The 48844-nt window shown below is 68.3% G+C and carries 52 protein-coding genes; 25 read left to right on the top strand and 27 right to left on the bottom strand.

The window, feature by feature from the left end:
• Positions 1 to 167: 167 nt before the first annotated feature.
• Positions 168 to 1046: a VOC family protein gene (locus WD271_12750; protein ID MEX1008697.1), complete on the bottom strand. Its 879-nt coding sequence runs from the start codon at positions 1044 to 1046 to the stop codon at positions 168 to 170.
• A 10-nt stretch (positions 1047 to 1056) separates the two neighbouring features.
• Positions 1057 to 2070, bottom strand: coding sequence for an LLM class flavin-dependent oxidoreductase (locus WD271_12745; GenBank protein MEX1008696.1), 1014 nt, complete (start codon positions 2068 to 2070; stop codon positions 1057 to 1059).
• A 59-nt stretch (positions 2071 to 2129) separates the two neighbouring features.
• Here WD271_12745 and WD271_12740 point away from each other — a divergent pair, with 59 nt between their 5' ends.
• Positions 2130 to 3098 (top strand): hypothetical protein, encoded by a 969-nt coding sequence (locus WD271_12740; protein ID MEX1008695.1) that lies wholly within the window; start codon positions 2130 to 2132, stop codon positions 3096 to 3098.
• 6 nt (positions 3099 to 3104) lie between these two features.
• Here the strand turns inward: WD271_12740 and WD271_12735 are convergent, their stop codons facing one another.
• On the bottom strand, positions 3105 to 4421 hold the full coding sequence (locus tag WD271_12735; GenBank protein ID MEX1008694.1) for an aromatic ring-hydroxylating dioxygenase subunit alpha: 1317 nt from the start codon (positions 4419 to 4421) through the stop codon (positions 3105 to 3107).
• Positions 4422 to 4550: 129 nt separating this feature from the next.
• Here WD271_12735 and WD271_12730 point away from each other — a divergent pair, with 129 nt between their 5' ends.
• Together WD271_12730 and WD271_12725 are read left to right on the top strand one after the other, a co-directional pair.
• The gene (locus tag WD271_12730) at positions 4551 to 5705 is read left to right on the top strand and encodes a DUF222 domain-containing protein (protein MEX1008693.1); all 1155 of its coding nucleotides are present in this window, start codon (positions 4551 to 4553) and stop codon (positions 5703 to 5705) included.
• 142 nt (positions 5706 to 5847) lie between these two features.
• Positions 5848 to 5979, top strand: coding sequence for a hypothetical protein (locus WD271_12725; GenBank protein ID MEX1008692.1), 132 nt, complete (start codon positions 5848 to 5850; stop codon positions 5977 to 5979).
• Positions 5980 to 6136: 157 nt separating this feature from the next.
• Here the strand turns inward: WD271_12725 and WD271_12720 are convergent, their stop codons facing one another.
• From WD271_12720 to WD271_12710, 3 genes are read right to left on the bottom strand one after another with little or no spacing between them, the layout of a single operon-like run.
• On the bottom strand, positions 6137 to 7144 hold the full coding sequence (locus WD271_12720; protein MEX1008691.1) for a hypothetical protein: 1008 nt from the start codon (positions 7142 to 7144) through the stop codon (positions 6137 to 6139).
• A gap of 57 nt (positions 7145 to 7201) precedes the next feature.
• Positions 7202 to 7975, bottom strand: a complete 774-nt coding sequence (locus tag WD271_12715) for a 3-oxoacyl-ACP reductase (protein ID MEX1008690.1) — start codon at positions 7973 to 7975, stop codon at positions 7202 to 7204.
• 11 nt (positions 7976 to 7986) lie between these two features.
• The gene (locus WD271_12710; protein ID MEX1008689.1) at positions 7987 to 9366 is read right to left on the bottom strand and encodes a glutamine synthetase family protein; all 1380 of its coding nucleotides are present in this window, start codon (positions 9364 to 9366) and stop codon (positions 7987 to 7989) included.
• Positions 9367 to 9493: 127 nt separating this feature from the next.
• Here WD271_12710 and WD271_12705 point away from each other — a divergent pair, with 127 nt between their 5' ends.
• On the top strand, positions 9494 to 10816 hold the full coding sequence (locus tag WD271_12705) for an amidohydrolase family protein (protein ID MEX1008688.1): 1323 nt from the start codon (positions 9494 to 9496) through the stop codon (positions 10814 to 10816).
• A gap of 70 nt (positions 10817 to 10886) precedes the next feature.
• On the opposite strand, the gene WD271_12700 is transcribed toward WD271_12705, so the two are convergent.
• The 3 genes from WD271_12700 to WD271_12690 are packed head-to-tail and all read right to left on the bottom strand — an operon-like array spanning position 10887 to position 13871.
• Positions 10887 to 11939 (bottom strand): acyl-CoA dehydrogenase family protein, encoded by a 1053-nt coding sequence (locus WD271_12700; protein MEX1008687.1) that lies wholly within the window; start codon positions 11937 to 11939, stop codon positions 10887 to 10889.
• A complete protein-coding gene (locus WD271_12695) occupies positions 11936 to 13066 on the bottom strand; it encodes an acyl-CoA dehydrogenase family protein (GenBank protein MEX1008686.1) in 1131 nt (376 codons plus the stop codon). Before WD271_12695 ends, WD271_12700 begins: the two co-directional genes overlap by 4 nt.
• A 16-nt stretch (positions 13067 to 13082) precedes the next feature.
• Positions 13083 to 13871, bottom strand: coding sequence for an enoyl-CoA hydratase/isomerase family protein (locus WD271_12690; protein MEX1008685.1), 789 nt, complete (start codon positions 13869 to 13871; stop codon positions 13083 to 13085).
• A gap of 18 nt (positions 13872 to 13889) precedes the next feature.
• Here WD271_12690 and WD271_12685 point away from each other — a divergent pair, with 18 nt between their 5' ends.
• Entirely contained in the window at positions 13890 to 14750 is an 861-nt protein-coding gene (locus WD271_12685) for an amidohydrolase family protein (protein MEX1008684.1), read from the top strand.
• On the opposite strand, the gene WD271_12680 is transcribed toward WD271_12685, so the two are convergent.
• From WD271_12680 to WD271_12670, 3 genes are all read right to left on the bottom strand, one after another.
• Positions 14747 to 15610, bottom strand: a complete 864-nt coding sequence (locus WD271_12680; GenBank protein ID MEX1008683.1) for an LLM class F420-dependent oxidoreductase — start codon at positions 15608 to 15610, stop codon at positions 14747 to 14749. The genes WD271_12685 and WD271_12680 overlap by 4 nt on opposite strands.
• Positions 15607 to 16212: an HAD family phosphatase gene (locus WD271_12675; GenBank protein MEX1008682.1), complete on the bottom strand. Its 606-nt coding sequence runs from the start codon at positions 16210 to 16212 to the stop codon at positions 15607 to 15609. Before WD271_12675 ends, WD271_12680 begins: the two co-directional genes overlap by 4 nt.
• Positions 16213 to 16372: 160 nt before the next feature.
• The gene (locus WD271_12670; GenBank protein ID MEX1008681.1) at positions 16373 to 17764 is read right to left on the bottom strand and encodes a hypothetical protein; all 1392 of its coding nucleotides are present in this window, start codon (positions 17762 to 17764) and stop codon (positions 16373 to 16375) included.
• 379 nt (positions 17765 to 18143) lie between these two features.
• Here WD271_12670 and WD271_12665 point away from each other — a divergent pair, with 379 nt between their 5' ends.
• Positions 18144 to 19319 carry an acyl-CoA dehydrogenase family protein gene (locus tag WD271_12665; protein ID MEX1008680.1) on the top strand — a complete coding sequence of 392 codons (1176 nt, stop codon included), beginning with the start codon at positions 18144 to 18146 and terminating at the stop codon, positions 19317 to 19319.
• 23 nt (positions 19320 to 19342) lie between these two features.
• Here the strand turns inward: WD271_12665 and WD271_12660 are convergent, their stop codons facing one another.
• From WD271_12660 to WD271_12650, 3 genes are all read right to left on the bottom strand, one after another.
• Positions 19343 to 19738, bottom strand: a complete 396-nt coding sequence (locus WD271_12660) for a twitching motility protein PilT (protein MEX1008679.1) — start codon at positions 19736 to 19738, stop codon at positions 19343 to 19345.
• On the bottom strand, positions 19726 to 19950 hold the full coding sequence (locus tag WD271_12655; GenBank protein MEX1008678.1) for a ribbon-helix-helix protein, CopG family: 225 nt from the start codon (positions 19948 to 19950) through the stop codon (positions 19726 to 19728). The genes WD271_12660 and WD271_12655 overlap by 13 nt, the downstream gene beginning before the upstream one ends.
• Positions 19951 to 20016: 66 nt before the next feature.
• Positions 20017 to 20832: an SDR family oxidoreductase gene (locus WD271_12650; GenBank protein MEX1008677.1), complete on the bottom strand. Its 816-nt coding sequence runs from the start codon at positions 20830 to 20832 to the stop codon at positions 20017 to 20019.
• A 53-nt stretch (positions 20833 to 20885) separates the two neighbouring features.
• On the opposite strand from WD271_12650, the gene WD271_12645 reads away from it, so the two are divergent.
• On the top strand, positions 20886 to 22013 hold the full coding sequence (locus WD271_12645) for an amidohydrolase family protein (protein MEX1008676.1): 1128 nt from the start codon (positions 20886 to 20888) through the stop codon (positions 22011 to 22013).
• 9 nt (positions 22014 to 22022) lie between these two features.
• On the opposite strand, the gene WD271_12640 is transcribed toward WD271_12645, so the two are convergent.
• Genes WD271_12640 through WD271_12630 form a run of 3 tightly spaced genes read right to left on the bottom strand, consistent with a single transcriptional unit; the run spans position 22023 to position 24364 of the window.
• On the bottom strand, positions 22023 to 22475 hold the full coding sequence (locus WD271_12640; GenBank protein ID MEX1008675.1) for a VOC family protein: 453 nt from the start codon (positions 22473 to 22475) through the stop codon (positions 22023 to 22025).
• A gap of 6 nt (positions 22476 to 22481) precedes the next feature.
• On the bottom strand, positions 22482 to 23534 hold the full coding sequence (locus WD271_12635) for an amidohydrolase family protein (GenBank protein ID MEX1008674.1): 1053 nt from the start codon (positions 23532 to 23534) through the stop codon (positions 22482 to 22484).
• A gap of 11 nt (positions 23535 to 23545) precedes the next feature.
• Positions 23546 to 24364 carry an SDR family oxidoreductase gene (locus WD271_12630; protein ID MEX1008673.1) on the bottom strand — a complete coding sequence of 273 codons (819 nt, stop codon included), beginning with the start codon at positions 24362 to 24364 and terminating at the stop codon, positions 23546 to 23548.
• Between the two features lie 72 nt (positions 24365 to 24436).
• On the opposite strand from WD271_12630, the gene WD271_12625 reads away from it, so the two are divergent.
• Positions 24437 to 24592, top strand: a complete 156-nt coding sequence (locus WD271_12625) for a hypothetical protein (GenBank protein ID MEX1008672.1) — start codon at positions 24437 to 24439, stop codon at positions 24590 to 24592.
• Between the two features lie 105 nt (positions 24593 to 24697).
• Here WD271_12625 and WD271_12620 read toward each other — a convergent pair whose 3' ends face one another.
• Entirely contained in the window at positions 24698 to 25459 is a 762-nt protein-coding gene (locus tag WD271_12620) for an SDR family NAD(P)-dependent oxidoreductase (protein MEX1008671.1), read from the bottom strand.
• A 184-nt stretch (positions 25460 to 25643) separates the two neighbouring features.
• On the opposite strand from WD271_12620, the gene WD271_12615 reads away from it, so the two are divergent.
• The 10 genes from WD271_12615 (at position 25644) to WD271_12570 (ending at position 34926) form a co-directional block, all read left to right on the top strand.
• The gene (locus WD271_12615; protein MEX1008670.1) at positions 25644 to 26057 is read left to right on the top strand and encodes an HAD family hydrolase; all 414 of its coding nucleotides are present in this window, start codon (positions 25644 to 25646) and stop codon (positions 26055 to 26057) included.
• A 12-nt stretch (positions 26058 to 26069) separates the two neighbouring features.
• The gene (locus WD271_12610) at positions 26070 to 27083 is read left to right on the top strand and encodes a phosphotransferase (protein ID MEX1008669.1); all 1014 of its coding nucleotides are present in this window, start codon (positions 26070 to 26072) and stop codon (positions 27081 to 27083) included.
• Between the two features lie 43 nt (positions 27084 to 27126).
• The gene (locus tag WD271_12605; GenBank protein ID MEX1008668.1) at positions 27127 to 28149 is read left to right on the top strand and encodes a glutathione S-transferase C-terminal domain-containing protein; all 1023 of its coding nucleotides are present in this window, start codon (positions 27127 to 27129) and stop codon (positions 28147 to 28149) included.
• A complete protein-coding gene (locus tag WD271_12600; GenBank protein ID MEX1008667.1) occupies positions 28149 to 29033 on the top strand; it encodes an alpha/beta hydrolase in 885 nt (294 codons plus the stop codon). Before WD271_12605 ends, WD271_12600 begins: the two co-directional genes overlap by 1 nt.
• Before the next feature lie 191 nt (positions 29034 to 29224).
• On the top strand, positions 29225 to 30631 hold the full coding sequence (locus WD271_12595) for a DEAD/DEAH box helicase (GenBank protein ID MEX1008666.1): 1407 nt from the start codon (positions 29225 to 29227) through the stop codon (positions 30629 to 30631).
• A 484-nt stretch (positions 30632 to 31115) separates the two neighbouring features.
• Positions 31116 to 31481 carry a nuclear transport factor 2 family protein gene (locus WD271_12590; GenBank protein ID MEX1008665.1) on the top strand — a complete coding sequence of 122 codons (366 nt, stop codon included), beginning with the start codon at positions 31116 to 31118 and terminating at the stop codon, positions 31479 to 31481.
• 221 nt (positions 31482 to 31702) lie between these two features.
• Complete coding sequence (locus WD271_12585) at positions 31703 to 32839, top strand: hypothetical protein (GenBank protein ID MEX1008664.1); 1137 nt, start codon at positions 31703 to 31705, stop codon at positions 32837 to 32839.
• Positions 32840 to 33034: 195 nt separating this feature from the next.
• The gene (locus tag WD271_12580; GenBank protein ID MEX1008663.1) at positions 33035 to 34225 is read left to right on the top strand and encodes an amidohydrolase family protein; all 1191 of its coding nucleotides are present in this window, start codon (positions 33035 to 33037) and stop codon (positions 34223 to 34225) included.
• Between the two features lie 67 nt (positions 34226 to 34292).
• Positions 34293 to 34538 carry a hypothetical protein gene (locus tag WD271_12575; protein ID MEX1008662.1) on the top strand — a complete coding sequence of 82 codons (246 nt, stop codon included), beginning with the start codon at positions 34293 to 34295 and terminating at the stop codon, positions 34536 to 34538.
• Positions 34525 to 34926: a type II toxin-antitoxin system VapC family toxin gene (locus WD271_12570; protein MEX1008661.1), complete on the top strand. Its 402-nt coding sequence runs from the start codon at positions 34525 to 34527 to the stop codon at positions 34924 to 34926. Before WD271_12575 ends, WD271_12570 begins: the two co-directional genes overlap by 14 nt.
• Positions 34927 to 34929: 3 nt before the next feature.
• On the opposite strand, the gene WD271_12565 is transcribed toward WD271_12570, so the two are convergent.
• From WD271_12565 to WD271_12555, 3 genes are all read right to left on the bottom strand, one after another.
• Positions 34930 to 36120 (bottom strand): amidohydrolase family protein, encoded by a 1191-nt coding sequence (locus WD271_12565; protein ID MEX1008660.1) that lies wholly within the window; start codon positions 36118 to 36120, stop codon positions 34930 to 34932.
• 117 nt (positions 36121 to 36237) lie between these two features.
• Complete coding sequence (locus WD271_12560; GenBank protein ID MEX1008659.1) at positions 36238 to 37053, bottom strand: universal stress protein; 816 nt, start codon at positions 37051 to 37053, stop codon at positions 36238 to 36240.
• 26 nt (positions 37054 to 37079) lie between these two features.
• On the bottom strand, positions 37080 to 37517 hold the full coding sequence (locus WD271_12555) for a universal stress protein (GenBank protein MEX1008658.1): 438 nt from the start codon (positions 37515 to 37517) through the stop codon (positions 37080 to 37082).
• A gap of 143 nt (positions 37518 to 37660) precedes the next feature.
• On the opposite strand from WD271_12555, the gene WD271_12550 reads away from it, so the two are divergent.
• Positions 37661 to 38512 (top strand): DUF2267 domain-containing protein, encoded by an 852-nt coding sequence (locus tag WD271_12550; GenBank protein MEX1008657.1) that lies wholly within the window; start codon positions 37661 to 37663, stop codon positions 38510 to 38512.
• A 40-nt stretch (positions 38513 to 38552) separates the two neighbouring features.
• Here WD271_12550 and WD271_12545 read toward each other — a convergent pair whose 3' ends face one another.
• Genes WD271_12545 through WD271_12530 form a run of 4 tightly spaced genes read right to left on the bottom strand, consistent with a single transcriptional unit; the run spans position 38553 to position 41743 of the window.
• Positions 38553 to 39005 carry a CBS domain-containing protein gene (locus tag WD271_12545; GenBank protein ID MEX1008656.1) on the bottom strand — a complete coding sequence of 151 codons (453 nt, stop codon included), beginning with the start codon at positions 39003 to 39005 and terminating at the stop codon, positions 38553 to 38555.
• Between the two features lie 28 nt (positions 39006 to 39033).
• The gene (locus tag WD271_12540; GenBank protein ID MEX1008655.1) at positions 39034 to 39807 is read right to left on the bottom strand and encodes a universal stress protein; all 774 of its coding nucleotides are present in this window, start codon (positions 39805 to 39807) and stop codon (positions 39034 to 39036) included.
• Positions 39808 to 39842: 35 nt separating this feature from the next.
• Positions 39843 to 40934 (bottom strand): hypothetical protein, encoded by a 1092-nt coding sequence (locus tag WD271_12535; protein MEX1008654.1) that lies wholly within the window; start codon positions 40932 to 40934, stop codon positions 39843 to 39845.
• Complete coding sequence (locus WD271_12530) at positions 40934 to 41743, bottom strand: HPF/RaiA family ribosome-associated protein (GenBank protein MEX1008653.1); 810 nt, start codon at positions 41741 to 41743, stop codon at positions 40934 to 40936. The genes WD271_12535 and WD271_12530 overlap by 1 nt, the downstream gene beginning before the upstream one ends.
• Positions 41744 to 41843: 100 nt before the next feature.
• Between WD271_12530 and acsA the strand changes: the two genes are divergently transcribed.
• From acsA to WD271_12500, 6 genes are all read left to right on the top strand, one after another.
• Positions 41844 to 43724: an acetate--CoA ligase gene (gene acsA / locus WD271_12525; protein ID MEX1008652.1), complete on the top strand. Its 1881-nt coding sequence runs from the start codon at positions 41844 to 41846 to the stop codon at positions 43722 to 43724.
• The gene (gene pdhA, locus WD271_12520; GenBank protein MEX1008651.1) at positions 43721 to 44698 is read left to right on the top strand and encodes a pyruvate dehydrogenase (acetyl-transferring) E1 component subunit alpha; all 978 of its coding nucleotides are present in this window, start codon (positions 43721 to 43723) and stop codon (positions 44696 to 44698) included. The genes acsA and pdhA overlap by 4 nt, the downstream gene beginning before the upstream one ends.
• The gene (locus tag WD271_12515) at positions 44695 to 45696 is read left to right on the top strand and encodes an alpha-ketoacid dehydrogenase subunit beta (GenBank protein MEX1008650.1); all 1002 of its coding nucleotides are present in this window, start codon (positions 44695 to 44697) and stop codon (positions 45694 to 45696) included. Before pdhA ends, WD271_12515 begins: the two co-directional genes overlap by 4 nt.
• Positions 45689 to 46882, top strand: a complete 1194-nt coding sequence (locus WD271_12510; protein ID MEX1008649.1) for a dihydrolipoamide acetyltransferase family protein — start codon at positions 45689 to 45691, stop codon at positions 46880 to 46882. The genes WD271_12515 and WD271_12510 overlap by 8 nt, the downstream gene beginning before the upstream one ends.
• A complete protein-coding gene (locus WD271_12505) occupies positions 46879 to 47130 on the top strand; it encodes an acyl carrier protein (protein ID MEX1008648.1) in 252 nt (83 codons plus the stop codon). Before WD271_12510 ends, WD271_12505 begins: the two co-directional genes overlap by 4 nt.
• A 363-nt stretch (positions 47131 to 47493) precedes the next feature.
• Positions 47494 to 47700, top strand: a complete 207-nt coding sequence (locus WD271_12500; protein MEX1008647.1) for a DUF1918 domain-containing protein — start codon at positions 47494 to 47496, stop codon at positions 47698 to 47700.
• 24 nt (positions 47701 to 47724) lie between these two features.
• Here the strand turns inward: WD271_12500 and WD271_12495 are convergent.
• On the bottom strand, positions 47725 to 48844 hold a 1120-nt coding region (locus tag WD271_12495; protein ID MEX1008646.1), incomplete at its 5' end, for an HAD-IC family P-type ATPase.

Genomic DNA, 48844 nt, shown 5'->3' with positions numbered 1-48844 from the left:
GCGCCGGCACGATTGCGGACGAACGCGTGCTGCGCTACCTGCTCCGGCATGCGCAGCGCGAGCGCTTGCTCTGGGCGTCAGTGCTCGACCGCCCCCGTCGCTAGCTTCGACCGCCCCAACTTGCGTCAGCAGAGGTCGTATAGCGACAGTTGCTGACGCAGGTTCGATCAGGGGAGGCGCGGGTCGCCGGGGAGCAAGCGGTTGGTCAGCACCACGGGGAACGGGAGCGCGCCGGGGTCGATCACGACGGAACCGTCGCTCGTGCGGTAGTGGACGGCGACGCCGGCGTCGCGCAGCGCGCGCTCCGCCACGCCGAGGTCGTCCACCGCGAGCCCGAGTGCGAGACACCGCGCGCGGTCGTATACGCCGCCCCAGATGCGTTCGCTCTCCTGCGCGGTCGACGGGATGGGGTACAGCGCGAGCACGCAGTCGCCGAGCGCAACCACCGCGTGCGGGCTATCGGCCGATCGTTCAGCGGGTCCATCGGCGGCAACGACGGAGACCGAGGTGTCGAGCACCACGCCGAATCGCTGCGCGGCGCCGACCGGGTCGTCGACGATCGCACCGACGTACGCGACGTGCGTCGGTCGCACGACGGGTTCCCGTAGAAAGGTGGGTTCTGGCGCGCCCCAGCGCGGATCGTCGTGCTGGCGCTTGCTGAACCACTCGACCAGCAGGCCGGCGGTGTCACCCGGCCGCGTGAACGCGAGCCCCTCGTCGATGCGCGACGCCACGCGCACCCCGGCCCGCTCGGCGTGCGCGAGCGCAACGTCGAGATCGGCGACCTGCACGGCCACCGAGTGCATCCCGCCGCCGAACCGCTCGAGGAAGCGCTGCACCGGCGACGCCTCGCCGAGCGGTTGACCGATCTCGATCGAGTTGTCGGCGATCCACGTCATGCCGCCGCGTCGCTCGATCCCTGGCGTCGGCACCGCATTGTCGTGAAGGACGCGGCAGCCGAACAGCCGCGCCAGCGGCTCGAGGATCGCGTCGTAACTGGCCCCCATCGCGGTGGCGTGGAACATCCACCGCACACCGCCAGTCATGATCGGGCGCTCACGACACACCTGACTCGCGCAGCCGCGGCAGGACCTTCGACTCGAACAGGTGCAGCGACTCCCACCCGATGTCCGGGTCGAGCCCGCCCATGAGCGGCTTGAAACTCACACCACCGCGCGCGCGGATGATGTCGACGGCATCGGCGGGGGTGACGATCTCGTACATCCCGCTCTCCCTCAGCTCCTCGGCATCGGCGAACGACTTGTAGGGCGAGCCGCGCATCCCCGCTGCCCACGCGGCGTAGTCGTTGGTCTCGTGCATCGCGTGCGGCGCGATCTGGGCCCACGCGCGGTCGGTGTCCTCGGCGATGTGGAAGAACATCCCGCCACCACCTCCACCTCCGGCACCACCACGTCGCGGTTCCGGCGCAGGCTTGCCGAGCGCGGCGAGCTCTTCGAGGTAGATGCCGTAGAGCTTCGGGACCGCCGGTTGGAAGTCGTCGGCGATACGCGCGGCGCGCTTCGCGCTCGCGGGTGACGACCCGCCCATCGCGATTGCCGGTCTCGGAGCCTGCACCGGCCGCGGCAGGATACGCACCGTGCGGCCACGCCAAACGAAGGGCTCGCCCGTCCACGCCTGCTTGAGCACCTCGACGCCCTCTTCCATGAGCGACGGCCGGCGCTTGATGTTCAGGTCGAACTGCTCGTACTCCTCGGGGCGGTACCCCGCGCCCACCGTCACGCGCAACCGCCCTTCGGCGATGAGGTCGAGCACCGCGAGGTCTTCGGCGAGGCGGATCGGGTGGTACAGCGGGAGGAGGACGACGCTCATGCGGATCAGCATGCGTTCGGTGACAGCGGCGACCGCGCTCCCGAGCACGATCGGCGACGGGAGGTAGCCGTCGACCGACGCGTGGTGCTCGAGGAGGCTCACCGCGTCGAAGCCGATGCGGTCGGCCCACGCGCACTGCTCGACGGCCGCTCGGTACAGGTCGACGGTGGGCGCACCGAAGTCGGGGGCGCGCATGTCGTAGGTCAACGCCACCGAGATGTCACGAGGCTCTTCGTTCATCCCCTTCATCTAGTACCGCGGGATGGCGCGGCGCAACGCCGTGGCGGGATGATGGCGGCATGAGCAGATCAATCGATGTCACCGTCGACGTCACCGAAGCGGCCGGTCTCGGCGAACCGCTGCACACGAGAGCCACGGTCACGCTTCCCGATCCCGCGACGATCGGCACACCGCCCGTCGTGTGCTTCGGGTTTCCGGGCGGTGGGTACAGCCGCCAGTACTTCACGTTCGCCATGCCGGACGGTTCGGACGGTGGGCCAGTCGGTGGTCAGGCGGGCTGGCACGCGCGCCGCGGCTGGATCTTCGTGAGCTGCGACCACCTCGACGTGGGCGAGAGCAGCGCGCCGTCCGACCCCGAAAGGCTCACGTTCGGCGTGGTCGCTGCCGCCAACGCGGCGACCGTCGCGCACGTTGGCGCGGCCCTTGCCGACGGGACTCTCACCGACGGGTACCCGCCGGTTGGCGACGCGGTGCTCCTCGGCATCGGCCAGTCGATGGGCGGTTGCTTCACGATCGTCCAGCAAGGCTTACTCGGCACATACGCCGGCATCGGGGTGCTCGGGTTCAGCGCGCTCCAGACGGCGCTCGTGTTCCCTCCCGACACGGAAGTCGGCGACGACGTCTTCGCGCCGCGCGCCGACGGTCTCCCCATCACCACGTGGGGTTTCCATTACGACGACGAGCCGCCCGACATGGTGGCCGAGGACATGCGCGACTACCCCACACGAGGCGGACGCGTGCCGGTGTGGGGCTCGGCGACGATGCCGCCCTGCGCCGTCCAGATGCTCGAACCCGGTTGCGTCGCCACCGAAGCCGCCGCCATCAGAGTGCCGGTGTTCGTGGGCGTGGGTGAGCGCGACGTGTGCCCCGACCCGCACTCGGAGCCGCGGGCATACGAGCAGTCGCCCGATATCACCGTGTTCGTGTGCCCGCGCATGTCGCACATGCACAACTTCGCGAGCACGCGTGAGCAGTTCTGGGCGCGCCTCCATGCCTGGGGCGAGGGCATCGCCCACGGCATCACCTGAATCGCGTCAGAACCCGAGGTCGTAGATCGGCACGTCGATGCCGGTGCACACGTGCTCGGTGGCGGCGGCCAGCCGGTCGAGGGGAAGCCCGGCGAGGTAGCCGTCGATGAGGCGATGCGTGTTGCTGATCAGCCCCTCCACGCTCCGGGAGAGCCGCATGAACTCGAAGCCCTGGGCGTGGAGACCCACCTGCTGCCTCGGGATGTTCGAGAAGTCCTGGCCGGGGATCTCCGGCCACCACGGATCGTCGTGCGCGATCGGCACCGGCGTCGTCCGAACCGGCGGCGGCCGGTCGTCGGCCGGGAACAACGTGGTGGACCACAGCTCGTAGAGACACGTCTCCGGTGTGAGCGGACGGCACCGGTACAGCGTCGCGTTGCCGTACATCGGAAGCAGGAAGAAGTGCGGGAACGCGAAGAACACCGCGTTGCCCGGGTGTGTCGAGTTGAGGTCGGGCATGTTGATGCCGGCCTCGCGAGACGTGCGTGTGGTGGTGTCGTTGAGCGTGAAGTGCCAGTCACGCATCGCAGCCCCACGATCGTCCGGCAGCTCGAGACCACGGAGGCTGCGCGCGACTTCGATGTCTTTCGGCAGGATCATGCCGTCGCCCATCCCCGTGCCGAGCGTGATCATGCCCTCGATCTGCAACTCGATGAAGTCCTCATCCGGACGGTTCGCGCCACCACCTCGCCGCGTCATCAGCTGGGGATGCGTCTGCATCACGTGGTAGCCCTCGAAGAACGCTTCCATCGCGAGCTTCCAGTTCGCGGGAAGCACCGTCGATTGCCACCACGTGGTGCGCATCTCGCCGACGTTGAGCGGATCGAGCAATGCGGGCAGCGATCCCAGCGACGCGTGCAGCGGCGGCGCGTCGGGGTCCATGTTGACGAACACGCAACCCGCCCACGTATCGACCTGGCACTCGACGAGCCGCAAGTCGTCGGGATTACGCGCCGCCTCCGAGAAGAGCTCGGGCTCGTACACGAACGAGTTCGAACCGTCGAGGTTCCAGCACCAACCGTGGAACGGGCAGATAATCCCGCCGCCTTCACAGTTACCCCGGTCGTCGACCAGTTTCGTCCCACGATGACGGCACGCGTTGAAGTAGGCCTTGATCGTGTCGTTGTCGACGCGCACCACGATGATCGACTGGTCGAGGATGCGGTACTCCACGAAGTCGCCGTCGTCGGGAATCTCCTCGAGCCGGCACGCCATCTGCCACACGTGCGGCCACAGGTGCTCGCACTCGGCCTCGAAGAACTCGGGCGCGTAGTAGCGCGCCGCGGGGATGCGTTCCGGGTCGGTAATGGCAAGAGGATGCACGCGGCAATCATGCCTCGCCGCCGATTCCCCGGAGGGTCCGCGAAAGAGGGGGTTGACACCGAACAGGTGTTCGGTAGTATGGGGGTGCTTCCCCAGGCTCGCGACCGGCGGGCCGGATGGTTCGGGGAGGTGAGCGTCGTGGCGAGTGTGTTCGAGCGAGTTCGTTCGGCGGTGGCAGCTCTGGAAGGGGTGGTGGCCGAGCTCGAGCCGGGGACCCTCGACGCGTCGGGCGCGAAGAAGCTGGTGGACCTGTTCACGCGCTGCGAGCGGTTGTCGGTGGCGGGCCGCGGGCTCGCGGCCCGGCGGGTCGAGAGCGCGCTGTCGTGGAAGCGGGAGGGGCATCGCAGCGCCGCGCACTGGTTGGCGGCGTCGACGGGGGTGAGCGTGGGTGCCGCGACCCGGTCCATGCAGACCGCACGCGAGTTGGAGGCGTTGCCGACGACCGCGGCGGCGTTCCGGGCCGGGGAGCTCTCCGAAGCACAGGCTGTCGAGATCGCGGCGACCGCCACGCTGGACCCGGACGCGGAAGCCCGGTTGTTGGCCACGGCGCGGTCCTCGTCATCGTTCAAGGGACTGCGCGACCAGTGCCGGGACGTCTCGGTGCGCGCCGTCGACGATCAGGCCGCCGCGCGGCGCTTGCACGAGACCCGGGCCCTGCGCACCTGGACCGATCGCGACGGCGCGTACCGCATGGACGTTCGGTTGGCACCCGACGACGGCGCCCGGGTGGCGTCGGCGTTGTCGATCAAGACCGACGAGATCTTCCGCGCCGCGCGCGCCGCGGGACGGGTCGAACCCCGGCCGGCGTACGTCGCCGACGCACTCGTCGCGTTGGCCACCGGGAACACGCTGTCGAAGCCGATCGAGGTCCGCCTTTACGCCGACCATGCCGCCCTCGTCCGCGGCTACGTCGAGCCGGGCGAACGCTGCGAGCTCGCCGGCATCGGCCCCATCCCCGTCACCGTCGCCCGCGGGCTCCTCGACGATGCACGCGTCACCGTGCTCGCCCGTGAGGGCACCGACGTCACCACGATCTCGTCACCGAAGCGCACAATTCCCGCCAAGCTGCGCCGCTGGCTCGAAGCCACCTACACGGTGTGCGGCGTCGACGGTTGCGACAACCAACAACGCCTCGAGATCGACCACATCATGCCCGTCGAAGAACACGGTCCCACCAACCAAGAGAACACTTGGCGGATCTGCCGGCACCACCACCGGCTCAAGACCTACTACGGATGGCGAGCGTTCGGACCATCCGACGCCCGCCAACTCGTCCCACCGTGAGCCCCGGCGATGCCGGGGCCCCGGCACTCTGGATGCCGGGGATCGATGGCGTACCGGAGGCCGGTCCCGACCCGTCGATGCCGAGCAACCGACGGCCGCGCGCGTTGGCAGCCATCACGAGCGAGAGCTTCAGCCCGTACGAATGCGCGGCGACGAAGAAGCCCGCGCCGATGTCATGCTCGGCCGCGAACACATCGAGCGCGCCGCGCACGAGATCCGCCTGCCCGAAGATATCGAGCCGTGGCGCGAGCGCGGACGCGCCCGACGAACATAGCCGGGTCGGTCGATTGCCCACACCGTGAAACCTCGGACACGCCGCGCTCGAGCAGCGAACCGTCGGGATCGACCGGACCGTCGAAGTAACCCGACATCATCGCAATACCCGGAATCGCCAGTACCACGATCACTCGGCTCACGAAGTCGTCGATCCTTCAGCCCGCTGGGAGTGACGCGGGATTCGTGCTCGCGACCACGCTCCAGTCGGTGACGTTCTGGTAGGGCGGGCAGTACTTCTCCGCGATCGCGGCCGCCGAGAGTCCTTCGTCGAGACGCACCTCCCAGTGCAGCGTGCCTTGCCAGTCGGTCGCGACCGACGTGCTGCCGCTCTTCTGCGCCTTGGTGACGGTGAGGTCCCACGTTTGCGCGGTGTGGTACACGCACTGGAGCCCCCCGGTGTTCGACGACTGGTAGTTGCCAACGCTGTCGAGGTGCCACATGGCGCCGTTCCGGGTCCACGCCACGTCGGGAATCGCGCCCACCACGGTCGCGCTGCCCAGGTTCATCTTGGTGGTGTAGCTGCACTTCCCACCCGGGCATGACGACGCGGTCGTGAGCGTGCTGCGGAACGGCGATCTCGCGGGCTGGATCGGTGCGGGTGGCGGCACCGGCTCAGCAGTCTTGGTCGCGACGAAGGCGATCGACGTCGGGAGCGAGGCCGACGCGAGGTCCCCGCCGCTCGGCGCGGCGGAGGTCGGTGCAGCGGTCGTGGGCGCGGTGTTTTCTGCGGTCCCGGGTGGGCTCGCCGACTTCTTGTCGTCGTTCTCGTCGCTCCCGCCGCCCGCGAACGTCAGGATGACGACGATCCCCGCGACCACGCCGCCGCCCACCAGGAGCGCACGCCACCAGTTCTTCTTGCCGCGGAAGAACATGCCGCGCGGCTTCGGGGTGGGCGCAGGTGACGGCTGCGACCCCGCGGGAGGAGTGGGCGGAATCCACTCGGGCTTGTACCCCTGGTCGGTCGCGTGCTTCGTGAGATCCGGATCCGGATTCTTGGGTGAGGGTGGGGGTTCCGGATACTTCGGTGGAGGAGGTGGCTTCGGGATCGTAAACGGAGGCGGCGGGGACGGAGGCTCAAAGGGCCGCTTGTAACCCTGGGCGACCTCGTCCCGCTCGATCTCTTCAGGCGTCCGCTCGTGGTCGGTCCCGTCGTCACCGCCCATCGTGGCCTCCCGTCATCGCTCGTGCCCGCGTGATGATACGACGACGCGTCGCCTCCGTCACTCGGGCGTGACGTACGCAGCCGAGATGCCGCCGTCGACCAGGAACGTCGACGCGGTGACAAACGATGCGTCGTCGCTGGCGAGGAACGCGGCGGCGGCGGCGATCTCCTCGGGTTCGGCGAACCGACCGGTCGGGATGTGCACCAGCCGGCGCGCGGCTCGCTCGGGATCGCTCGCGAACAGCTCGTCGAGCATCGGGGTGCGCACCGGACCCGGGCAGAGTGCGTTCACGCGAATGCCGTCACGCGCGAACTGCACGCCGAGCTCCCGGCTCATCGCGAGCACACCGCCCTTCGATGCGGTGTAGGAGACCTGTGACGTCGCGGAACCCACGACCGCGACGAACGACGCTGTGTTGATGATCGAGCCCCGTCCCTGACGCTGCATGTACGGGATGACGTGTTTGCAGCAGAGGTAGACCGACCGCAGGTTGACGTCCTGCACGTGTTGCCACATCTCCGTCGACGTGGTCAGGATCGAATCGTCGTCGGGCGGCGAGATACCGGCGTTGTGGAACGACACGTCGATCGAACCGAACGCTTCGTGCGCCCCGCGGAACGCAGCCTCGACATCGTCTTCCGACGCGACGTCGGCACGGATGAACAATCCGTCGACCTCCGCCGCGGCCGCCGCGCCGGCGGGTTCGTCGATATCGATCGCCACCACGCGTGCACCCTCGTCGGCGAGCCTCCGAACCGTGGCGAGTCCGATCCCGCTCCCGGCACCGGTGACGACCGCAACGCGGTCACGCAACCTCTCGCAGCCGGCCAAGCAGACCCCCTTCAGAATTGCTCGAAGCAGCGGCGACGTTCCCAGTCGGTGACGACACCGCCGAACGCGAGCCATTCCTGCTGCGCCGTGTTGACCAGATGTTCATGCACGTCGGGTCCGAAGGCCGCCACGGCCGCTTCGCTGTGTTCCAGTTCCGCGATCGCGTCGACGATGCTGTGCGGGACGCGCGGAACTTCGTGCGCTTCGTACGCGTTGCCGTCGAATCGTTCGGGCGGCTCGATGCCGTGCTCGATGCCGTAGAGCCCTGCGGCGATCGTGGCCGCGAAGGCCAGGTACGGGTTGCAGTCGGCGCCCGGTATGCGGTTCTCCATGCGATGACTCGTCGCACTGTCGCCGACCACGCGGAAGCCGCAGGTGCGGTTGTCGCGACCCCACGCGATCGCGGTGGGCGCCCACGACTCGGGCTGGTAGCGCTTGTAGGAATTCACCGTGGGCGCGTAGAGCCACGCCAACTCGCCGCTGAGCGCGAGCGACCCACCGAGCCAACCGCGGAACACGTCGGACATGTGATCGAGCGCGGCGGGATCGTGCATCAACGCAGTGTCGCCGGTCGCATCCCACACGCTCGAGTGGATGTGACACGACGACCCGGGCGCGTCCATGTCGTACTTCGCCATGAAAGTGAGCGAGCGGCCGTTGAGTCCGGCGATCTCCTTCGCCGCGTTCTTGTAGATCGCGTGACGGTCGGCCATCTCCAGCGCTTCGGCGTACATGAGGTTGATCTCGTGCTGGCCGAGGCCGGCTTCACCCTTGGAGAACTCGACCCGGATACCCGCGTTGTCGACGCCGTTGCGGATCGCACGGATGAGGTACTCGTCGCGGGTGGTCTGTAACACGTGGTAGTCCTCGATGTACGAGCTGTGCGGGGTGAGGCCTGCGTATCCCTTCGCGGCGGCTTCCTCGTAGGTGTCACGGAACAGGATGAACTCGAGCTCCGAGCCACACTTGATCGTGTAGCCGGCCTCCTGGGCGCGGGCGATCTGACGACGCAAGATCTGGCGCGGCGCGACGTCGACGGGCTCGCCCGTGGTCTCGTCGAAGAGGTCGCAGAGGACCAGGGCGGTCTTCTCCAACCACGGCAGCAGCCGGAGCGTCGCGAGATCGGGACGGCACACCACGTCGCCGTAGCCCGTCTCCCAGCTCGCGAACCGATAATCGGGGAGCGGTGTCATGTCGACGTCGACCGCGAGCAAGTAGCTGCAGGCATCGATGCCATGCTCCAACACGTGACCGCGGAAGAAGCGCCCGGTGACGCGCTTGCCCATCAAGCGACCCTGGAGGTCGGGAAATGCGACGACCACGGTGTCGATCTCGTCGGCGTCGATGAGGCGACCCAGCTCCTCGATATCGGGTTGTTGGGGTGTCCCCACCACGGCGCGTGACCCTCTTGACAGCAGTTAGTGTTTCGAAGGCTAACCAGATCGCGCGAGGAGCGAAACGTCCGCGAGCCGGGTATCCCGGCGAGCAGTCGAGCGACCCAGAATGGAGGAGCGTCGCATGCCCGAGAACACGCTGCCCTATCCGATCAACGACGCCGACAACCACTTCAACGAGCCGCTCGACTGCTTCGAGCGCTACATCGACCCGTCGAAGCAGGATCTCGCGATCCGCTACGTGACCGCGCCCGACGGCAGTCGGATGCAGCTCTTCGCGGGCGAGCCGTCGAAGTTCCACAGCGCGCAGGTGACGTTCTCGAAGGAAGAGCTCGAGAAGATGCTCGGCGACACCACCAACATCGGTACCGGTCGCGGCACGGTTCCGAAGGAAGAGGGCGAGCCCGAGCTCGGCGTGATCCCCGGCATGCTGCTGAACCGGCTCAACCCGCTGAAGGGGCTCAGCGACGAGGAGCGCAAGGAGTTCATCGCGGGCTTCCGCAACAAGTCGGAGGCGTTCGGGAACCGCGACCTCCGCCTCGCGTTGATGGACGAGCAGGGCATCGACAAGGCGTTGATGTTCCCCGCCGCGGCGCACGACATCGAGTACGAGTTCGTCGACAATATCGAGGCGCTCTACGCCAACATCCGCGCGTTCAACCGCTGGATGTACGAGGAGGTCGGCTTCGTCGTCGAGGGCCGGATGTGGCTGCCGCCCTACATCTCGTTCGCCGACCCGGAGCTGGCGATCAAGGAGCTCGCGATCGTCATGGAACAGGGCGCCACCGCGATCCAGACGAAGTCGGGCCACGCGCACGGCGGCGCCGACAACCCGTTCGGCGGCCGGTCGCTCGCGGATCCGGTGTACGACCGCTTCTGGAACATCGTCGACGACGCCGGCGTTCGCCTCGCCGTACACCTCGGCGGTACCGACTACCAGAAATACGGCGCCGACTGGTCCGAGGATCCCGAGACCGTGTTCGGCGACTTCGACGCCTTCCAGTGGATGATGTACTGGGGTGACCGCCCGGCAATGGAGCTCACCGCGGGGTTGATCCTGCACAACTTCTTCGGCCGATTCCCCAACATCCGCGTCTGCCTCTCCGAGCAGGGCACGGTCTGGTTGCCGTACACCCTGCGCAAGATGGACCACGCGTTCTTGATGGGCCGAAAGGCGAAGTGGGCAGAGAACGGACGGCTCGACAGCAGGCCGTCGGAGATCTTCCGCCGGCACTTCATCGTTGCGCCGTTCCCGGAAGAGAACGTGCAGCGGGTGGTGTCGGAGGTCGGAATCGAGCCGATCGTCTTCGGCTCCGACTTCCCCCACGGCGAGGGCCTCGCGTTCCCGGGCCAGTACGCGGCCGCGCAGCTCGGCGGGTTCTCCGACGACGACGTGAAGCGGATCATGCGCGACAACTTCGAGGACTTCTTCGTCGCCGCCCTCTGAGCGGGCGCCCGAGAACGAACTTGCGTCAGCTGTGGGCGCTCTACGCCCTCTGCTGACGCAGGTTGGGGGCTCAGGTCCTGATGCCGGACGCCGAACCTTCGGCGATGACGCGGTAGAGGGCGTCGGGGCCGGCATCGATCACGGCGCGGCCGAGGCGCTCGGGCCAGGTGCGGTCGCCGTACTCGGCGCGCCACGCCCACAGTCTCCTACTCAGATGGTGCAGCGCGTACTCCTGGGTCATACCGATCGCACCGTGCGCCTGGTGGGCGGCGCGCGTCGCGACCCGCGCCGCGTCGTCGGCGAGCAGCTTCGCCGACGCGATCTCGAAACGCGCGTCGCCACGGTCGGCCTCGCGCGCCGCGACCTGCACCGCGAGGTCGACGAGCGCGGCTTCCTCGGCGCAGCGCACGAGGTGGACTTGTACCGCCTGGAACCTCCCGACCGCTTGACCGAACTGGCGGCGTTCGCTCGTGTACTCGACCGTCAGCTCGGACATCGCGAGCAACGCGCCCGCCATCAACCCGGCCCGCGTGAGCGCGCCGCGGAAGAGCAGCGCGTCTCCATCGATGCCGGGTGGAGCATCGGCGACCTCGTCGACGGCAACACCGTCGAACACGACCGTGTCGCGCGGCTCGCCCGCGAGGTTGGCCACCGGCTCGATGCGCGCCGCGCTCGGTACGACCGCGACAACTTTGTCGTCGACCAGCGCGACGATGCGCTCGGCCGCGCGCGCCCACGCCACCCGATGCGCGGTGCCGTGCAGCCGCCCACCTGCGAGGCGGAGATCGTCCTCGGCGCGGCCCGGAACCACCGTGCCGGGGCCACTCCCGATCGGGAGTCGCGCCGACGCGAGCAGCCATCCGGCGAGCAGCCCGGTCTCCGCGAGCGGTATGGGCGCAGCATGACGACCGGCCACTCCGAGCACGGCAACACCATCGGAAACGGTCCCGCCTGCGCCGCCCGCCGCATCCGGCACGCCGATCCACGGCAGCCCGATGCCCGCAGCGGTGTCCCAGATCGCCGGTGCCCAGCCGTCGCGCTCCGCCGCCTGGATGGCGGCATGCGTGCACGTGTCGGTGAACGCGCGGTCGGCCGTTTCGAGCAGGAGCCGGTCGACGGTCACCGCAGACCCCTCGCGATGACGCTGCGCAGGATCTCGTTGGTACCGCCGCGCACCGTCCACGACGGCGCGACGAGCACCGCACGCGCGAGCAACCGCTGAAACGCCGACGACGAAACGAGTGAGGGCTCCACGTCGACCAGCGTTTGGATTCGCGCCATCACTTCCTGTTCGAACTGGGTCCCGAGGTCCTTCCCCAACGCCGACTCGACCGATGGTGACCGGCCTTCGTCGATCATGCGCGCGACGGTGAGCGACACCTGGCGGATGGCCCACCACCGCGCCACCGAGTCGCCGAGGAATCTCGCCGCTTCGGGGCCGAGGTCGTCGCCGTACTCGCGCAGGAAGTGCTCGACCACGAGATAGGGCGAGATCCACCGCTCGGGCCCGGCCCGTTCGAAGCTGAGCTCGGAGGTGTTCTGCGCCCAACCCTGACCCTCGGCGCCGAGCAGCAGGTCGGCGGGCACGACGACGCCCTCGAACACGACCTCGTTGAAGTCTTCCGTACCGTCGAGGAACGGGATGGGATTGACGGTGACGCCGGGCGAGTGCAGGTCGACGATGAGCTGGCTCAACCCTGCGTGCCGGTCTTCCGCGTCGCTCGTGCGGCACAGCACGATCGCGTAGTCGGCGAGGTGCGCGTTGCTCGTCCAGATCTTCGTGCCCGACAGCTCGTACCCTCCGTCGACCTTCACCGCGCGGCAGGACACCGATGCGAGGTCGCTCCCTGCGTCGGGCTCGCTCATGCCGATGGAGAACGTGAGCTCGCCCCGGCACACCAGCGGAAGGAACCGACGCTTCAGCTCCTCGGAGCCGAACCGGTTGATGACCGGTCCGCTCTGACGATCCGCGGTCCAGTGATGTTCGAGGGGCGCGCCGCGCCGGAGCAATTCCTCGACCACCACGAAGCGCTCGACCACGCTGCGCTCGCCGCCGCCGTACTCCCTGGGGAGCGCCATGCCGAGCCAGCCGCGTTCGCCGAGCTTGCGGGAGAGGGCCTTCGACGCGCCCGACGCCATGCCGAGTCCCGGCTCGTAGTAGCCGTGCGCGAGCTCGACGTCGAGGAACTCACGAACCTCCCGCTGGAGCGCCCGCTCGTCGTCGGTGAGCTCGGTCGCAACGAATCGCACAGCGGGAAGCTACCGCCTACGCCTTCGGCAGGTCGGCGCTCGACGGCCTCCTCCGGTTGCCGCCCAACGAGGCGACACCGAGACGCTCGATGTGGCGCGTCTTCTCACGGTCCTCGGCGGTACAGATGTCGATCGTGAGCTTCGCCACTCCCATCGCGTCCGCCGGCATCTCCACGAGCTCACGTGCGAACGCAGACACGCGGTCCATGAACTCGCCCTCGGGGTAGATCTCGTGGACCAACCCGATGCGGAGCGCCATCTCCGCGTCGACGTTCTTGCCCGCCATGCTGATCCACTTCGACCAGTGCGGCCCGATGAGCCGTGTGACGCGGCTGATGCCGCCGCTGCCCGCGATCACGCCGAGACGCGCGACCTCCGGCAGACCGAAGTGCGTGTTGGGCGTGCAGAACCGGAAGTCGCACGACGCGGCCATCTCGAGCCCCAATCCGAGACACGGTCCCTGCGCGGCGAGGATGATCGGCTTCTCGATGCTCTCGAACTCGTCGTGGAGAACATGGTGGCGCTGCCGGTACTTCCGCCGCGCCGCGATTGCGGTCTCCGTCTCACCCTCGAACTCGCGTCGTTCGTCCTGCCCCGCGTCACTGATGTCCAGGCCCGCGCAGAAGTACCGGCCGGTCCCGGTGATGATCATCACTCGGAGGTCTTCGCGATCGCCGAAGCGCCAGGTTGCCTCGTCGAGCGCCCGGCTCATCGGCAGGTTGACCGCGTTGAGCTTCTCCGGACGGTTGAGCACGACGGTGAGCACGCCGTCGTCTTCGGTGACAATGACCGGTTCGTCGTTCACGCTCGGTACAGTACCAACGTGATCTTCGACACGTACGTGGCGCTTCCGGCCGAAGAAGGCTCAGCCGCCCCGGATCCTGCGGTCGCGCGCTTGTTCTCCGCACAGTCGAGCGCGTACGCGACGGGCGGTACGCCCGACGACGTCATCCGAGACTACGACGAGCACGGCGTCGACTACGGGCTGCTTGCGAAGGTGCCGCGCGACATAACGCCGCCGTTCGTGCCCGCGATGCAGATGGACGACGAGGCGGTGCACACCACGTGCCGGGCGGTGGCCGAAGCGGTCGCCGCGCATCCCGGGCGCTTCCTCGGTGCGGTCGGGCTCGATCCCAAGCTCGGGTATCAGGCGGCCCGCCACGTGCGCATCGCCGTGGAGGAGTACGGGATACGCGCCGTCCGCATCCTCCCGATGTGGACGGGTATCCCGATCGACGATCCGCTCGGCTACCCGCTCTACACCGCGGCCTGCGATCTCGGGGTGCCGGTGTGCATCAACGTGGGTGTGCCCGGGCCGATGAAGCCGGCGCGCCTGCAACGCACGATCCTCGTCGACGAGGTCGCGTTGTGCTTCCCGGACCTTCCGATCGTGATGAGCCACGTGGGCGACCCGTGGGTCGACGAGACGATCTCGATGCTCGTGAAGCACCCGAGCGTGTACCTCATGACCGCGGGGTTCGCGCCGAAGTACCTGCCCGAACAGCTCGTACGGTTCATGGACTCACGTGGGCGCGAGAAGGTGATGTGGTCGTCGTACTTCCCGCTCATGACGGTGGAGCGAACGCTGCGCGAAGGAAGAGCGTTGCCGCTGCGTCCGGAGGCCATGACGGGATATCTCGGCGAGAACGCGGCGCGCGTCTTCGGCACTCCCGACGCGCGCTAAGACTCGAGCTGCGCGAGCGCATCGAGATGTTCGACGAAGTGGAGCGGTGAGTCGGCTTCGAAGCTGACCGCGAGGAACGTCGCGCCCGTCGCGCGCGCGGCGTCGAGCGTGCGCCGAGTGCGGTCCGGATCACCGAGCGGGTCGAGCGAAACAGACAGCATCACATCGAGCGGGCCGTCGCGACGCTCCCACTCCGGACGCGCGCGACCCCAGGCCAGCATCTCGGCTACCTGCTCGAACGACAGCGCGAACGGCGTCCAGCCGTCGCCCAGCGCGATCGCGCGTCGCAGTGACCGCCGGGTGCGACCCCCCACCCAGATGGGCAGCTCGGTGCGCGCCGCGTGCGGTTCGACGACGAGGCCGGCGATGTCGTACTGCGGCCCGTGGTACTCCGGTATCCGCCGTCCCCAGGTGGCACGGATCGCGCGGATCGCGTCGTCGGCGCGTTCGCCGCGCCCCTCGAAGGTCGCGCCCAGCGCGTCGAACTCCTCACGGAGGGTGCCGACGCCGACACCGAGCACCAGACGCCCGTTGCTCATCAGGTCGAGCTGGCCGTAGCGCTTGGCCAGCTCGAGCGGGTGATGGTACGCGAGGACGAGGACCCAGGTCACGAACCGAATGTCCGACGTGCGCGCCGCGAGAAAGCCGAAGGTCGCGAGCGGATCCCAGTACGCCGCGCCGCGCCGGCCGATCTCCACGTCCGGGATGCCGACATGTTCGGAGCAGGTGCAGAAATCGAATCCGAGCTGGTCCGCCTCGCTCACGATCTGCGCGACATCTTCGATCGTGCCGGTGCTGAGCCACGCCGCGTGATGACCTGCGGTACGGGTCAGCACGGGAGTCGCGATCCCGAGCTTCATAGTCGTGAGAGCACGCCCACGTTGGTGAGCTGGCGTCGGCAGACGTCGGGGTTCTCGAACCAGAGCGCAACGATCCCCAGCTCGCGCGCGGGTGGCAGGTTCTCCTCGAGGTCGTCGAAGTACACGATCTCGTCCGCGGCCACGCGCATCTCCGCGAGCAAGTGCCGGTAGATCCGCGGATCCGGCTTGCGCAGCGCGACCTCCGACGAGTCGACGATGACGTCGACGAGCTCGACCGGAACCCGGTCGCGCCACGCGGCTTCCTTCACGTTGTTGGTGAGGATCCCGAGCTTCACCGTGCCGTGGAGCTCATGGAGGAGCTCGATCATGCGCGGCTCGACGTCGAAGGCCATGGCCGCCGCCAGCGCGCCCAGATCCAACCGGAGATCGTGTGAGTCCTGCACGTGGGTGCCGATGGTCTTCATGAAGTCACGGCCCGACAACTGACCGGTGAGGAACTGGTCGTAGACAGGGTGACCCTCCCGGAGGAAGTCGCGCAGCGTGCCGGGCGGCAGACCGAGCTCCGCCTCGTAATTCACGACCCCGTCGTAGGGCGGTTGGCTGAGCACACCTCCGTAGTCGAAGACGACCGCGGTGATCACGGCGAGGAGCATACGCGCGGCCGATCGTGGTGACTCCTGCGATGCGGTCTTGGTGGGTACCTCGACGCGATCTGCGATTGGGGTCCCTGGATGACCGGGCCCGAACGCGAGGGAGCCCCCGCCGAAGCGGGGGCTCCTCGCAGTTCGTGTACTCGGGCCGTCAGCCGGTGAGGCGCGGGGCGCCACTCACCGTCTCTTCCGCGGCCGGGGTCGGGGGGCCCGGGGTCGGCTCCGGGCCAGGGGCGGGGCCGGCCAGGCAGGTGCCCAGGACGAATGCCGTGATGGCCTCAGTAGCCCCTTCCGTCTCTGGGTTCGGCGGCACACCCGGGAGGCTGACGCCGTTCGCACCCAAGACGAGCGACTTGACGGCCGGTTGGCCAAGGCCCACCAGGTTGAAGTTCACGAGCTTGAAACCAGCCAGTAGGTCACGCAGACCACTCGTCGCGATCACCCACGAAGGCTTGATCGATGCCGGGACTGTGGCGTCGCCGGCGTCGATGGCGTCTTGCGTGTCGTTGACGAACGTCATCATGTCGCCGACGCTCGGCTGCGTGTTGGTGATCGTCGTGGTGGTCGTGGGGTCGACGTCGCCGACGAGGGCCTTCAGAGCGGGCTGGACCGTAGCGAGCCCCAGGAGGATCGCGTCGCAGAACGCCGCCGTGTCGGTGTTGTGCGGGACCGTGTCCTGGCCCACGAGGAGCACCTGGGCGCAGCCCGAAGTGCACAGAGGCGTCGCGGCCGGGTCCGCCGCCACGAGCGTGAGCACGAAGTTGGTGCCGGCGACGAGGGGGATATCGCTGGAACTGCCACAAGCGCCGCCCGTGGGGACCACGACTGCCATGCCCGCAGCCTGATCGGCGGGGACGTCGGCCACGCCTTGACCGCCGTTCGGGGCGACGTTCGTGAGGATCTTGATGCCGTCGATGCAGATGTCGACGGTAGATCCGGCGGTAAGGGCGTTGTTCAGCGTGAAGCGGGCTTCATTGAGACCGGTAATGCTCAGGTCATTCTGGAATGTGTTCTGCTGTTGGACAGCGACGGGGGCCGCCCCAGTGAGATTCACCATGGTGAACGTGTAGTTGCTATCACCGGAAACGACGAGGTTGTTGGCGGAACCCGCGAGCAGCAGACCTCCGGTGCACGTGGTGCCCGACACCGCGGTTGTGGTGGTGGTGCACGCCAGCACTGTGTAGGTGCCTGCTGGCAGCGCGACATCGATCCCTGTCGAGGGCAGGACCGTTGTAGAGCCTGGGAGGCCGCTGACAAAAATCTTCGCGGGTTGGTTCCCGTTGCTCGCGTAGACGATGCGGACATCGCTGGCACCGGCAGCGACCGCTGCCGTTCCGATCGGGAAGGCGGCCAGCACCAAAGCGAGCAGTGCGCCGAGGGCGATTTTTCTCACGATTCCCCCTGGGGTTCTCTGGGTTGGGACGTGACCGCCCGGCGGCGTGAAGCCTTTCCCTTGGTCACAGCGGGTCATAATAGATACCTCGACACCGATTGTCCAGCTTATCGACGCTCCCGGGCGCCACCTGATGGCGAATTCCGCCACGATCGGGCGGGGCGCGGCACGACTCGCGCCGAGGACTCGGCCGGAGCTCGCCCCGAGCATGCTCAGCGGCAGCCCTGTCACCTGCCCTTTTGTCCCGCTCGATCGACCGGAGCACGACGAATTGCCGTGGAACCGCACAGACATTCCCGGCTCGCAACCCGGCGAGAAATATCGTGCCGAATACGGGTTCGGATCGCCAAATTGCCACCCCCCTTACGACCTCGCGCACCGCGAGGTCGTAGGGCATGGAGACGATGTCGCAATTATGAGGTGCCGCGTCGCGTCGAGATCGTGGACGCGCTCCGGTTGCACGCGAGTGGCAACGTGCAGAAGAGCGTGTGGCGCGAACGTTGCGCGGCCAACTCGAAAGCAGGGGAACGTGGACATCGAGCTGAACTCCGAGGACGAGATGTTCCGCGACGAGCTTCGTACGTGGCTACGCGTTCATCTCGTCGGAGAGTTCCGCGAACACCCGGGTGTCGGAAGCCCGACCGACGACAGTCACTGGGAGCTACGACTCGCATGGGAGCGCGAGCTCGTCGCCGGGAACTGGCTCAACCTGACGTGGCCCGAGCAGTACGGCGGACGTGGCGGCACGCTCACCCAGGAGATCGTCTTCCAGATCGAGCACGCACGCGCCCGAGCGCCCTACTGGGTGGGTATCAACGGGCGTGACCTGCTGGGCCCGACACTCTTGATGCACGGCACCGACGCGCAGAAGCAGCGCTTCCTCCCCGCGATCATGCGTGCGGAGGAGTTCTGGGGCCAGGGCTTCAGCGAACCGAACGCGGGATCCGACCTCGCCTCCCTCCGCACCCGGGCCGAGCCCGACGGCGACGGATGGCTCATCAACGGCCAGAAGATCTGGATGACGCTGGGGAACAAGGCGCACTGGATGTACGTGCTGTGCCGCACCGGCGAACCCGAGAGCCGCCACCGCGGCATCACGATGCTGCTCGTCGACGCGCAGCGGCCGGGTGTCGACGTCCGTCCGATCCGGAACATCGCCGGGGGGCTCGAGTTCTGCGAAGTGTTCTTCGACAACGCGCGGACGTCGGCGGATCTCGTCGTCGGCGAGGTGAACGGGGGATGGACCGTCGCGATGGACACACTCGGGACCGAGCGCGTCGGCGCGATGCTGCCTTACCAGGCCACGTTCGAGGCCGAGATGACCAGGCTGCTCGACGAGGTCGCGCGCCGTCGAGGGGGCGAGTCACCGGTCATGCGCGAGCGGCTCGCCAAGGCATGGTCGGGGTTGCAGGTGCTCCAATACATGAATCAGCGCCTGCTCGCGGCGGAGTTGCAGGGCCGCGATGCCGGTGCACTCGGTTCGGTCCTGAAGATCTACTGGTCGCGCTGGCACCGATCGTTCGGCGAGCTGATGCTCGACGTGTTCGGCCCCAAAGCAATCGTGATGGAACCCGGCGGTGAGCCCACCTGGTACCAGCGCACCTTCCTCAACTCGCGGGCCGAGACGATCTACGGCGGCGCCGACGAGATCCAGCACAACATCGTCGGCGAGCGCGTGCTCGGCCTCCCCCGCGAACCGCGCTGAGCACACCACGCGGTCTTGGCGCGCTACCGAATGGCGCTGAGGTCGATGATCGGGCCGGTACCCGGCATCGACGCGGCGAGGACGCGGAGGTCGACGGGATCGGTCGTGAGAATCGCGTCACCTCGGCTCGCGGCGCTCACAACGACGGCGGCGTCGACGGCGTCGCTCGTTCGCGTGCGCCCGAGGAGCTCGCCGCCAACGCGCGCTTGTCGCGCATCCAACGCGTCGACCGCGCAACCGGCGAGGAGGCGCGCGAGGTTTGCGCTTCTCGTGCCGCCCCGCCAAGCCTGCACGATCGCGACAGTCGGAACGGTGACCGGAGTGCCGTCGTCGGCGGCGGCTCGGATCATCAGCCACAACCGCGGATCGTTCCGATCGGCTGCGATCAGCGCGCCACTGTCGAGCGTCAGCCCGGCCACAGCGCCCTGGCCGCGGCGATCTCCTCTTCCGTGAACCGGCCGTGCTCGGCCTCCCAGTCGGCGACGAGCTGCCGCAGGCTGCGATGACGGAGCTGCTGCGCGACGGCTTCGGCAATCCACGCGGAGATCGACGTTCCCTCAGCAGCGGCCTGCTTCCGGACCCGCTCGGCGAGGTGTTCCGGGAGCGAGATCGCGAGCTTCTCGACCGCCATAGGTTCGATCATACCGTGGTAGTAAACGATGGGAGCTCGCCTCTGTCACAACGGGCTCTTCGCCGCTCAGACCTCCTCGCCCCGCATCTGGCGCAGGCGGCGATTGGTGCCCTCGAGCCAGCGGTCGTAGTCCCCCGCCTTGCGGAGAAACGACTCACCGACGCGCGGGTGCGGGAGCACGAGAAACCGTCCCTCGCGAAGCGCGTCGAGCGTCATGTCGGCGCACAACTCGGGCTCGATCACATCGCCGAGCGACGCGCGGAGCGGGTTGTCGCTCGATTGCGCAGCGTCGGCGTCTTCCTCGGCGTCCTCGTTCCGCCCGAGCATGCCGGTGTTCACCGCGTTCGGACACAAGCACGCGACGTGGATCCCGAGGTGCGCGTAGTTCAACGCGATCCATTCCGCGAACCCGAGCGCGCCATGCTTCGTGAGCGTGTACCCCATGCCCGACGGCCCGGTGATCAACGCAGCCGACGAGATCGTCTGCACGAGGTAGCCCTCTCCCGCGTCGACCATGGCCGGCACGACCTCCTGCGCGGCCCACACGTGCGCCAGGAGGTTGACGCCGACGATCCGTTCGACCTGCGCCCCGGTGGAGGCAAGGTCGGGACCCTGGTCGCCGATACCCGCGTTCGAGCAGAACACGAGCACCGGGCCGAACGCATCGACCGCCCGGGCCACGAGGTCGGCGATCGCCGAACGGTCCGACACGTCGCAGGCGACCGCAAGCCCGTCGATCCGCGTCGCGATCTTCTCCGCGCGCGCGGTGTGGACGTCGGCCACGACGACGCGTGCGCCTTCCCGCGCGAAGCGTTCGGCGAGTGCTCGCCCGATGCCGTGTCCGGCCCCGGTCACGATCACGCAACGGTCGCGAAGCTCCATGACGCGTACAATGTAGAACGCTGCGTCACAGCGAGCGTTGGAGGTGCGTCGAGATGACCAAGCTCTGGGCCAACTCCGGTGATTCGCACTTCTTGGAGCCTGCGGGGCTCTGGCACCAGATCCTCCCCGCGGAGCTCGCCGAGCGGATGCCGCGCAGTGAACGCGTGAGCGAGAACGAAGAGGTCGTGCACGTCGACGGTCAGAGCTTCCGTCGTCGGCTCCCGAAGCTCGCGACCAAGAAAGACAAGACGAGCGGCAAGACGATCGGCGAACTCGTCATGCAAGCGCCCGGTGGACGCGACCTCCAGGTGCGCATGAACGACCTCGATCAGGAAGGCGTATGGGCCGAGGTCGTCTACGCGTCACTCGGGCTCTGGGAGAACATGATCACCGACCGCGAGCTCGTCCGCGCGGCCGCCCGCGCCGAGAACGAGTGGAAGGTGAGCGAGATCCAGGGACTCGCACCCGACCGCCTGGTGCCGGCCGCGACCGTCCCGCTGCTCGACGTCGATGATGCGGTCGCCGAGCTCGACCATGCCGCCGCGCTGGGGCTGCACCTCGTGAACCTGCCCACCGGCGTACCCGAGGGCATGGACGACTGGCACCACGACAGCTGGGAGCCGCTGTGGGCCGCGGCCGCGGAGGCCGGCATGGTGCTCGGCTTCCACATCGGGTCCGACGGCGGTGCCGACGGGCCGGTCGTGTTCCGCGGGCCCGGTGGTGCCGTCCTCAACTATGTCGAGACCACGTACGGCGGGCAGAAGGTCGCGACCAAGCTCGTCGCCAGTGGCGCGCTCGACCGGCATCCGGGTCTCCGGATCCTCGTGTCGGAAGGCGGCGCGACGTGGGTGCCGTTCCTCGGTGACCGTATGAACGAGGGCTACCGACAGCACGGCATGTTCGTTCGCCCGACGTTGTCGATGTTGCCGAAAGAGATCCTCTACCGGCAGGTGTACGCGTCGTTCCAACACGACGAGTCCGCGCCCGCGGCACTCACCGCGATGGGCTACCGCAACGTGATGTGGGGCAGCGACTACCCGCACCTCGAGGGCACGTACGGTCACACGCAAAAGACGTTGCACGAACTCTTCGACGGCCTCGACGACGACGCGAGCCAGCGGATCCGCTTCGGCGCCTTCAAGGAGCTCTTCCCGCACGTGAGCGATCCGCCCCAGGAATGAACGAACTGGTCACGGTGCGGCGTTCTCGATGCGCAGGACTTCGAACAGCACACCGCCGACCTCGGCGAAGAAGTACCGGACGCCGCCCTCGCCCCATTGAGTGGCGTCGATCTCGGTACACGGGATCTCGCGTGCACGAGCACGCGCATGCGCCTGCTCGAGGTTGCGCGTCCCGACGGCGACGGCCCAGATCGCGGCTCGGGGACTCTTCAAGAGCTGGATTTGACGACTCTCCGTGGAGCCCGCGATGAGGCCGCCGAGCTCGCTGCCCCTGAAGGCCAGGACGCTCTCCATCGTGAGCTCCCCGCTCGCGTCGCGCGCCTCCGACCGACATTCATCCGGCGGTGTGCCGACGATCGGGCCGACCGACCACCCTGCGGGAACGTCGAGCACCTCGGTCAGGAATCGGTTCACCGCTTCCGGGTCGGGCGTGAGGATCTTGACGTGATTGAGCCTGTCCATGGTGCGTCAGATGTCGAAGCCGAAGGTCTCGACCGCGTTGCGGCGGACGACCTGGTCGATCTCGTCCTCGGGGACGCCCGCGAACTGCTTCGCCACCGCCGCCTGCGAGTGGGGCCACGTGCCTTCGTGGTGCGGGTAGTCGGAGCCCCACATCAGGCACCGCAGCCCGGTGAAATGGCGGTTCGCGATCCCGATCGGGTCCTCCTGGAAGGTCACCTGCAGCTGGCGCCGCAGGTACTCACTCGGCGGCATCGGGAGCTTGGGCTTCGTCCAGTGAGCGTGCTTCACGTACGCGTCGTCGGTGACGTGCATGAGCCACGCCAGCCATCCGGAACCGCACTCGACGAGCACCACCTTCAACTCGGGAAACTGCTCGAAGATGCCTCCCGCGGCAAGGTGCGACGCCGTCTCCATGATGGTGCCCTGGACCATCGCGTAGTTGGTGATCGCGCCGCCCGGACCTCCGTGTTGCACCGGGTTCCGTCCGACTCCCACGTGGAAGGCGAGCGGCATCCCCACCTCGCTCGCTGCCTCCCACACCGGGTTCCAGTCGGGACGGTTCAACGGGAGCGCGTCGCAGTGGTCGGGGAGCAGTGCGGGCCGGAGCCCCATCGCCTTCGTGCGGCGGATCTCCGCCGCGGCGGCCGCGATGTGCTCCTCCGTGGGCTTCTCGGAGCCCCTCGCGCCGTACCGCTCGATCGGGAGCGGCAGGCACACCGACGGCGCGAACCGACCGAGGTGGCCGGCGTAGACGTCGGCGGACCAGTCGTTGGCCCCTTGCACCTGCCGGACGCCCTCGGCGAAGTCGCCGTCGGGGATGCCCGTGAAGCCGTAGACCACTTCCGCGGCCACACCGTCGAGATCGGAGTCGCGAATGCGGTCTTCGGGGTGTACCTCTGGGTTCTTCTTGAACGCGTTCTCCAGGACCCGCACGCCGATCCTCGCCGACGTGCCCTGCGCGTCGCGGTGAGTGCCGCGCGCGGCAACCACTTCCATCTCGCCGAGCGGCGCGCCACCATGCGAGTCGGCCGATACCAGCACGCGTCGCGGTTGATCCATTGGAAACGACGTTAGCTCCCGAGCGCTTCCATGAGTGCGGGTGCGCTCACGATCTGACCGCTGTACTGCATCGGGTCGTCACAGGTGCAGAGATACGCGATGGCGCGTGCCGGCACCGTCGCCGGAATCGCGCCCACCTCGGCGCCGTCAACTCCCGTCTCGTTGAACGTCTGCTCCATCGTCTCGGTGAGGACGAAGCCAGGTTCGAGGTTGATCACCGCGATGTTGTGCGGTGCGCCCTCACCTGCGATCGCGTTCGCCATTCGATTGAGCGCGGCTTTCGACGCTCCGTACAGCGGGCCCTGGTCGGGCAACTCGCTGCCCGGGAGGCGAACACTCGAGTCCAACGGTCGCAGGTTCGCCGCACCGGACGTGACGTTCACGATCACGCCGCCACCGCGGGCTCTCATCGAGTCCCAGAATCCCTCGATGAGCACGAGCGGCGCGGTGACGTTGACGGCGAAGCCCTTCTCCCACTGCTCGCGCGTGAGCTCCGGCACGTGTGCCCAGAGAGCCTTGCCGACGGTATAGGCGGCGTTGTTCACGAGGATGTCGACATGGCCGTGTCGCTCGAGGGTGACGGAGATCAAGCGCTCCAGATCGGATTGCCGGGCGAGATCGGTTCGGACGACGAGCGCCTCACCGCCCGCGTTCCGGATCGCGTCGGCTGTTTCGTTCAGTGTGCCCGGTGTTCGATCCCGTGGTTCCTCGGTGCGCGACGCGAGCACGACGGTGGCGCCGAGCTGCGCGATGGCCAGGCACGTCTGCTTGCCGATCCCGCGGCTCGCGCCGGTGATCACCGCGACCTTCCCGGCCAGGGTGGTCGTCACGGTTCCTCTCCCCTCGTTACGACGATCGCGGCACGTTAACCTCGCGGGTCAGCCTGGCGAGCGGGAGGAACGATGGCAAAGTTCGTCAAATGCGACTGCGGGGTCACCATTCGCAACGACGACGTCGACGCGCTCGTGGCCGAGGTGCAAGAACACGTGATCCAAGTCCACTGGACCGAGGTCGAGCGCGAGGACGTCCTCGAGATGACGGAGGACGACGACCAGTAACTCCCGCACACGCGGCAACGGAGCGAGCAGAGCGAGCGGAGATGCTCGCCAGCGAGTGAGCGGCCGCGAGGCGGGTATCCCGCCAAGCAGCGAACGAGCGAGTAGTCAGGTGCGCATGTACGCGCCGGCGGCGATGCCGAGGATCTCGCCGGTGATGTGGCGGGCGCGATCCGACGCGAGGAACGCGATCGCCTCCGCGATCTCGTCCGCGTCGGGGTAGCTGCCCAGTGGAGTGTGCATTTCGGCGTTGGCGATGATCTCGGGGTGATCGTCGACGAACTTGGTGCCACGGATCACACCGCAGGAGACGGTGTTCGCCCGAATCCCGAACGGGCCCCCCTCGTGCGCGCACGAGCGCGTCAGCACGTTGAGGCCGCCCTTGGTGACCGCGTAGGGCGCTTCGACACCGCCTCCGCCCACGTCCGCGGCGAAGCTCGAGACGTTGACGATCGCGCCGCCACCTGCGTCGCGCATCAACGGCATGACCGCCCGGCACAGGTACCACGGCCCCGACAGGTTCACTCGGAGGCACCAGTCCCAGTTCTCCGGGTCGTAGTCGAAGATGCTGCCGACGACGTTCACCGCCGCGTTGTTCACCAGGATCTGCACCGGACCGAGCGTGCGCGTCACCTCGGCGACGACGGCGTCGATCTGCTCGCGGTCGCCCGCGTCCATCGCGAACCCGGCCACCCGCACGTCGGGATAGTCGGCCGCGATCGCTTCGGCGACCTCACCCGTACGCCGCTCGTGGATGTCGGTGACCACGACCGTTGCCCCACCACTCGCGAGCCTGCGCGCGGTGGCCTGGCCGAGCCCCTTGCCCGCCGCGCCCGTGACCAGCGCGATCCGACCGTCGAACTCGTTCATGTCTTCATCGAGCGCGGCGCGAGCCGAGGTCGCTCGTCGTTGCGCACCACGCACGCTTCCGTGCGCCCGGTGTAGTGGGACCGCTGATCGACGCCATGCCGGTAGTCCATCAGCACACGTCGTCGTGCCGCAACAGCCCTCAGGTCGGACCTCCAACTGGTACCGGCGCGCTAGCGTCGTCTCGGTGGCAACCAGCAATCTGCAGCCCTCTCCGTCCGCGACCTCACGCATCCTGGTGAGCTTCGACATCGACGGAACGATGGAGTTCGGCGAACCGCCCGGTCCCGTACCTGCAGCGGTCGTGCGTGATCTCGTCGGGCGCGGCTATGTGATCGGCGTTGCGTCGGACTGGCCCCGTTCGAGCCAGCAACCCCTTTGGGCGCGCCATGGGATCGAGCCGCACTTCGTGGGCGGCAAGCACCAGCTCCACGTGGTGCGCGAGCAATTCGAGGCCGACCGCTACATCCACGTGGGCGATACGGAGATCGACGAGCGCTACGCGCTGCTTGCCGGCTTCGAGTTCTTGCACGTCACCGACATCGTCATACCGGTCGTCGCCGATTCGATCCACGACGACGGGTGGACGCGCCCGGCCTGAATCGTCTGCATCGTGGACGATGCGGCGGGAGGTCGTCGCGGGCAACGACCGCAGTTGTCACCGTCACTCTTCGATGCTCTGCACGACGAGTACGGAATCGATGTCTCCGGCCATGTCGATCTCGGGGGCTCGTCGAACCTCAACCTGCTGATCACCACGGGAGACGCGCGTTTCGTCGCGCGCGTGTACCGGCAACACGTCACAGCACGAAGGCTCGATGACATCCAGGTCGTGCGCCGGGCGCTGGTAACAGGTGGCGTGCCGTGTTCGCAGTTGGTGACGACCCGACACGACCAACCGTGGACGACCGTCGACGACCTGCTCGTCGAAGTCGAGCACTTCGTGGAGCACGACGCGGAGATGGACTCCCGGGAACGTCTCACGGCCGGGCTCCCGCTCCTCGGGCAGATCCACACCGTGCTGCGTGGGGTCACCGTGGGTGCCGAGGGACGGACGCCACGGTTCGCGAACCACGTCGAAGCAGAGGACATCGTCGATCGGACCCTCGACGGGACACGACGGATCCGGTCATGGGGTCCCACGTCGGAAGAACTGCAGCTCGCGGAGAGCGCCGACGAGCTCGCTCACCTGCTCGCATCGGCCGAGCGCGACCGAGGCACCGCGCTCCCACGTCAGCTCGTACACGGCGACTTCTGGGACAACAACGTCTTGTTCCGCGAGGGGCGCGTGGTGCTGGTCACCGACTTCGACTTCATGGGCGAGCGCGTCCGCATCGATGACCTCGCGCTCACCCTCTATTTCGCGAGCCTCGCAAACGGCTCCGACCGGCTCGCCGACCTGGTCGACGCGTACGAGCAAGGGCTCGATCGACCGTTGGGGCGCGAGGAGCGCGAGGCCCTGCCGCTCGCGCTCGCGCGGCAACCCCTCTGGAGCGTCGGCGGATGGATCGCCACGTTGGACGACGAAGACACTGCGCGACGCCACGCCGCCGGCATGAACGCCCCGGTCGCCTGGGCGCGCGCGATCGTGGACGACCTCGAACGCTGGCGGGAGACGTTCAGTTAGGTTGGTGACCGCGTACCCCACCCCTCGACGGAGGAGCGTTGCGATGGCCACAACGACCACCCCCACCACCACTGGCACGGTCGCGAGCCCCGTCGACTTCGAGGCGTACGGCGACTACGCACCACCGCGCAGCGCGTACCGACGCGAGGGCAACCTCGCCACGCTCGTGTACCCGATCGGCGGTCGGATCTCCGACGACGGGTCCACGGAGTTTCGGGCCGAGCCAGGCCGGTACCACCTCTACTTCTCCCTGTACTGCCCCTGGGCACAGCGTCCGCTCATCGCGCTCAGGCTGCGCGGGCTCGACGGCGTGGTGACGTGTTCGGCCGTCGACCCGGTGCGCGATGGTCGTGGGTGGGCGTTCCGCGACGGGCCCGACTACGGGCCCGATCCCGTCAACGGATTCGCGTTCCTGCGCGACGCCTACCTCGCGACCGACCCCACCTTCGATGGTCACATCTCCGTTCCCGCGTTGTGGGACCGCGTCACGGGCAAATTGGTGAGCAACCACTACCCGACGATGACGATCGATCTCGAGACCTGCTTCACCGAGTGGGCTGATCCCGCGGTCAACTTGTATCCCACCAGCTCTCTTACCTCGCAGCACCGCGTTGCGATCGACGCGGTGAACGACGAGATCGTGCGCGATCTCGCGGGCGGTACGTACGCGGCCATGGGCGCCACCACTCAGGCCGACTACGACGCGGTGAGCACGCGCGTCTTCGACGCGCTCGATCGGTTCGAACAGCGGTTGGCATCGAACCGGTTCCTCGTCGGCGACCAGATCACCGACGCCGACCTGCTCCTCTACGTGAACCTCGTCCGCTTCGACGTGATCGCCGGCCCGCTCGGCCGGCTCAACCTGCGGCGCTTGGTCGACTACCCGAACCTGTGGGCGTACGCGCGTGATCTGTACCAGCGCCCGGAGTTCGGGGACACCACGAACATCGAGCACATCAAGACCGGCACGTTCCGCGCGGGAGCCGGTATCAGGACGCTACGCATCGTGCCTGCGGGCCCGATCGCCGACTGGGACGCGCCGCACGACCGCGACCGCTTCGCCTGATGGGCGCGTTCACGCACGATGCCGCAGTCGATCATGTCGTGAACCTGCGCGACGGCCGGCGATTGGGATACGCGGTATACGGCGATCCCGACGGCTTCCCGATCCTGAACTGCCACGGCGGGCTCGTGTGCCGCTTCGACGTGGAGCCCTGCGCCGACGACTTCCGAACGCTCGGCGTGTCGGTGGTGTCTCCCGACCGGCCCGGTATCGGGCTGTCCGACCGGCGGCCCGGTCACTCCACCGCCGACTGGGTGGACGACGCCCGCGAGCTGCTCGACGCAGTCGGGGTCGACCGATTCGCGGTAATGGGTTGGTCGCTCGGCGGTCAGTACGCCGCGGCGGTCGCGGCGCGGCTCGGCGACCGCGTCACGCGCGCCGCGATCATCGCCGGCTGCCCGCCGCTCGACAACGACGCGACGTTCGCGCAGCTCAACTCGCTCGACCGTCGCCTCGCTCGGCTCTCCACGCGCGCGGCGCCGGTTGCACGCGTCGCGTTCGCCTCGTCGGCGATGCTGGCGCGGAGAGCGCCGGAGCGTTACGCGAACCTCTCGGCCAGGCGTTCACCAGCGCCCGACGCCGCGGTGCTCCGAGCCAACGCCGAGTGGTTCGGCCGCGCGGTCGGGGAAGCCGGAAAGGACTCGGCAGGGATGGTCGACGAGTACCGCGCGTTCGTCGGCGCGTGGGGCTTCCGGCTCGAGGACATCACGGTCCCCGTGCACGTCTACCAGGGCACGGTCGACGAGCTCGTCCCACCGTCGTGGGCGTCCGACATCACGAAGGCGATTCCGAACGCCACGCTCACGACGTTCGACGGCGAGGGACACATGATCGCGATCTCGCACCGGACGGACGTCGTCCGCGCTCTGCTCGCGGAGCACAGCTAACGGCGTGCTATGCTGGCGTCTTCCACACGCAACGTTCTTGTTTTCGCGCGTGGATTCGCAGCGGGTACACGCTCTTCTCCGCGACTCCGGCTCCATCGGCGCACACATGCCGTCCACGTTCGGGTCAGCGTCTCGGGTCTTCGTACACCCCTCGTGAGACCTGTCCATCGAACACCGGAGTCTGCAATCCCATGTCTACAACCTTCGCCGATCTCGGCGTGCCCGCGGAGCTCGTCTCCACGCTCTCGGCACGCGGGATCCACACACCATTTGCCATCCAGACCCTTGCCCTCGCCGACGGCTGCGCCGGCCGCGACCTCTGTGGCCGCGCCCCGACCGGCTCCGGCAAGACCATTGCGTTCGGGATCCCACTCGTGATGCGGCTCGGGCGCGCTGCGCCCAAGAAGCCGACCGGGCTCGTGCTCGTTCCCACCCGTGAGCTCGCCGCGCAGGTGTGCGGGGAGCTCGAATGGCTCGGCCGGCAACGCAAGCTACGGGTCGCCGCCGTGTACGGCGGCGCAGGCTACGGCGCGCAGTTGAAAGCGCTGCGCCGTGGCGTCGACGTGCTCGTCGCGTGCCCCGGCCGGCTCACCGACCTCCTCGAGCGCGGCGACGTCCGTCTCGACGCGGTCGAGATGGTCGTCGTGGACGAAGCCGACCGCATGGCCGACATGGGCTTCCTCCCGGTTGTCCAACGCCTGCTCGATCTCACTCCGCCGGCGCGCCAAACGCTGCTCTTCTCTGCCACGCTCGACGGCGTCGTCGACACGCTCGTCCGGCGCTACCAGCGTGAGCCGGTGCGGCACATGCTCTCCGACACTTCCGACGAGCAACCGCGCGCTACACACTTGTTCTGGAGCGTCGACCCCGACAAGCGGATACGGCTGTGCGCCGACGTGGTCAAGCTCGCGGGGCCGACGATCGTCTTCTGCAAGACGAAGCGCAGCACCGATCGGATCGCTCGTCAGCTCGAAGCTGCCGGCGTCCACACCGAGGCGATTCACGGCAACCGATCGCAGAGCCAGCGCGAGCGGGCGCTCGCCGCGTTCGCGAACGGAACCGTCGATGCACTCGTCGCGACAGACGTCGCTGCACGCGGCATCCATGTCGATTCGGTCGCGTGCGTCGTGCACTTCGATCTCCCCAACGACGCGAAGGACTACATGCACCGCTCGGGCCGCACGGCGCGCGCCGGTGCAGCCGGCACGGTCGTGTCGTTCGTCGGCCGTCAGCAGGCGCGCGAGGCCGCGCCGTTGCAGCGCGCGCTCGGCATGCGTCCCGGCCTCAGCACGCCCGATCGCGATGCGCTCACGTCGATCACTCCCGACGCGGTGAACCGGCGCGCCCCGGTGGCCGCCCCGGCTGCGGTTGTCGAGGCGACGCCGGACACGACCACTGCGCGGGGCGCCATCAAGTGGTTCGACCCCCGCAAGGGCTTCGGCTTCATCGAGCGTCACGACGGCGACGACCTGTTCGTGCACGGCAGTGCGATCGAGGGCGGCGGCAACCAGCGACTCGACGTTGGTCAACTGGTCGACTACGAGACCGGGCCCGGCCGCAAGGGCCCGCAGGCACGGAAGGTGCGCCTCCTCACCTGATTATTCGTCGCTCGCTGCGGCGCAGGATACCTGCGCCGCGGGCGCTCGCTCCTGGCGAGCGACTCGACTCGCTCCGCTCGCTCGCCGCCGCGTGGGCTGGGCGCGGCTCGCGGCCGACGGTCCTCGAGGCCGTCGACGCGGCAAGAATGCGGCTCCATGGTTCAGTCGAGGAGGGGGCTCGGCTGCTGGGGTGTGCGGATGCTCGCGTCGCTCGGCGTGCTCCTCATGGTGCTCGGCGCGACGGGATGATGGCTCACCGGCGCACCGGCGTGAAACAGACGATCAACAAGGCGGTGAGAATTCTGCGCGCGAGCGACGAGCGCGGGAGCTGCTCGGCGCGGTCGCCGACCAGCTACAAGACCCGGCCGGGCTCCCGAAGCTGGTACACCATGCACCGAGCCCGACCACCACGACCGAGCCGCCTTCACCGTCGACGACGGTCCCGTAGCGTGACGCATCGCGCAACTCGAGAAGGGAACGATCAATGAGCGACGTCGAAGCGATCATTGCGACGATGGCCGAGTACGCGCACCTCCTCGACGACGGGCGCCTCGACGAATGGGCCGACCTCTACCTCGAGGACGGTGAGCTCGACATCGCCGGCCAAGTGCTCGGCGGGCGCACGGCCATTGTCGAGTACCTCCGCACGGGGTATTCGGCAGGCTCGAGCACCCACATCTTCTCACTTCCCGACATCCGGGTAACGGGCGACCAAGCGCGCGCGGTCGCCGACTTTCTCTTGGTGACGAACAGCAGTGGGGCCGTGAGCGTCGGACGAGTCGACGACGAATGGGTGCGCTGCCCCGACCGTTGGCGCCTTCGCATGCGTCGCATCAGCCTCAAGAGCTGACGCGCGATCAGCGGTGGCGCAGGGCGCGGCGCAGCGGTGCTTCAGGCGCGCCGAAGTGTGCCGATACCGAACGCATGGGAACGGGCGGTGGCCTGAGGTGCACCTGCCTCAAGGCTTCCCTGACGACGTTCGTGGTGCTGGTGGTGGGGTGCTCGAGCGCGCTGCCCTCCGCGCATCGCCGACCGCAGCGGCCGCGTACGGCCCCGAGCGTTCCTTCCAGCGTGACTCCCGGCGTGGTACCGGGATCGGCACCCGGGCGAGACGCAGAGGCCGGTCTCGCGCAGTGCCGCTCAGGTGCGTTGTTCGACCATCTCCCCCTCGCCCCCGACGAGTTCCGGGCACTCCGTCCCCTGGGTTGGATCAGCCCGCCCATCCACGTGATCCCCGCTCGATTCTCGTCGTTCAGCCGTTCTCTCCCCGGCGAGACGCGTCCGCCGACCCCCGTCGAGTTCCCGGGTGATGCGACGGTGACCGGCGTGCTGATCGCCGACTTCCCCGCGACCGGAGCCCACGGATATCAAGTGCAGTTCAGCCCGTGTCGTGACACGCGGTTCCAGTTCAACCACATCGGTGCCCTCTCGCCGGTCCTGCAGACAGCCGTCGACGCGGCTCCCAAGGTCAACTGCCGGGAGTTCAACCCGGGCGGAGAGAACAATCTCACCCGCACCTGCCAGGCAAACCTCTCGCTGCAAGTCCACTCGGGTGACCTGCTCGGGATGTCCGACGAGTTCGCCGGGGTGGACTTCGTCGCGATCGACTACCGGGGCCCCAAGGCGGCGTTCACGAATCCCGCCGACTATCAGGGCGACTTCTTCTACTACGTGTCGCCGGTCCCGTACTTCACGCCCGCGACGCGCGCCGTACTCGAATCCAGACTGGGCTCGTACGACGGCACCGTGCCGCGCACCGCCGACCCGATCATCGGGACCTACATGCAAGACCTCCCGGGAACAGCACAGGGGAACTGGTTCCTCCCCGGCGGCAGCCCCGCTACCACCGACTCCAGCGACGGCGCGCTCGCGCTCGTCCATGACTACGTCGCGCCCACCGAGCCGGTGATCTCGGTCGGCACCGGCGTCGGCGGACTCGCATCGGGCGTCTATTCGTTCACGCCCCAACCCTCCGGCACCGTGAACCGTGACTTCAGTGCGGTCACCGCCGACGCCACCACGTACTGCTACGACCAGTTCCACGCGGGCCGTACCACCGGCGGCATCGCGCTGCGCAACGACAACGGTGCGCTCCTCGTTCGCATGCCGGACTCCGACCACTTGGATGTCGAATTCCGCCCCGGCGTCGACTGCGCCGGCGTCGGCGCCGATCCCGCCATGACCAACGCCTCCCATTACGCCCGCTGATACGCCCGAGCGTCGGGGAACGTCGTCGGCCACTGGTGGAGGTGCCTCCCCGATGATTCAGTGCCCCGAAGTTCTTGTCTCGTCGTCGTCCACCGGCCGCGGTTGCAGAGCTCGCGCCGAAGTGACACCGTTAGGAGCGAACGGCTGCGAGTCGGGTATCCCGGCTCGCAGTGAGCGACCCATGGCAAGGGGCATATGGAGCACACCAGCGATCTCTTCTCTGACCACGCCTCGATCGACTACCCGATCCTCGATTGCGACGCGCACGTCAACGAGCCGCCCGATACCTGGGTGGGACGCGTGCCTGCGAAGTACAAGGAGCGGGCTCCCACGCTGATCCATCGCGACGAGGGCGACTTCTGGTCGTTCAACGACGGCGAGAGCGTGCGGCCCGTCGGCCTCACCGCCACCGCCGGGCTGTCGTACCTCGAGTTCGCGCCGGTCGGGGTCAGCTACGAGACCATGCGGCCCGGGAGCTTCGACACCAAGGCGCGCCTCGCCGACATGGACATCGACGGGATGTACCTCCAGGTGCTGTACCCGAGCGTGACCCTGCTCGGCGCGAAGGTCTACGGCTCCGAACCGGAGCTGCAGGTCGCGTGCGTGCGCGCGTACAACGACTGGCTCGCCGAGTTCTGCGAGGGATCCGACGGTCGCCTCGTGGGCCAGGGCATCCTGCCCACCACGGGCGTCGACGACACCGTCGCCGAGATGACGCGCTGCCTCGACCTCGGGCATCGCGGCGTGGTGATCTCGGCGTTCCCCAACGGCTCGCTCGACCCCGCGCCGGAAGACGAGCCGTTCTGGGCGTTCGCCCAGGAGACCGACACCCCCGTCGCGGTGCACATCGGCAGCTTCTTACCGACGACCGGCGCGTCGCGGACGGGCCCGACGATGAACACTCCGCAGTTCATGGGTGCCGCCGGGGCGACGAAGTCGGGCTCGCACACGCTGCCGGTGGTGTGCCAACTCCTCTTCTCCGGTGTGTTCGAGCGGTTCACCGACGTCAAGCTGCTGCTCGTCGAGTCGAACATCGGATGGATCCCGACGCTGCTCGAGCAGGTCGACGACATGTTCTACCGGTACCGGTTCTTCACCAACGGTGAAGGCATGCGCGCAACGCCGAGCCGGATCTTCCACCGCAACTTCTGGGCTTCGTTCATGGTCGACACGGTGGGCATGGATCTCCGCCACCGGCTCAACGTCGATCAGCTCATGTGGTCGACCGACTACCCGCACACCGGGTCCGACTGGCCCAACAGCCGCGTCACGATCGAGCGCAACTTCCGAGGCGTGCCGAAGACCGAGGTCAAGAAGATGCTGCACGACAACTGCCGGCGGCTCTACAAGCTCGACTACGTGCCCGACACGCTCACCCACACCTGAGGCCGTCGATCGAGATCGACATGCATCTGCGCATGTAGTCATGCGCAGATGCATGTACCCTGGTGGGATGGCAAAGACGATCCAGATACGCGACCTCGACGACGACGTGTACGCCGCGTTGGCCCGCCGGGCGGCGGAAGGCGGGGTGACCGTACCGGAGCTCCTGCGCCGGGAGGCCACCCGCCTGGCGGCGCGACCGACTGTCGAAGAGTGGCTGGACCGCACTCGGCGGCGTCCGTCCGCCGTCACCAGCGCCGAGGTGCTCGCCGCGCTCGACGAGCAACGCGGCCCGTGGCCCGATGCTGATCGTTGACGCGTCGTGCCTCTACGAGGTCGTCGCCGACACGCCGCACGCCGAGGCGGTCCGCCTGCGGCTCGTCGCCGACCCCGACCACGCAGCCCCGCACGTGATCGACGCTGAGGTGCTCGGAGTGATCCGCCGGCACCACCTGAGCGGCGTTCTCGACCCGACCGCTGCAGCTCAGGCAGTCGACGACCTCGCCGACTGGCCCGGCGAACGCTACGGGCACCGGGCGCTGTTGGCCCGGGCGTGGGAGCTGCGCGCTGCGGTGCGCTCCTGGGACGCGCTCTATGTGGCCCTGGCCGAGGCACTGAACGCCACACTCGTCACCACCGACGCCCGCCTTGCCGCCGCGCCCGGACCGCAGTGCGCGATGGACGTGATCGAACGCACGACCTGAGTGTCAACCGGTTTCGGCGGTGCCGAGGAGGTCGGCCGGTGGCCCGATCCTGCTCGCGACATCGGTCAAGGCCGAGCGGTCGAATCCGTACACCTCGATCGCGTTCGCACCGACCATGCTCTCCACTTCGACGCGGGGAACGTCGCCGAAGCCCTCCTTCAACTTGGTCTCGGTGTGCGGCCAAGTGCCCTCGATGTGCGGGTAGTCGGATCCCCACATCAACTTGTCCACCCCGATGTCGTAGCGGCTCGCGGACTCCTCGGGGCCGAGGAACGACGCGCCGACGTAGCACTGGCGCGCGAAGTACTGCGACGGCGACAACGGCAGCTGTCGGCGCAGGTGGCGGAACATCGGCATGTCGTACGCGTGATCCATCTGCGCCAGCGTGTCGGGTATCCAAGTCGCGCCCTGTTCGGTCATCACGAGGCGCAAGCCCGCGTGGCGTTCGAAGGCACCCGACCATGCGAGGAGCCAGAACGCGCGATGCGCGAACCACGCGATCTCGGTGATGAAGATCCCGAGTGAGCCCTGGAAGTCTCCGTAGTTCGGTGTCCACCCGCTGTGGGTGTGGATGGGGAGATCGTTGGCGGCGCACGCCGCCCACAACGGCTCGTAGCGGGGATGGTTGTAGAGCGGATTCGTTCCGGTGCCGCTCGTGAGCAGGACCCCGCCGAAGAGGCCGCGGTCGCGAAGAGCGTCGACTTCGCGCACGGTCTCGTCGAGATCGTCGACGGCGACCAGCGCCACCCCGGCGCGCCTGCCGGGCACCTCGTGACAGAAGTCGGCCAGCCAGCGGTTGTAGGCGCGACAGCCGGCGGCCCAGATCTGCGGATCCTGTTCGTACTGGTACGTCATCAGACCGACATCGAACGGCGAGATCGTGAGACCACCACCGCCCGGATAGATCACCTCGGCGACGACGCCGTCGGCCTCCAACTCGGCGAGTCGGCGCGCGGAATCCCATGCCCCGTCGAGACCGCCTTCGCTCACGGCGTCGAGCGCGGTGAAGTCGTCGAGGGCCTCGTCGCCGTAGATGGCCTGGCCGGTGTGATCGGACTGACGGCGGGCGCGGGCTTCGTCGTCGGCGAGCCACTCGTCGAACGCATCCCGGAACTCGGGATCGACGTAGGTGCGCGCCTGCTCGGGCAACGGGCCGGCATGACAGTCCGCAGAGATCACCAGGAGTCGGGTCATGACGCGATCGTACGACCCGCCGCGCCGTCCAAGCGATTCAGTGCCCCGATTCTTTCGCTGAGCAGAACTCACGGGGCAATGAAATCTTCGCAACCGGGCCGCGATTGTCCCTCGCGGTCAACCCGCAGCGCACTCCGGGCCCGCGACGAGCACCGGGCACCGAGCGTGCCGGACGACGCGCATCGACACGCTCCCGAGCGCGGTGCGTGCGAGGCCCGAGCGCCCGTGGCTCGCGAGCGCGATGAACGCCGCGTGCCGATCGGAGGCGTCATGTACGAGCGTGTCCGCCGGATCGAACCCGTCGATCACCTCGTACTCCGCAGGAATGCCACGGGTGGAGAGTTCCCGGACGACGTCCTCGAGCATGTCGACATCGCCGCCCGGGAACTGGCCGACGGCGACGACATCGCGCGGCTGCAGCACCTCGACCGCGCGCACGCGGGCTCCGATCGAGGCCGCGAGCTGTCCTGTGGCCCGTGCCGCCGCGCGCGAAGTCGTCGAGCCGTCGAGGCCGGCGAGCACGACCGGCGCGTCGCCGAGCTCCCACTCGGGTTCGAAGCTCGGGCCCACGAGCACGACCGGGGTGGGACTTGTGCGAACAACTTCCTCGGCCACGCTGCCGAGAACGGCCGTTCGCAGGGCGCCCCGTCCGTGGGTGGCCATGCAGACGAGGGCATCGGGCGCTTGGGCCGCGAGCAGGATCGCAGCCGCCGGCTCACGATCGGGTACGAACCAGGTCTGTGCCGGCTGGTCCAAGAAGGCCGCGCGCGCGTCGAGATAGTCGCCCGGAGTGTCGGGCCCCGCGTTCGGCCAGCGTGCAGAGAGCAGCACGAGTGCCGCACCGGCGCGCGCGGCGACGGCCATGGCGGGCCCGAGCGCCGCTTCGGCGCGTTCAGATCCATCGAGTGGCACGTACACCGTTGTCGTCGTCACCGCGGCCTCCCTTCACGTGAGCCGATTCACGCCGGTACCACCACCACCGGCCGGCCGGCGTGATGCGAGAGCCGGTGGGGGACGCTTCCGAGCAGGAGCTCGGCGAACCCGCCCCGGCCTCGCCGACCCACCACGATCAGGGCCGCGTCGACATCGTCGGCGACGCGCATGAGGGTCTGCGCCGGTTCGCCGTCGAGGAGCATCGTGCGGAACTCGACGCCCGCGGACCGCAACGGCTCACACCACTCGGCGAGTTCGTCCTCGAGTGCTCGGCGCGTCTCCTCGGCGTACTGAACGGGGACTGTCGGGGCCACCGTGGCGGGAACGAGGCCGAACACCACCGGGATCGCGTACACCCCGATGACATCGGCGTCGAGGAGCGGCGCGGTCTCCGCGCACCACCGTGCCGCTTCCGCCGAGCCGGTGGACCCGTCGAGCCCTACCACGATGTGTCGCGTCACCATCTATCCATCATGCGCGATCACTCGGGTTCGCGACAGGGTCTTGTGTCACTGGATCTGCGACTGCGCGGGTAGTGACCTTCGACCCTGGCCCTGCAGAGCCGCGTCGCGGAGGCTTGGGTGGATCGCTGGAGAAGGAGACAGACATGCGGAGGCGCGTGATGCATACGCTGGCCGTCGGTGTCGCCGCGTTCGGCGCCGTCGTGCTGCTCGCCAGGGACAACGCGATGCGGCGCACGCTGAAGCGCGCGACCAAGGAGGCCGGCCGGCGGGTCCGGTACTTGCGCGGCGCCGCCGAGGGTGCCGGGTATCGCATCGCCGGCCGCCGACCCGACCCGGATGTGTCCGACGACGTGCTCACCCAACGAGTGCGGTCGGTCTTGGGTCCGCTCGAGAAGCAGCGGGACCTGCCGCGAGTGCATGTGATGTGCGAGGACGGGTTCGTGCTGCTCCACGGTGAGCTGCCGTCCGAACGCGACATCTCCGAGATCGAGCGTCGCGTGCTCGAGGTCTCCGGAGTCCGCTCGATCGAGTCCTTCCTCCACCTCGGGTTGGGTCCCGGAACGACGCGCCCGTCGGCAGGCCGCGCCGCGCAAGCCACACGACCCTCCGACGCGATGCGCGAGCTGCTCCGAGCCGCGCAGGACGCGGGCGCCCCCGAGGACACCGCGGTCCTCGCTGTACGCGCCGTCTTGGGTGCGTTCACCGACCGCATCCCCGAGGACGAGCGCCAGCAAGTGCTGTCGCACCTGCCGCTCGATGCTCGTGCCCTCGCCGGGCCGCCGCGACGTGGCGGTGCGGCGCCACGTCTGCGCACCGTTCCCGAGCTGGTTGCACGCGTGACCGCGCACGGAGGCATCGATCCCGAGCGAGCCGGCGCCATCACGGAAGCCGTGATCGGGCGCTTGCGGACTCTCGTGCCAGACGAGGCCGGCGACGTTGCCGCCGTGCTCCCCCACGATCTCCGAGTCCTCTGGACCAGCGCCGTCCCCGCATGAACCCGTGCCGCGCTGCGGCCGACGCGCCACGCTGCTCGCGTTACTTTGCCGTCCGAGCGGGCAGCTGCGATTCGTGGTGACCGAAGATGACCTCTCCCGTGATCGGGCGCGCGATATCACCCAGATCGGCGATCAGGTCGATGAGAAGGTCGTCGACCGTGAGCATGCCGACGACCCGGTCGTTCGAGACCAGGGGCAGCCGACGACACGCGTGAGTACGAAGGATCGGTAGCGCCGCCCGAAGATCGGCGTCAGCGTCCAGCGTGACGACCTCGGTGGTCATGACCGCGTCGATCCGTGCGTCCGCGGGCAATTGGTGGGCAACACCACGAACGACGATGTCGCGGTCCGTGACGATGCCCGCGAGGCGTTCCCCGTCGAGCACGACCAACGCGCCCACGTTCGCGCTCTCCATGAGCTCGGCCGCGTGCATGAGCGTTGCGTCGGGGGGAACGCTCACCATTGGCTTCCGTATTGCCTCGATCGCGCGCACGACGCCTCCTTCGATGTTGTGTCTGTCGCTATTCCAGGCCCGAGGGCCGGACGGTGAGGATGGGACACGTTGCGTTGCGGACGACGGCCATGGTGACGCTGCCGATGGCGAGCCGCGCCAACCCGGTGCGGCCGTGGCTGGTGAGCGCGAGCAGCGTGCCAGGGCGCGCGGCGGCGAAGTCGACGATCGCGTCCGCCGCGTTGCGTCCGGAGAGGCTCTTCCAGGCGACAGGTCCACAGTCGGCTTCGAGGTCGTTGGCAACCTGCTCGAGGTCCACAGGCTGCTCGGGATCGAAAACGTTGACGAGGGTGACGTCGATGCCGAGCGCGCGCGCCCAGGCGCTCACCGAAGGGATGATCGCGGAGGCAACGTCGGAGCCGTCGAGGCACACGACGAGATGTCGAAGCTCGGGAACACCGACCGGCATCCGAGGACCCACGAGCAGGATCGGTGCGGCTGCTCGCCCTAACGTCTCCTCCGCGACGCTGCCGAACAGCGCATGGCCGGGGCCCCCGCGCGCGTGGGTCGTCATGCACACCGCTGGATCGCGCGCCTCGCTCGCGACGAGCACGATCGCGCTCGCGGCGAGGCGGTCGTCGATCACGACCGGGCGGGGATTCGCGATCCCTGCGGCTTCGGCCACTTCCGTGAGGTACGCCTTGGGATCGACGACCACGCCGCCTTGACGTGCGGTGAGCACGACGACCTCGGCTCCGGTCCTGTCGGCAACCACGGCGGCAAGGCCGAGCGCACGTTCGGCGGAGTCGGACCCATCGAGGGGCACGATGATCGTGTCGGGCACCTATTCCTCCTGTTCGGGTCCTCGCGCTCCTGTCGTCAGTACCGCAGGAGCAGCGCGACGGGTCCGTGGGTGCCCAGCTCTCCCGGTTCGACGATCACGATGTCGCCGCTTCGGTCGAGCACCATCTCGATGAGCTCGTCGACGGCGTCATCGATCACGCCGGGGGCAGCGGCGTCGCCTGCCGGCTCGAGCGCGCCGTCGACCTCTCGCGCCGGGTACACGAAGTCGTCTTCCACCAACAGGATCCGAGCCCGGCCCTCATGGGCCGCGTTCCAGGCAGCCTTGATGCCGACGAGCGCCCGGCTGCGTCCGACGGCTTCGCCGAGCCCGGCGATCGTCGCCGCGCGCTGCGACGCGGCGTAGGTGTCGAGGAGCGGCTCCGCACGACGGGCCAGGTCGGACGGCGCCGTGTCCTCGTAGTTCCCTTCGATTCGCCCGATCAGCCGCGCACCGTGGGTGGTGACTTCGTCGAAGTAGGCGAGGTCGCGCTCGGTACCGGCGATCACGAGGGGGAGCGGCTCCCGTTCGGTCGCGAGGCCGAGGGCCCGATCGACCTGGCGGAAAAAGGCGCGGTGTTGCGCTTCGGCGCGTGAGGTGTGCACCGCGAAACCGCCCGACGCGAGCGGTTCACCGAGAGCTCCTTCCACGAAGCAGGGAAACCCTCCCGTGTTGCACTCGACGAGGGTCGATCCTTGACCTTCGAAGAGCCGTGCCGGCTTCTCGCCGAGCGCCAGCACCCGATAGCGCGGGCTCCGGGCCACGCCCCGGACCAGGTCGCGGGTCGCGAACGTGTGATCGATCGTGACCTTCGGCGCCACCGTGAACGGGAGCTCGAGCACGCGGGACTCCCCCGGCGCGATGAACACGGCCAGGCCTTCTGACGGGTTTCTCCAGTCGACCGAGTCGACCGCCTCATGGAGGCGTCGCACGATCTCCTCGCTGCCGTGTGTCCCCAGCTCTCCGCGCACACGACGGGCGGCCTCGTTCGCGAGATCACGAAGGAGGATGGGATCCTCCGGATTGCCGGGATCGCGCCGGTGCATGGGTGCGAGGATCGACACGGCCGGGTACGGGCGCGGCGCCCGGAGCTCCGCGAGGGCCGAAGGCTGCATCGCGACGGCCGTCATCAGGCCTCCCCTGAGTCTGAGACGATGAGTCCGTAATGGCCGTCGTAGCGGCGATACAGCACCTGGCCCCTCCGGTTGTCGGCGTCGACGAAGAACACCAGCGGAAGGTCGCCGAGGTCGAGCAGCTCGATCGCATCTTCAGTACCCATCGTCGCCGGGCGCGTCGTGCTGTGCCGGATCGGCGCTGTGGTCTGGGCGAGTGAGCACGTTGCCGATGGTTCGAGCAGCTCGTATCCGTGCCCCTCCGATCGAACGATCACGTTGTCCTCGCCCGTCTCCCGGTTCCTGAAGAGGTAGAAGTCGTGGTCGAGGAGCTCGAGATCGAGCACCGCCTCTCCGGGGGTCATCTCGCCCACCGCGAACGTCTTGTGCCGTACGAGCTCGCGCTCCTCGGGCGGGCGTGGGAAGTACGAGGGACGCGGGACCGGCTCGTCTCCATGCCTCCACTCGTGCTCTCCGGCGCCGCGCAACCGGAGGTGCGTCGCTTCTGCATGGTGCGCGAAGCGCTCGAGGCGCTCGCGCAAACGGCGCTCGAGCAGGTCGATGGCTTCGAACATCGTCGCGGCGGCGGCGTGCGCGCGCACCAGCTGCCCGTTCACGTCGAGCTCCGCCTTGGCAAAGCACGGGCGCTCCCGGGCCGAGTCGGCGTGCGCGGTGAGATCGACGCGGGCGAACAGCACCGGCCCCGGCGCCAAGTTCCGGAGAGTGCCGACCTTGTCCTGGGCATAGGCGCGCTCCGTCGCGCTCACCGCGCCGCGTGCCTGCACCATCACTTCCACTTCGCCGGCGTCGCCCGTCACGTTGTGCATGTGCTCCGTCCCGATCGACTCAACCGGCTCTCATCGTGAACGCTCCGAGCGCGACCACCTAGGGCCGAAGGTCACGGAAATCGGGCCTGTGCTTCCCGCGATGCGCCACTCACCCGAGCAGCTCGATGACCTCGCCGGCTTCGTGGGTGACCTTCGGCCCTTGCCGCTCGGGCCCGAGCCCGGCACGCTCGCGGGCGTGCGGTACGAGCCGATCGTGAAGCAGCGTGGTGGTTGGCGGGTTCCACCCAATCTGGTCGACTACGAGACCGAATGCGAGAGGTTCTCGTGGTCGGTCGCGCGTCGCGAGCTCGATGGGCTCCCGGCAGGTGCCCTGAACATCGCGTACCAATGCGTCGACCGGAATGTGGGGAGCGGCCGTGGCGATCAGCTCGCGATCAGATGGCTCGGCCGCCACGGAGAGACTCGGGACTTCACGTTCGCGGACCTGTGCGTGCTGACGAATCGGTTCGCGAACGTGCTGGATCGCCTCGGGGTCGGTCGCGGCGACCGTGTGTTCGTGCTTGCCGATCGGATCCCCGAGCTCTACATCTCGGTGCTCGGCACGCTCAAGCACGGCGGTGTGGCGTGCACGCTGTTCTCGGCGTTCGGTCCCGAACCGATTCGCCAACGAATGACGATCGGTGCCGGCCGGGTGCTGGTCACGACCGAGCGTCTCTACCGGCGAAAGGTCGCTCCGATCCGCGACGAGCTGCCCGACCTCGAGCACGTCGTGCTCATCGGCGACAAGGGAGAGCCGACCGACGTTCCCGGCACTGTCGATTACTCGTCGCTGATCGACGAGGCGGGCGCCGACTTCGAGGTCGCGGCCACGAAACCGGACGACATTGCGCTGTTGCATTTCACGAGCGGGACGACCGGCACGCCGAAGGGAGCGCTGCACGCCCACGAAGCGGTACTGGCACATCTGGTCACCGGGAAGATCGCGCTCGATCTGCACGCCGACGACGTGTTCTGGTGCACGGCGGATCCCGGTTGGGTAACCGGTACGTCGTACGGACTTGTCTCCCCGCTCGCCAATGGCGTGCGCAGCATCGTCGACGAGGGCGAGTTCGATGCCGAACGTTGGTACCGCATCCTCGAGGATCAGCAAGTGAGCGTCTGGTATACCGCGCCCACGGCGGTCCGGATGATGATGAAGGTCGGAGCCGACGTTGCCCGAGAGCATCACCTTCCGTGTCTACGGTTCATCGCCAGCGTGGGTGAGCCCCTCAACCCGGACGCGGTCCGCTGGGGCGAGGAGGCGTTCGGCCTCCCGATCCACGACAACTGGTGGCAGACCGAGACGGGCGGCATCATGATCGCCAACTTCGCCGCGATGGACATCCGTCCCGGGTCGATGGGTCGCCCACTACCCGGGATCGACGCAGCGATCCTCCGTCGCGACGAGCACGGGCACGTGGTCGTACGGGACGGCATGCCTGAAGCCGTCGACGAACCGATGGTCGAGGGTGAGCTCGCGCTGCGTAAGGGATGGCCGTCGATGTTCCGTGGCTACCTCGGCGAGCCCGATCGCTATGCGCAGTGCTTCGCCGGCGACTGGTACTTGAGCGGTGACCTGGCCATGCGCGACGCCGACGGCTACTTCTGGTTCGTCGGTCGGGGCGACGACGTCATCAAGTCGGCCGGTCACTTGATCGGCCCCTTCGAGGTGGAGAGCGCGCTCATGGAGCACGCAGCAGTTGCCGAGGCAGGCGTGATCGGCAAGCCCGATGCGGTTGCGGGCGAGCTGGTCAAAGCGTTCGTGGTGCTGCGCGCTGGTCACGAGCCGACCGACGAACTTCGCCTGGAGCTGATCGGGTTCGGGCGTTCGCGTCTCGGAGCGGCCATGGCCCCGAAGGAGCTCGAGTTCCGGGCCGACCTCCCGAAGACCCGCAGTGGGAAGATCATGCGCCGGCTGTTGCGGGCACGCGAGCTCGGCCTTCCCGAAGGGGATCTTTCGATGGTGGAGTCTGGAGCATGAAACCGCAACTCGACCAGGACCATGGCCGCCACCTCTACCGGGAGATGCTTCGCATCCGGCGCTTCGAGGAGCGATGCGTCGAGCTCTACAGCGTTGAGAAGATCCGAGGCTTCTTGCACCTCTATATCGGCGAAGAGGCGGTAGCCGTCGGGGTCATGCAAACCCTCGGTCTCGAAGACGCCGTCGTCGCGACCTATCGGGAACACGGCCACGCTCTCGCGCGGGGAGTGACGGCCGACTCGATCATGGCGGAGATGTTCGGCAAGCTCGAGGGCTGCAGCCGCGGCCGGGGCGGCTCGATGCACCTGTTCGACGCGCGCACGCGCTTCTACGGCGGCAACGCGATCGTCGGCGGCGGTCTGCCGATCGCGGTGGGGCTCGCGCTCGCCGACAAGTTGCAGGAGAGGGAACACGCGACCGTGTGCTTTTTCGGCGAGGGTGCGGTCGCCGAGGGCGAGTTCCACGAATCGCTGAACCTCGCGGCGCTCTGGGACCTCCCGGTGCTGTTCTGTTGCGAGAACAACCTGTATGCGATGGGCACGGCCCTCGAGCGGTCCGAGTCCGAGATCGAGCTCACGCTCAAGGCCGCGAGCTACGAGATGCCGGCATGGTCGGTCGACGGCATGGATGTGCTCGCCGTCGAGGCCGCGGCGCACCGCGCGGTCGAGGCGATACGAGCCGGTGGGGGTCCGTATTTTCTCGAGATGCGGACGTACCGGTTCCGCGCCCATTCGATGTACGACCCCGAGCTCTACCGCGACAAGTCCGAGGTTGCAGCCTGGAAGCAGCGCGATCCCCTCGTGCTCTTCGAACGCCAGCTACGTGAATTCGCGTTCATCGACGATGCCGCGGTCGCCGCCGTAGAGGCAGAAGTGGCCGACGAGATCGACGCCGCTGTCGAGTTCGCGGAGGCGGGCACGCTCGAGCCGATCGAGGACCTCACGCGCTTCGTGTACCACGAGAGCACGCCATGAACGCTTCCGCTTCCTCCGGGAACACGACCTACCGCGAGGCGATGCGATCTGCGATCCGCAACGCGCTCGCGCGCGACCCGCGAGTGTTCGTCATGGGCGAGGACATCGGCCGATACGGCGGCTGCTTCGCGGTCACCAAGGGCTTGCTGGACGAGTTCGGCCCCGAGCGCATCCGCGACACTCCATTGTCGGAGTCCGCGTTCGTCGGTGCAGGCATCGGCGCCGCGCTCGGCGGGATGCGCCCGATCGTCGAGATCATGACCGTGAACTTCAGCCTGCTGGCCCTGGATCAGATCCTCAACAACGCGGCGACGCTGCAGTACATGTCAGGCGGTCAGTTCCACGTACCACTGGTGATCCGCATGACGACCGGTGCGGGCCGCCAACTCGCGGCTCAGCATTCACACTCACTCGAGGGGTGGTACGCGCACATCCCGGGGATCAAGATCCTCACACCCGCGACGCTCGACGACGCGTACGGGATGCTCCAGCCGGCGCTCGACGATCCCGACCCGGTGCTGATCTTCGAGCACGGCGGTCTGTACAACACCGAGGGCGAACTCCTTCCCGACGCGGGCCAGGTCGACATCGAGCACGCCGCGGTGCGCCGACCGGGCCATGACATCTCGATCATCACCTACGGCGGCACCTTGCCTCACGCGATGGCAGCGGCCGACGAGCTCGCCGCCGGCGGCGTCGACGCCGAAGTGCTCGACCTGCGCGTGCTGCGGCCGCTCGATACCGACGCGATCCTCGCGAGCGTGCTCCACACCCGGCGCGTCGTCATCGTCGACGAAGGGTGGCGCAGCGGCAGCATCTCCGCCGAGGTGAGCGCGAGGATCACCGAACGAGCGTTCTTCGATCTCGACGCCCCGGTTGCGCGTGTCTGCGGCGCCGAGGTGCCCATGCCCTATGCCAAGCATCTCGAGGACGCGGTTCTCCCCCAGATCGACGGGATCGTCGCCGCGGCCCGGGAGGTGATCCACGCCAGTGGGTGAGTTCCTGATGCCGTCACTCGGCGCCGACATGGACGCCGGCACGATCGTCGAGTGGTTGGTGAAGCCCGGCGACCGTGTGCGCCGCGGCGACATCGTCGCCGTCGTCGACACCGACAAGGCCGACGTCGACGTGGAGATCTTCGAGGACGGCGTGATCGACCGCATCCTGGTACCCGAGGGCGAGAAGGTTCCCGTGGGGACGCCGCTCGCAACGCTGGACGAGGCGCTCGACGCCCTCGCCGCGCGGGCGCCGAGGCCAGTACCTCCGTCCGAGCCGGTCCCGCCACCCGAGCCGGTCCCGCCAACCGAGCCCGTACTCCTTCCCCCGCCGATCGCCGAGCCTCCGCGAGCGGCCGGCGAAACGGAGCGGGACGTCTCTCCGATACTGCGCCGCCTCGCCCGTCACTTGTCCGTCGATCTCGAAGCTCTCCACGGCAGTGGGCCGGATGGCGCAGTCACGCGCGCCGACATCGAGGCCGCCGCGGCCACGAGCAGCGGCGGCGAGAAGGACGAGAGGGACCGGGGGCTCGCGATGCGCGACGCCATCGCGCGCTTGATGGCGCGTTCGAAGCGCGAGATCCCGCACTACTACCTCGGAAGTGAGGTCGACTTCTCGCGGGCCCGTGCGTGGCTCGATCACGCAAATGCGGAACGGCCGGTGACGGAACGGCTGCTCCCCGCGGTGCTGTTGGTCAAGGCAGTCGCGCTCGCCACCCGCGAGCTCCCGGAGATGAACGGCTTCTTTCTCGACGACCGATATCAGGCGTCCGACACCGTCAATGTCGGCGTCGCCATATCACTCCGCGGCGGAGGCCTCATCGCACCAGCGATCCACGACACCGACCGGTTGAGCTGCGACGAGCTGATGCGCAATCTGCGCGACCTCGTCACGCGCACGCGGGCGGGCCGCCTTCGGAGCTCCGAGATGTCAGGGCCCACGATCACGGTCACCAACCTCGGTGAGCAAGGCGTCCAGACCGTGTACGGCGTGATCTACCCGCCGCAGGTGGCACTCGTTGGCTTCGGCAAGATCACGGATCGTCCGTGGGCCGAGAACGGGATGATCGGGATCCGGCCGGTCATCGCGATGACGTTGGCAGCCGACCATCGGGCCAGCGACGGGCACACGGGTGCCCGATTCCTCGCGCTGATCGATCGCCTGCTCCAAGACCCGGAGACGCTGTGAACGACGAAGAGCTGCACCGCATCGTGCGTGCCGTGCTCTCGCAGGTCGCGCCCGAAGCCAACCTCGAAACGCTCGACGCCGACGTCGACCTCGCCGAGCAAATCGATATCGATTCCATGGACTTCCTCAACTTCGTGATCGGCCTCGAGGAAGCGACCGGCGTCGACATCCCCGAGCGCGACTATGCCCAGCTCGCGACGCTCGCCGGGTGCGTCGAATACCTCCGAGTTCACGCCGCACCCCGTTGAGAAGCTCACGATCGTGGCGATCGCCGGATCCGACGGGTGAACGCGCTGCGAGCAACCCAGGGCCGGTCATGCAACGGTTCGATCTCCGGCTCGGGCGGAACCACCTCGGCGCCTCTTTGAGCTCCCCGTTCCCGACTTCGTCCTGACCGCCACCGCGTCGGCCATTTCCTCATCACGCCTCCTCGTCGAGCCACGACGTCGCGGCCCGCTCGACGCTTCATCCTTCGCGCAGCCGGGCCGCACGCAACAGAGCCAGAGGTCCCGCGATGCCAGGCACTCGGGAAGGACGTTCGGCCCTGTCGCGAGCCCCGCGAGACCTGCAGACTCGGGCGGAATCACTCACACGGCCACGGGAGCGAGATGATGCGTGCAACTGCTGGTGACCGACTGATCATCAAGGGACACAAGGTCGGCGAGCACGACCGCGACGCCGAGATCCTGGAAGTCCGCGGCGAAGACGGCGGTCCTCCCTACCTCGTACGGTGGAGCGACGACGGACACGAGGGTTTGCTGTTCCCCGGCTCCGACGCCACGATCGAGCACTTCCCCGCTCACCCCCACCGACCCTGACGCGCCGGCACGACGCGTCCGCGCTCACGTCGAAGTCGTATCGGTCCAGCCGCGCCGGCGCCGGACGACCGCCTTGTAGATCGTGTCGGCGGTGAGGACTGCGGGGATGGCGAGCAGTGCCACCGCGAATCCGGCCGTGGAGGGCGTTGCTTGGTCGAGCAGGTCGGCCAGCGCCGGCACGTACAGGAACGCGGCGAGCATTCCGAGCTCTGCGACGATCGCTCCGAGCAGGAGCCGGTTGGTGGTCCACCCGATTCTCCATGCGGGTCGCACGGTGCTCCGGCAGGCGAACGCGTTCGCAACCTGGCCGAGCACCACGGCGGTGAACGCAGCTCCCGATGCCGCCAGCAGGGTCGCTCCGTGCGGAAAGGTCTCGCCCGGGCGCCAGCCGGATGCGAGGAACACGACGAGAAAGGCCGAAAGCTCGACGAATGCTTCGACGGGGCCGAGCACCCCGAACGCCCGCAGGAAGAGCGACCGGTCGAGGAGATGACGACGGATCGGGGGCTCGTCGAGGACATGGGCGCCCGGAGGCTCGGCCCCCAACGCGAGCGCGGGGAGGATGTCGGTACCGATATCGAGGGCAAGGATCTGCAGCACGCCGATCGCGAGCGGGATGCGGCCACCCGACAGCGCCCATACAACGAAGGGCGCGAGCTCCGCGACGTTGTCGGTGAGGTGGTACGTGAGGAAGCGCCGGATGTTGGAGAACGTGGCGCGTCCCTGCTCGACCGCGGCGACGATGGTCGCGAAATCGTCATCGAGAAGGACGAGGTCGGCGGCTTCGCGCGCGACATCGGTCCCTGATTGCCCCATGGCAATGCCGATCGCTGCGTCGCGGAGCGCGGGCGCGTCGTTCACTCCGTCACCGGTCATCGCGACAACGTGACCGCGGTGGCTGAGTGCTTGTGCAATTCGCAGCTTGTCCTCTGGTGACACGCGCGCGATCACCACACCGTCGCGGTCCACGAGCTCACCGAGCGAGGCTTCGTCCGGCGGTAAGTCGGGTCCGACGACGACGAGTTCGTCGGCCCCGAGTAGTCCGACCTCGCGCGCGATCGCGTCCATGATCGCCTCGTCAGTGCGAGGCACCGAGATCGCCCAGGAGCGTCGTTCGGCGTCCATCCTCGGTATGCACGTGGGG

Source organism: Acidimicrobiia bacterium, from assembly GCA_040880805.1.
GTDB lineage: Bacteria > Actinomycetota > Acidimicrobiia > IMCC26256 > DASPTH01 > DASPTH01.
This window is presented reverse-complemented; position numbering and strand designations above follow the sequence as displayed.

Coding starts and splice junctions, on each gene's coding strand:
- WD271_12750 (MEX1008697.1), bottom strand. CDS start 1,046: ATGACTGGCGGTGTGCGGTGGATGTTCCACGCCACCGCGATGGGGGCC.
- WD271_12655 (MEX1008678.1), bottom strand. CDS start 19,950: ATGGCGGTCGAGAAGCTCGCGATCTCGCTCCCGGAACACCTCGCCGAG.
- WD271_12605 (MEX1008668.1), top strand. CDS start 27,127: ATGGCCACAACGACCACCCCCACCACCACTGGCACGGTCGCGAGCCCC.
- WD271_12740 (MEX1008695.1), top strand. CDS start 2,130: ATGAGCAGATCAATCGATGTCACCGTCGACGTCACCGAAGCGGCCGGT.
- WD271_12625 (MEX1008672.1), top strand. CDS start 24,437: ATGGCAAAGTTCGTCAAATGCGACTGCGGGGTCACCATTCGCAACGAC.
- WD271_12500 (MEX1008647.1), top strand. CDS start 47,494: ATGCGTGCAACTGCTGGTGACCGACTGATCATCAAGGGACACAAGGTC.
- WD271_12535 (MEX1008654.1), bottom strand. CDS start 40,934: ATGACGGCCGTCGCGATGCAGCCTTCGGCCCTCGCGGAGCTCCGGGCG.
- WD271_12595 (MEX1008666.1), top strand. CDS start 29,225: ATGTCTACAACCTTCGCCGATCTCGGCGTGCCCGCGGAGCTCGTCTCC.
- WD271_12575 (MEX1008662.1), top strand. CDS start 34,293: ATGGCAAAGACGATCCAGATACGCGACCTCGACGACGACGTGTACGCC.
- WD271_12570 (MEX1008661.1), top strand. CDS start 34,525: ATGCTGATCGTTGACGCGTCGTGCCTCTACGAGGTCGTCGCCGACACG.
- WD271_12565 (MEX1008660.1), bottom strand. CDS start 36,120: ATGACCCGACTCCTGGTGATCTCTGCGGACTGTCATGCCGGCCCGTTG.
- acsA (MEX1008652.1), top strand. CDS start 41,844: ATGCGCCACTCACCCGAGCAGCTCGATGACCTCGCCGGCTTCGTGGGT.
- WD271_12650 (MEX1008677.1), bottom strand. CDS start 20,832: ATGGAGCTTCGCGACCGTTGCGTGATCGTGACCGGGGCCGGACACGGC.
- WD271_12550 (MEX1008657.1), top strand. CDS start 37,661: ATGCGGAGGCGCGTGATGCATACGCTGGCCGTCGGTGTCGCCGCGTTC.
- WD271_12745 (MEX1008696.1), bottom strand. CDS start 2,070: ATGAACGAAGAGCCTCGTGACATCTCGGTGGCGTTGACCTACGACATG.
- WD271_12705 (MEX1008688.1), top strand. CDS start 9,494: ATGCCCGAGAACACGCTGCCCTATCCGATCAACGACGCCGACAACCAC.
- WD271_12635 (MEX1008674.1), bottom strand. CDS start 23,534: ATGGATCAACCGCGACGCGTGCTGGTATCGGCCGACTCGCATGGTGGC.
- WD271_12720 (MEX1008691.1), bottom strand. CDS start 7,144: ATGGGCGGTGACGACGGGACCGACCACGAGCGGACGCCTGAAGAGATC.
- WD271_12590 (MEX1008665.1), top strand. CDS start 31,116: ATGAGCGACGTCGAAGCGATCATTGCGACGATGGCCGAGTACGCGCAC.
- WD271_12515 (MEX1008650.1), top strand. CDS start 44,695: ATGAACGCTTCCGCTTCCTCCGGGAACACGACCTACCGCGAGGCGATG.
- WD271_12640 (MEX1008675.1), bottom strand. CDS start 22,475: ATGGACAGGCTCAATCACGTCAAGATCCTCACGCCCGACCCGGAAGCG.
- WD271_12620 (MEX1008671.1), bottom strand. CDS start 25,459: ATGAACGAGTTCGACGGTCGGATCGCGCTGGTCACGGGCGCGGCGGGC.
- WD271_12530 (MEX1008653.1), bottom strand. CDS start 41,743: ATGCACAACGTGACGGGCGACGCCGGCGAAGTGGAAGTGATGGTGCAG.
- WD271_12555 (MEX1008658.1), bottom strand. CDS start 37,517: ATGGTGACGCGACACATCGTGGTAGGGCTCGACGGGTCCACCGGCTCG.
- pdhA (MEX1008651.1), top strand. CDS start 43,721: ATGAAACCGCAACTCGACCAGGACCATGGCCGCCACCTCTACCGGGAG.
- WD271_12725 (MEX1008692.1), top strand. CDS start 5,848: ATGCGCGGCGACGAAGAAGCCCGCGCCGATGTCATGCTCGGCCGCGAA.
- WD271_12645 (MEX1008676.1), top strand. CDS start 20,886: ATGACCAAGCTCTGGGCCAACTCCGGTGATTCGCACTTCTTGGAGCCT.
- WD271_12680 (MEX1008683.1), bottom strand. CDS start 15,610: ATGAAGCTCGGGATCGCGACTCCCGTGCTGACCCGTACCGCAGGTCAT.
- WD271_12600 (MEX1008667.1), top strand. CDS start 28,149: ATGGGCGCGTTCACGCACGATGCCGCAGTCGATCATGTCGTGAACCTG.
- WD271_12580 (MEX1008663.1), top strand. CDS start 33,035: ATGGAGCACACCAGCGATCTCTTCTCTGACCACGCCTCGATCGACTAC.